The sequence below is a fragment of the Halodurantibacterium daqingense genome, assembly GCF_042666235.1.
GTDB classification, from domain to species: Bacteria; Pseudomonadota; Alphaproteobacteria; order Rhodobacterales; family Rhodobacteraceae; genus Halodurantibacterium; species Halodurantibacterium daqingensis.
The window spans coordinates 55,499-111,151 of record NZ_JBHTFQ010000003.1 but is presented as its reverse complement, the minus strand read 5'-3'; the positions used below and the strand labels follow the sequence as shown (position 1 = coordinate 111,151).

54 protein-coding genes and 1 pseudogene (2 of these 55 only partly in view) are annotated in these 55,653 nt (G+C 65.2%); 33 read left to right on the top strand and 22 right to left on the bottom strand.

Going from position 1 to position 55,653, the window contains the following annotated elements; all coding sequences use genetic code 11:
* Both ACFQXB_RS06715 and ACFQXB_RS06710 read left to right on the top strand, forming a co-directional pair.
* Positions 1-782: the 3' portion of a pyridoxal phosphate-dependent aminotransferase gene (locus tag ACFQXB_RS06715; protein WP_377401075.1), read on the top strand. The gene continues 421 nt to the left of window position 1, outside the view; only the last 782 of its 1,203 coding nucleotides appear in the window; the start codon falls outside the window, past its left edge; its stop codon occupies positions 780-782.
* A 14-nt stretch (positions 783-796) separates the two neighbouring features.
* Positions 797-1,237, top strand: coding sequence for a hypothetical protein (locus ACFQXB_RS06710; protein WP_377401072.1), 441 nt, complete (start codon positions 797-799; stop codon positions 1,235-1,237).
* Here ACFQXB_RS06710 and ACFQXB_RS06705 read toward each other — a convergent pair.
* From ACFQXB_RS06705 to ACFQXB_RS06685, 5 genes are all read right to left on the bottom strand, one after another.
* Positions 1,188-2,552 carry an MATE family efflux transporter gene (locus ACFQXB_RS06705; protein WP_377401069.1) on the bottom strand — a complete coding sequence of 455 codons (1,365 nt, stop codon included), beginning with the start codon at positions 2,550-2,552 and terminating at the stop codon, positions 1,188-1,190. The genes ACFQXB_RS06710 and ACFQXB_RS06705 overlap by 50 nt on opposite strands.
* 41 nt (positions 2,553-2,593) lie before the next feature.
* Positions 2,594-3,496 (bottom strand): nickel/cobalt transporter, encoded by a 903-nt coding sequence (locus tag ACFQXB_RS06700; protein ID WP_377401066.1) that lies wholly within the window; start codon positions 3,494-3,496, stop codon positions 2,594-2,596.
* Positions 3,484-4,143: a DUF1007 family protein gene (locus ACFQXB_RS06695; protein WP_377401063.1), complete on the bottom strand. Its 660-nt coding sequence runs from the start codon at positions 4,141-4,143 to the stop codon at positions 3,484-3,486. The genes ACFQXB_RS06700 and ACFQXB_RS06695 overlap by 13 nt, the downstream gene beginning before the upstream one ends.
* Entirely contained in the window at positions 4,140-4,745 is a 606-nt protein-coding gene (locus ACFQXB_RS06690; RefSeq protein WP_377401060.1) for an SAM-dependent methyltransferase, read from the bottom strand. The genes ACFQXB_RS06695 and ACFQXB_RS06690 overlap by 4 nt, the downstream gene beginning before the upstream one ends.
* Before the next feature lie 116 nt (positions 4,746-4,861).
* A complete protein-coding gene (locus ACFQXB_RS06685) occupies positions 4,862-5,311 on the bottom strand; it encodes a DMT family transporter (RefSeq protein WP_377401057.1) in 450 nt (149 codons plus the stop codon).
* Positions 5,312-5,445: 134 nt separating this feature from the next.
* Between ACFQXB_RS06685 and ACFQXB_RS06680 the strand changes: the two genes are divergently transcribed.
* From ACFQXB_RS06680 to ACFQXB_RS06645, 8 genes are all read left to right on the top strand, one after another.
* Positions 5,446-5,856, top strand: a complete 411-nt coding sequence (locus ACFQXB_RS06680; protein WP_377401054.1) for a c-type cytochrome — start codon at positions 5,446-5,448, stop codon at positions 5,854-5,856.
* 124 nt (positions 5,857-5,980) lie between these two features.
* Positions 5,981-8,242 (top strand): adenosylcobalamin-dependent ribonucleoside-diphosphate reductase, encoded by a 2,262-nt coding sequence (locus tag ACFQXB_RS06675; RefSeq protein ID WP_377401051.1) that lies wholly within the window; start codon positions 5,981-5,983, stop codon positions 8,240-8,242.
* A 239-nt stretch (positions 8,243-8,481) separates the two neighbouring features.
* On the top strand, positions 8,482-9,591 hold the full coding sequence (locus tag ACFQXB_RS06670) for a THUMP domain-containing class I SAM-dependent RNA methyltransferase (RefSeq protein ID WP_377401048.1): 1,110 nt from the start codon (positions 8,482-8,484) through the stop codon (positions 9,589-9,591).
* Between the two features lie 123 nt (positions 9,592-9,714).
* Positions 9,715-10,152 (top strand): type II 3-dehydroquinate dehydratase, encoded by a 438-nt coding sequence (gene aroQ / locus ACFQXB_RS06665; RefSeq protein ID WP_377401045.1) that lies wholly within the window; start codon positions 9,715-9,717, stop codon positions 10,150-10,152.
* A gap of 200 nt (positions 10,153-10,352) precedes the next feature.
* Positions 10,353-11,492, top strand: coding sequence for an ABC transporter ATP-binding protein (locus tag ACFQXB_RS06660; protein ID WP_377401042.1), 1,140 nt, complete (start codon positions 10,353-10,355; stop codon positions 11,490-11,492).
* Positions 11,492-12,418 (top strand): ABC transporter permease subunit, encoded by a 927-nt coding sequence (locus tag ACFQXB_RS06655; protein ID WP_377401864.1) that lies wholly within the window; start codon positions 11,492-11,494, stop codon positions 12,416-12,418. Before ACFQXB_RS06660 ends, ACFQXB_RS06655 begins: the two co-directional genes overlap by 1 nt.
* Positions 12,415-13,221: an ABC transporter permease subunit gene (locus tag ACFQXB_RS06650; protein ID WP_377401039.1), complete on the top strand. Its 807-nt coding sequence runs from the start codon at positions 12,415-12,417 to the stop codon at positions 13,219-13,221. The genes ACFQXB_RS06655 and ACFQXB_RS06650 overlap by 4 nt, the downstream gene beginning before the upstream one ends.
* A gap of 72 nt (positions 13,222-13,293) precedes the next feature.
* Positions 13,294-14,382: a polyamine ABC transporter substrate-binding protein gene (locus ACFQXB_RS06645; protein ID WP_377401037.1), complete on the top strand. Its 1,089-nt coding sequence runs from the start codon at positions 13,294-13,296 to the stop codon at positions 14,380-14,382.
* A 310-nt stretch (positions 14,383-14,692) separates the two neighbouring features.
* Here the strand turns inward: ACFQXB_RS06645 and ACFQXB_RS06640 are convergent, their stop codons facing one another.
* Complete coding sequence (locus ACFQXB_RS06640) at positions 14,693-15,679, bottom strand: 2-hydroxyacid dehydrogenase (protein WP_377401034.1); 987 nt, start codon at positions 15,677-15,679, stop codon at positions 14,693-14,695.
* A 116-nt stretch (positions 15,680-15,795) separates the two neighbouring features.
* On the opposite strand from ACFQXB_RS06640, the gene ACFQXB_RS06635 reads away from it, so the two are divergent.
* On the top strand, positions 15,796-16,296 hold the full coding sequence (locus tag ACFQXB_RS06635) for an SH3 domain-containing protein (RefSeq protein WP_377401031.1): 501 nt from the start codon (positions 15,796-15,798) through the stop codon (positions 16,294-16,296).
* Positions 16,297-16,591: 295 nt separating this feature from the next.
* Positions 16,592-17,473: a cation diffusion facilitator family transporter gene (locus ACFQXB_RS06630; protein ID WP_377401028.1), complete on the top strand. Its 882-nt coding sequence runs from the start codon at positions 16,592-16,594 to the stop codon at positions 17,471-17,473.
* 1 nt (position 17,474) lies between these two features.
* On the opposite strand, the gene ACFQXB_RS06625 is transcribed toward ACFQXB_RS06630, so the two are convergent.
* From ACFQXB_RS06625 to ACFQXB_RS06590, 8 genes are all read right to left on the bottom strand, one after another.
* A complete protein-coding gene (locus tag ACFQXB_RS06625; RefSeq protein WP_377401025.1) occupies positions 17,475-19,490 on the bottom strand; it encodes a M3 family metallopeptidase in 2,016 nt (671 codons plus the stop codon).
* 52 nt (positions 19,491-19,542) lie between these two features.
* Positions 19,543-20,328 (bottom strand): amino acid ABC transporter permease, encoded by a 786-nt coding sequence (locus ACFQXB_RS06620; RefSeq protein ID WP_377401022.1) that lies wholly within the window; start codon positions 20,326-20,328, stop codon positions 19,543-19,545.
* Positions 20,329-20,359: 31 nt separating this feature from the next.
* Positions 20,360-21,142 carry a transporter substrate-binding domain-containing protein gene (locus tag ACFQXB_RS06615; protein WP_377401018.1) on the bottom strand — a complete coding sequence of 261 codons (783 nt, stop codon included), beginning with the start codon at positions 21,140-21,142 and terminating at the stop codon, positions 20,360-20,362.
* A 62-nt stretch (positions 21,143-21,204) separates the two neighbouring features.
* Complete coding sequence (locus tag ACFQXB_RS06610) at positions 21,205-22,254, bottom strand: HesA/MoeB/ThiF family protein (RefSeq protein WP_377401015.1); 1,050 nt, start codon at positions 22,252-22,254, stop codon at positions 21,205-21,207.
* Positions 22,254-22,721, bottom strand: a complete 468-nt coding sequence (dut, locus tag ACFQXB_RS06605; protein ID WP_377401012.1) for a dUTP diphosphatase — start codon at positions 22,719-22,721, stop codon at positions 22,254-22,256. Before dut ends, ACFQXB_RS06610 begins: the two co-directional genes overlap by 1 nt.
* Positions 22,718-23,911 carry a bifunctional phosphopantothenoylcysteine decarboxylase/phosphopantothenate--cysteine ligase CoaBC gene (gene coaBC, locus ACFQXB_RS06600; protein ID WP_377401009.1) on the bottom strand — a complete coding sequence of 398 codons (1,194 nt, stop codon included), beginning with the start codon at positions 23,909-23,911 and terminating at the stop codon, positions 22,718-22,720. The genes dut and coaBC overlap by 4 nt, the downstream gene beginning before the upstream one ends.
* 70 nt (positions 23,912-23,981) lie before the next feature.
* A complete protein-coding gene (locus ACFQXB_RS06595) occupies positions 23,982-24,806 on the bottom strand; it encodes a ChaN family lipoprotein (protein ID WP_377401006.1) in 825 nt (274 codons plus the stop codon).
* On the bottom strand, positions 24,803-25,681 hold the full coding sequence (locus ACFQXB_RS06590; RefSeq protein WP_377401003.1) for an RNA polymerase factor sigma-32: 879 nt from the start codon (positions 25,679-25,681) through the stop codon (positions 24,803-24,805). The genes ACFQXB_RS06595 and ACFQXB_RS06590 overlap by 4 nt, the downstream gene beginning before the upstream one ends.
* 169 nt (positions 25,682-25,850) lie before the next feature.
* On the opposite strand from ACFQXB_RS06590, the pseudogene ACFQXB_RS06585 reads away from it, so the two are divergent.
* The 4 genes and pseudogenes from ACFQXB_RS06585 to ACFQXB_RS06570 all read left to right on the top strand — a co-directional run bounded on the left by ACFQXB_RS06585 (position 25,851) and on the right by ACFQXB_RS06570 (position 29,411).
* Positions 25,851-26,392 (top strand): annotated as a pseudogene (locus tag ACFQXB_RS06585) (bifunctional adenosylcobinamide kinase/adenosylcobinamide-phosphate guanylyltransferase).
* Positions 26,301-26,885, top strand: a complete 585-nt coding sequence (locus ACFQXB_RS06580) for a histidine phosphatase family protein (protein ID WP_377401000.1) — start codon at positions 26,301-26,303, stop codon at positions 26,883-26,885. The pseudogene ACFQXB_RS06585 and the gene ACFQXB_RS06580 overlap by 92 nt, the downstream one beginning before the upstream one ends.
* Before the next feature lie 74 nt (positions 26,886-26,959).
* On the top strand, positions 26,960-27,850 hold the full coding sequence (locus ACFQXB_RS06575; protein WP_377400997.1) for a glutathione S-transferase: 891 nt from the start codon (positions 26,960-26,962) through the stop codon (positions 27,848-27,850).
* A 55-nt stretch (positions 27,851-27,905) separates the two neighbouring features.
* Positions 27,906-29,411, top strand: a complete 1,506-nt coding sequence (locus ACFQXB_RS06570) for a YifB family Mg chelatase-like AAA ATPase (protein ID WP_377400994.1) — start codon at positions 27,906-27,908, stop codon at positions 29,409-29,411.
* Positions 29,412-30,757: 1,346 nt separating this feature from the next.
* Here the strand turns inward: ACFQXB_RS06570 and gshB are convergent.
* The 3 genes from gshB to rsmI are packed head-to-tail and all read right to left on the bottom strand — an operon-like array spanning position 30,758 to position 33,006.
* Positions 30,758-31,699, bottom strand: a complete 942-nt coding sequence (gshB, locus tag ACFQXB_RS06565; protein WP_377400991.1) for a glutathione synthase — start codon at positions 31,697-31,699, stop codon at positions 30,758-30,760.
* Between the two features lie 60 nt (positions 31,700-31,759).
* On the bottom strand, positions 31,760-32,113 hold the full coding sequence (locus tag ACFQXB_RS06560) for a YraN family protein (RefSeq protein WP_377400988.1): 354 nt from the start codon (positions 32,111-32,113) through the stop codon (positions 31,760-31,762).
* Complete coding sequence (gene rsmI, locus ACFQXB_RS06555; protein ID WP_377400985.1) at positions 32,110-33,006, bottom strand: 16S rRNA (cytidine(1402)-2'-O)-methyltransferase; 897 nt, start codon at positions 33,004-33,006, stop codon at positions 32,110-32,112. Before rsmI ends, ACFQXB_RS06560 begins: the two co-directional genes overlap by 4 nt.
* An 88-nt stretch (positions 33,007-33,094) precedes the next feature.
* Between rsmI and ACFQXB_RS06550 the strand changes: the two genes are divergently transcribed.
* Genes ACFQXB_RS06550 through murJ form a run of 3 tightly spaced genes read left to right on the top strand, consistent with a single transcriptional unit; the run spans position 33,095 to position 38,572 of the window.
* Positions 33,095-34,270, top strand: coding sequence for a penicillin-binding protein activator (locus tag ACFQXB_RS06550; protein WP_377400982.1), 1,176 nt, complete (start codon positions 33,095-33,097; stop codon positions 34,268-34,270).
* A complete protein-coding gene (locus ACFQXB_RS06545) occupies positions 34,230-37,034 on the top strand; it encodes a [protein-PII] uridylyltransferase (protein ID WP_377400979.1) in 2,805 nt (934 codons plus the stop codon). Before ACFQXB_RS06550 ends, ACFQXB_RS06545 begins: the two co-directional genes overlap by 41 nt.
* The gene (gene murJ / locus ACFQXB_RS06540) at positions 37,034-38,572 is read left to right on the top strand and encodes a murein biosynthesis integral membrane protein MurJ (protein ID WP_377400976.1); all 1,539 of its coding nucleotides are present in this window, start codon (positions 37,034-37,036) and stop codon (positions 38,570-38,572) included. The genes ACFQXB_RS06545 and murJ overlap by 1 nt, the downstream gene beginning before the upstream one ends.
* Here murJ and ACFQXB_RS06535 read toward each other — a convergent pair.
* The gene (locus ACFQXB_RS06535; RefSeq protein WP_377400973.1) at positions 38,569-39,255 is read right to left on the bottom strand and encodes a rhomboid family intramembrane serine protease; all 687 of its coding nucleotides are present in this window, start codon (positions 39,253-39,255) and stop codon (positions 38,569-38,571) included. The genes murJ and ACFQXB_RS06535 overlap by 4 nt on opposite strands.
* An 84-nt stretch (positions 39,256-39,339) precedes the next feature.
* On the opposite strand from ACFQXB_RS06535, the gene trpS reads away from it, so the two are divergent.
* Both trpS and ACFQXB_RS06525 read left to right on the top strand, forming a co-directional pair.
* The gene (gene trpS / locus ACFQXB_RS06530; RefSeq protein ID WP_377400970.1) at positions 39,340-40,395 is read left to right on the top strand and encodes a tryptophan--tRNA ligase; all 1,056 of its coding nucleotides are present in this window, start codon (positions 39,340-39,342) and stop codon (positions 40,393-40,395) included.
* 3 nt (positions 40,396-40,398) lie between these two features.
* Positions 40,399-41,523 (top strand): hypothetical protein, encoded by a 1,125-nt coding sequence (locus ACFQXB_RS06525; protein WP_377400967.1) that lies wholly within the window; start codon positions 40,399-40,401, stop codon positions 41,521-41,523.
* Here ACFQXB_RS06525 and ACFQXB_RS06520 read toward each other — a convergent pair.
* Positions 41,510-42,082 carry a L,D-transpeptidase gene (locus ACFQXB_RS06520; RefSeq protein ID WP_377400964.1) on the bottom strand — a complete coding sequence of 191 codons (573 nt, stop codon included), beginning with the start codon at positions 42,080-42,082 and terminating at the stop codon, positions 41,510-41,512. The genes ACFQXB_RS06525 and ACFQXB_RS06520 overlap by 14 nt on opposite strands.
* A gap of 280 nt (positions 42,083-42,362) precedes the next feature.
* Here ACFQXB_RS06520 and ACFQXB_RS06515 point away from each other — a divergent pair, with 280 nt between their 5' ends.
* From ACFQXB_RS06515 to ACFQXB_RS06460, 12 genes are all read left to right on the top strand, one after another.
* On the top strand, positions 42,363-43,229 hold the full coding sequence (locus ACFQXB_RS06515; RefSeq protein WP_377400961.1) for a branched-chain amino acid aminotransferase: 867 nt from the start codon (positions 42,363-42,365) through the stop codon (positions 43,227-43,229).
* Positions 43,230-43,287: 58 nt separating this feature from the next.
* Complete coding sequence (locus ACFQXB_RS06510; RefSeq protein ID WP_377400958.1) at positions 43,288-43,743, top strand: universal stress protein; 456 nt, start codon at positions 43,288-43,290, stop codon at positions 43,741-43,743.
* A 76-nt stretch (positions 43,744-43,819) separates the two neighbouring features.
* Positions 43,820-44,380 carry a NifU family protein gene (locus ACFQXB_RS06505; RefSeq protein WP_377400955.1) on the top strand — a complete coding sequence of 187 codons (561 nt, stop codon included), beginning with the start codon at positions 43,820-43,822 and terminating at the stop codon, positions 44,378-44,380.
* On the top strand, positions 44,370-45,029 hold the full coding sequence (gene tsaB, locus ACFQXB_RS06500) for a tRNA (adenosine(37)-N6)-threonylcarbamoyltransferase complex dimerization subunit type 1 TsaB (protein WP_377400952.1): 660 nt from the start codon (positions 44,370-44,372) through the stop codon (positions 45,027-45,029). Before ACFQXB_RS06505 ends, tsaB begins: the two co-directional genes overlap by 11 nt.
* Positions 45,026-45,460, top strand: a complete 435-nt coding sequence (gene rimI, locus ACFQXB_RS06495; protein ID WP_377400949.1) for a ribosomal protein S18-alanine N-acetyltransferase — start codon at positions 45,026-45,028, stop codon at positions 45,458-45,460. Before tsaB ends, rimI begins: the two co-directional genes overlap by 4 nt.
* 165 nt (positions 45,461-45,625) lie before the next feature.
* The gene (locus ACFQXB_RS06490; RefSeq protein ID WP_377400946.1) at positions 45,626-46,615 is read left to right on the top strand and encodes a BMP family lipoprotein; all 990 of its coding nucleotides are present in this window, start codon (positions 45,626-45,628) and stop codon (positions 46,613-46,615) included.
* 11 nt (positions 46,616-46,626) lie between these two features.
* Positions 46,627-48,198: an ABC transporter ATP-binding protein gene (locus tag ACFQXB_RS06485; protein WP_377400943.1), complete on the top strand. Its 1,572-nt coding sequence runs from the start codon at positions 46,627-46,629 to the stop codon at positions 48,196-48,198.
* On the top strand, positions 48,198-49,292 hold the full coding sequence (locus ACFQXB_RS06480; RefSeq protein ID WP_377400940.1) for an ABC transporter permease: 1,095 nt from the start codon (positions 48,198-48,200) through the stop codon (positions 49,290-49,292). The genes ACFQXB_RS06485 and ACFQXB_RS06480 overlap by 1 nt, the downstream gene beginning before the upstream one ends.
* Positions 49,292-50,257, top strand: a complete 966-nt coding sequence (locus ACFQXB_RS06475) for an ABC transporter permease (RefSeq protein ID WP_377400937.1) — start codon at positions 49,292-49,294, stop codon at positions 50,255-50,257. Before ACFQXB_RS06480 ends, ACFQXB_RS06475 begins: the two co-directional genes overlap by 1 nt.
* The gene (locus ACFQXB_RS06470) at positions 50,241-51,047 is read left to right on the top strand and encodes a purine-nucleoside phosphorylase (RefSeq protein ID WP_377400934.1); all 807 of its coding nucleotides are present in this window, start codon (positions 50,241-50,243) and stop codon (positions 51,045-51,047) included. The genes ACFQXB_RS06475 and ACFQXB_RS06470 overlap by 17 nt, the downstream gene beginning before the upstream one ends.
* Before the next feature lie 71 nt (positions 51,048-51,118).
* On the top strand, positions 51,119-52,039 hold the full coding sequence (locus ACFQXB_RS06465; RefSeq protein WP_377400931.1) for a sulfite exporter TauE/SafE family protein: 921 nt from the start codon (positions 51,119-51,121) through the stop codon (positions 52,037-52,039).
* The gene (locus tag ACFQXB_RS06460) at positions 52,039-52,800 is read left to right on the top strand and encodes a TIGR02186 family protein (RefSeq protein ID WP_377400928.1); all 762 of its coding nucleotides are present in this window, start codon (positions 52,039-52,041) and stop codon (positions 52,798-52,800) included. The genes ACFQXB_RS06465 and ACFQXB_RS06460 overlap by 1 nt, the downstream gene beginning before the upstream one ends.
* Here ACFQXB_RS06460 and ACFQXB_RS06455 read toward each other — a convergent pair.
* The 3 genes from ACFQXB_RS06455 to ACFQXB_RS06445 all read right to left on the bottom strand — a co-directional run.
* Positions 52,797-53,033 (bottom strand): Lrp/AsnC ligand binding domain-containing protein, encoded by a 237-nt coding sequence (locus ACFQXB_RS06455; protein ID WP_377400925.1) that lies wholly within the window; start codon positions 53,031-53,033, stop codon positions 52,797-52,799. The two genes, ACFQXB_RS06460 and ACFQXB_RS06455, sit on opposite strands and share 4 nt — an antisense overlap.
* 89 nt (positions 53,034-53,122) lie before the next feature.
* Positions 53,123-54,646: an ATP-dependent DNA helicase gene (locus ACFQXB_RS06450; protein ID WP_377400922.1), complete on the bottom strand. Its 1,524-nt coding sequence runs from the start codon at positions 54,644-54,646 to the stop codon at positions 53,123-53,125.
* Between the two features lie 111 nt (positions 54,647-54,757).
* A protein-coding gene (locus ACFQXB_RS06445; RefSeq protein ID WP_377400919.1) for a 1-acyl-sn-glycerol-3-phosphate acyltransferase crosses the window boundary here: on the bottom strand, positions 54,758-55,653 show its 3' portion. It continues 475 nt past the right edge of the window; the window shows 896 of its 1,371 coding nt (coding positions 476-1,371); the start codon falls outside the window, past its right edge — the gene reads right to left on this strand; the stop codon is at positions 54,758-54,760.

Here is a 55,653-nt window from a genome sequence, read left to right as displayed (position 1 = left end):
TCGTCGAATGCCCGATCGAGACCAGCTTCAAGCTGACGGCCGAACAGCTTGAGGCGGCGATCACCCCGCAGACCAAATGGTTCATCTTCAACTCGCCCTCGAACCCCACCGGCGCGGGCTATACCTGGGACGAGCTGAAGGCCCTGACCGATGTTCTGCTGCGCCACCCGCATGTCTGGATCATGACCGATGACATGTATGAACATCTCGTCTACGGCGATTTCGAATTCTGCACCCCCGCCCAGGTCGAGCCACGGCTTTATGATCGCACGATCACCTGCAACGGCGTGTCCAAGGCCTATGCGATGACCGGCTGGCGGATCGGATATGCAGCCGGCCCCGAACACCTTATCAAGGCGATCGGCAAGGTGCAGTCGCAAAGCACCTCGAACCCCTGCTCGATCAGCCAGTGGGCCGCGTTCGAGGCACTGACCGGCCCGCAGGATTATCTTGCCGAAAGCCGCAAGGCCTTCCAGCGCCGCCGCGATCTGGTCGTGTCGATGCTGAACGAGGCAGAGGGCATTCAGTGCCCGACACCCGAGGGCGCCTTCTACGTCTATCCCAACATCGCGGGCTGCATCGGCAAGACCAGCGCCGGCGGCACGCTCATCACAGATGACGAGGTGTTCGCCACCGCGCTGCTCGAGGAAACCGGCGTGGCGGTCGTCTTCGGCGCCGCCTTCGGGCTTTCGCCGAACTTCAGGGTAAGCTACGCTACCTCGGATGATATTTTGAAAGATGCTTGCGCACGCATTCAAACCTTCTGCGCAGGTCTCAGCTGACATTTGAGGACGGCATGATTGGCAACATCCCCGGCTATTACTTCCGCTTGCGCGAAAATGGCGCCCTGGTGTTCCGGGTCGAAAGCGAAAACCGTCAGCGCCGCCTGGGGATGGAGCCGATTGCCGTCGCAAATCTGCGTAACGGTGAAATCAAGCCTCAGGGCGAGCGCAAGCTGACGCCCGAGGACAATGCCGCCATCCGCCTCTGGATTGAGCAACGGCAGGCCGGCCAGGCCCAACGCGAATGCGACGATGCGCTGCGCCTTGCCGACCAGATGAACCAGATCGCCCATTGGGCGCAGACGCGGGCCAAGGATGCTCAGCTCGAGGCCGTGTCCGAGCACCTGCTTCTGGCAATGCATGACCTGCGCAGCGTCCTTGTCCGCAAGAAGGGCGACCGGCTGCTCAGGCAGGGCGGGCTGGCATCCGAAGATGCCGCACAAAACGCAGGCTGAGCAACACGGCTGCCAGCGCGAGGCCCACCACCAGCCCGGCCCAGATCCAGACTCCGCCACCGCCAAGGTGGATACCCATCACGTAGCTGGCCGGAATTCCGACCAGCCAGTAGCTGACCGACGCGAGAATCATCGGGATCCGGGTATCCTGCACCCCGCGCAGAAGCCCCAGAACCATGACCTGGGCCGCATCGGCAAACTGGAACAGCGCCGCTACAACAAGCAGGCTGCGGCCGATGGCAATGATCGTGTCGCGATCCGGTTCATCCTGAGACAGGAACGCGCCGACCAGCAGCTCGGGCAGCGTCAGGAAGGCAATGATCGTGAGCGTGCCAAAGGCGAAGGACAGCGCCACAGCCGCGAGCGCGCCCTGGCGCAACGCGACAGCGTCGCCCTGGCCATGGGCCCGCCCGGCCCGGACGGTCGCCGCATTCGACAGGCCCAGATGCACCATGAAGGCCAGCGCCGTGATCTCGAGCGCAATTCCGTGCGCCGCCAGTTCCTGCGTTCCGACCCAGCCCATCATCAGCGCCGAGGCCGCGAACAGCCCGCTTTCGGCAAGTCCGGTCAGCCCGATCGGCCAACCCAGCCGGAATACCTGTGCAAAAGCCGCCCAGTCCGGGCGCCACAGGCGCTGAAACAGCGCGTAGCGCCGCAGTTCAGGCAACCATGCCGCATAGATGCACAAGGCAAGCAGCGTGCCCGCCTGCACAAGCACCGAGGCGATCGCCGCCCCGCGCAGCCCCAGTTCGGGCGCGCCCCAGTTGCCGAAGATCAGCGCCCAGTTGACCACGATGTTCAGGCCCACGGCGGCGACCGTCACCCACAGCACTACCTGCGTCCGCTCAAGCGCCGCAAGGTAGCTCTTGAGCACCATCACCAGCAGCGCCGGCACCATGCCAAGCCCGGCAATGCGCAGATAATCCTGCGCGAGACCCGCGATTTGCGCATCCTGACCAAGCCCTCGCAACAGGGGCCCTGACCACCACATGACAGGAAAGCTGACGATGCCGAACAGCAGCGACAGCCAAAGCCCCATGCGCGCCGTTCGCCGCACCTCGGCATCCTCGCCCGAGCCGAGCGCCCCCGCCACCATCGGCATGACCGCCAGTGCGAATCCGGATCCGAGGATGAAGACGCTGAAGAAGGTCGAAGCGCCCAGCACCACCGCCGCAAGCGCCGGGACGGAATACCAGCCCAGCATGATCGTGTCGGTCACATGCAGGCCGAACTGGGCAAGGTGGCTGCCGATCAGCGGCAGCCCAAGGACCAGAACGGCCCGCGCATGGGCGCCATAAGGGGAAGGCTTCATCATCCTCTCGCCTTATCCGAGCATGTCGGCTACGGCAAGCGGGCTCAGATCACGCGCAGGATCAGGCTGGTCGCCGCCACGGCGATAAGCGCGCCGGCCAGGAGTTCAAGCGCCGGGAAAAGCGCGCGTGCCCGGCCGGCCCGATCCAGCCAGAGCGTGGCGCCATCGCGCGCAAGAACGGCCGCCGCTGCCACGGCAACCGTCACGCTGGCCGTGCCAAGCCCCATGACATAGGTGCCCGCGATCCCGGCCGCATCCAGCCCCATGCGCCAGGTGAGGATCAGAAGAAACAGTGCCCCGGTGCAGGGGCGCAACGCGATGCCCCCGATCAGCGCCAGCCCGTCCCGCCAGCTGCGGATGGCCGAAACCTCTTCCATCGTGGGGCCGTGGCGATGGCCGCAGCTCGGGCAGGGTCCATCGTCATGATGGTGGTGATGCGGCCGGGCGATCCGCCGCGTCCGCCAGAGGCCCCGTGCGCCCCGAACGGCCAGCCAAAGGCCGATCAACGCCACCGCGGCATAGCTGAGCGGCGCCATCACGGTTTCGGCCACGCCCACCAGGTGTTCGCGCGACCACCCAAGCAAAAGCACCCCGCCATAAACCAGCACCACAGCGGTCGTCGCCTGCGCAAGGCTGGAGGCCAGCGCAATGCCCATCATCGGCAACAACCGCTGCCGGCTGCCGACACCATAGCCCCCGATCAGCATCTTGCCATGTCCCGGCCCGGCGGCATGGAAGAACCCGTAGGCAAAGCACAGGCTGAAGAGGGCCGCCAGGGCCCCTGGTTCACCCCCGCGCAGACGGCGCAGCCCGTCAGCCATGGCGTTCTGGAACTGTCGTTGACCCTGGGCGGCCCAGGCCGCAACCGCATCGCCCGCGCCGCTCAGCCAAAGGCCAAGGCCCGCAACCGCGAAGGCCAGAACAAGTGTCGGGATCACTCGGCGCATGTCAGACGGATCTCGTCGGAGAAAGCCGCGCCAACGGCGGGAAAGTCCTCGTATTCATCGAAATCCGGCTCGGCGAGCATTTCTGCCAGCGCCGCTTCCAGCATTTCGCTCGCGGCTGTCCGGTCGGGTTCGAAGATCCGCGCGGTGCAATCGGCGCGGCCTTCGATCTGGGGATCAATGACGATGCGATAGGCGGTATAATAGGTCGGGTCATAGACCTGGATCACAAGCGGATCCTGCGCCACCCCGGGCCGGTCCTCGAAGGCGCGGACATGGGTGGTGATGATGCGCCCGTCCTGCACATCCGCCGTCCAGTCCCGCGGCCCGGACAGGCGCAGCGGTTTGCCCTCCTGAAGGGCATAGAGATCCCCCTCGAAGCCCTCGACCCACTGCATGTCGAAACCGCTGAGTTGGGCCTTCTCGGCCTCGGTCAACTCTCCGGTGAAGTCGGGATCAAGGCCCAGTTCCTCAAGCAGCAGCATCGAATAGAATGCATCATAGACCCAGACAACCCGAACTGCCGCCAGCCGCCCCTCATCATCGAAATGCATCTGGAGGCCGGAATCGATGAAGACATGCGGATGCGCGCGCGCCTCGGCCGCGCCAAGCCCCAGAACGAGGCAAGCGATCATCGCCAAGCGGATCATGGCCGCCCCTCCGGTTTGCGGGCGATCAGGTCGATCAGGGACGACGGGCCGACGTGGCCGGAACCCTCGGACAGAACCGCCTCGTATTCGGCAAGATGCACCAGGTCGAGGCCCCGGAACGCGTCGGCAAGCATGTCGGCAGTGTAAAGGTGATCCACTTGGCGCGGACCGCCCGTGCCATGGACAAGCTGGCGCGGAGTATACCCGTGCAGAAGCAGAAGCCCGCCCGGACGCAACGTCTGCACCATTCCGGCGAACATCGCCTGGCGCAGCACCGGATCGGCGAACTGGACGAAGATTGCTACTACCGCATCATATTCTGCTTCGTGCCAGGGCCAACGGCCGACATCGGCATGATGAAAGGCGACCGCAACCCCCCGGCGCGCCGCCAGATCCCGTGCCTTCGCGATTGCCACAGCCGAGCCATCCATCGCGACCACGTCGCAGCCGCGACCGGCAAGCCAGGTCGAATTGCGCCCCTCGCCATCCGCAACGCACAGCACCCGGCTGCCCGGCGCCAGGCGATACGCCTCGCGCACAAGAAAATCCGCCGGTTCCTGGCCAAAGTGGAAACCAGGCTGCGCATATCGCTCATCCCACATGGCGTTCCTCATTGCCCGCGTTTGCCCCAGACATAGGCGAGCCGCCCCGTCCCGCTCAAGCGCTATCGCCCGGCGGGCGATCAGGATCCGGTGAACTGGCCGCGTCGCCTGTCGCCTCAGCTGCGCAGAATCAGAAGCAGGCCGGCAGCCATCAGTCCGATGCCCCCCAGACGCATCGCACCAACCGGGCGGGGGATCGCCCCAAAGAGGCCGAAATGATCGATGACCGCGGCCGACAGCATCTGGCCCAGCAGAACGACGAAAACCGCGTTGCCAACCCCGAAGCGCGGCGCGATCCAGGTGATCGACAGCACATAGAAGGCAACCAGCACGCCCGCCAGCAGAAGGCGTTTGGGCTGCGCCTGCACATGCCCAAGGGGCCCCGGCCCACCGGTGGCCAGCATCACGACAAACGCCGTCGCAAGCGCGACCAGAAACAGCACGACCGCCGCCGCCGGAGGCGAGCCGATCCGACCGCCAAGCTGGGCATTGAGCGCCGCCAGAAGCGGGATGCCAATCCCGGCCCCCAACATGATCAGCGCGTGGCGCAGGGTTTCCGGGGTCATCGCTTGCTCCGCATCAGCCGGGTCGGGGCGACCCTAGGACAGGCGCCCTGCCCTGTCATCCCCTGTTGCACCCCTGAACAAGGAGGGTCATCATTGGCAAAAGGGGTTCAACCCGGAACGAAGGAGGCAGAGGGATGCAGATTCAACATGTGGCGCTGATCGCGCTCGGAACGGTCCTGGCGATCGCGGGCTGCAGCGAAGGCCGGCGCAATGTGGACGGCCACACGCTCTACACGGATTACTGCGCGGCCTGCCATGGCGACAGCGGCCGCGGAGATGGGCACCTTGCCGCCTCACTGACGCCTCCGCCGGCTGATCTGACGACCCTTTCGGCCCGCAACGGCGGCCAGTTCCCGATGCTGGCAATGATGGCCAAGGTCTATGGCTATGCCGAAGGCCGAGGGGGCGGCGGCGGGCCGATGCCCGAGTTCGGACCGCTTCTGCAGGGGGAACTGATCCTGATCGAGACAGAGGACGGGCTTGTTACCCCTACCCCAGAAAAGCTTGTGGCCCTGGCCGATCACGTGCGATCCTTGCAGCGTTGAGCGGTTCCCGCCCGCCCGTCGCTTCCCCTGTTGACGTGGGTGACCAGTCTGGTATCCCGCAGACCAACCCACATGTAGTAGCGCAGAGCGTGCGCCTCACCATCTATCGACAGGACATGGCCCGATGACTCGTTTTTCCGCCCCCATCGCCGAACAGATCTGGGACATGAAATACCGTCTGAAAGGCCCCGACGGGGCGGCCATCGACGGTACGATCGAAGATACGTGGCGCCGCATCGCGCGTGCGCTTGCCGCGGTCGAAACGGACCCGGCCCTGTGGGAAGAGCGATTCTATCAGGCGCTGGAGGATTTCAAGTATCTTCCCGCCGGGCGGATCACCGCTGGCGCCGGAACCGGCCGCGCCGTGACGCTTTTCAACTGCTTCGTGATGGGCACGATTCCCGACAGCATGGCCGGCATCTTCGACATGCTGAAAGAGGCCGCGCTGACCATGCAGCAGGGCGGCGGCATCGGCTATGACTTTTCGACCATCCGCCCCCGCGGGGCCGAGGTGAAGGGCGTGGCCGCCGATGCCTCGGGTCCGCTGTCGTTCATGGATGTGTGGGATGCCATGTGCCGCACGATCATGTCGGCAGGTTCGCGCCGTGGTGCAATGATGGCCACGATGCGCTGCGACCATCCCGATATCGAGAGTTTCATCGAAGCCAAGCAGGACGCTGCCCGGCTGCGGATGTTCAACCTGTCGGTTCTGGTGACCGATCCGTTCATGGAGGCCGTGAAGGCCGACGGGCCGTGGGACCTGACCTTCGGCGGCAGGGTCTACAAGACGCTCAATGCCCGCGATCTGTGGAACAAGATCATGCGCGCGACCTATGATTACGCCGAGCCGGGCGTGATCTTCATCGACCGCATCAACAAGATGAACAACCTTCGCTATTGCGAAACGATTGCGGCCACCAACCCCTGCGGCGAACAGCCCCTGCCGCCCTATGGCGCCTGCCTTCTGGGCTCGGTCAACCTGGCGCGGCTGGTCACGAACCCGTTCGAGGCCGATGCCGAACTGAACCCACAGGCGCTTGATGAACTGGTGCGCCTTGCCGTCAGGATGATGGACAATGTCGTGGATGCCAGCCGCTTCCCGCTCGAGGCGCAGGCGCAGGAAGCCCAGGCCAAGCGCCGCATCGGCCTTGGCGTCACCGGCCTCGCGGATGCGCTGCTGATGCTCGGCCTGCGCTACGGATCGGAAGAGGCTGCGACCCAGACCGAAGCCTGGATGAAGGCCATCGCCCGCGCCTCCTATCTGGCCAGCGTCGATCTGGCCAAGGAAAAGGGCGCCTTCCCGCTGTTCGACGCCGAAAAATACCTTGCATCCGGCAACATGATGCAGATGGACGAGGACGTGCGCGACGCGATCCGCACCCATGGCATCCGCAACGCGCTCCTGACCTCGATCGCGCCGACCGGCACGATCAGCCTTTACGCAGGCAACGTGTCGTCGGGCATCGAGCCGGTCTTTGCCTATGCCTACAAGCGCAAGGTCCTGCAGAAGGACGGCAGCCGGACCGAGGAAGAGGTGGTCGATTACGCGGTGAAGCTCTGGCGCGACAAGTTCGGCGACAAGGACCTGCCGGACTATTTCGTAAATGCCCAGACCTTGCCGCCGCTGGACCACGTCCGGATGCAGGCGGCCGCGCAGAAATGGATCGACAGTTCGATCTCCAAGACCATCAATTGCCCCGAGGATATCAGCTTCGACGATTTCAAGGAGGTCTATATGGCCGCCTGGGATCAGGGCTGCAAAGGCTGCACCACCTACCGGCCGAACGATGTGACCGGATCGGTACTTTCGGTTTCCGAGACGAGCGAGAAGGCGCCCGAGGCGGAGACGGGCGCCGAAGTGGTCTATCTGGCCGAGCCGCTTGACCGGCCGCAGGCGCTGGAAGGCAATACCTACAAGGTCAAATGGCCCGACAGCGAGCACGCGCTTTACATCACCATCAACGACATCGTCATCGCCGGCCATCGGCGCCCGTTCGAGGTGTTCATCAACTCCAAGAACATGGAGCATTTCGCCTGGACGGTCGCTCTCACGCGGATGATTTCGGCGGTGTTCCGGCGTGGCGGCGACGTGTCCTTCGTGGTCGAGGAACTGAAGGCGGTCTTCGACCCCCGCGGCGGCGCCTGGATGCAGGGCAAATACATCCCGTCGATCCTTGCGGCGATCGGCGGCGTGATCGAACGGCACCTCGTGTCGATCGGCTTCATTGAAGGCGAAGGCATGGGCCTGAAAGAGGATCCCTCGGCCAAGGTCGCCGTCATGGGTGCCCCGCGCGGCCCCGCCTGCCCCTCCTGCGGCGCCTTCGAAATGCGCATGGTCGAGGGCTGCATGACCTGTGGAAGCTGTGGCCATTCCAAATGCAGTTGACGGCCCGGATCGGCCATGGTGTCCCGACAGCCTAAAATTGACCTTTTGCCGCCCATAATATGTCCTTTGGCAAAGCGGAATTTTTCCACCAGGCGCTGGCCGGCATCCATAGCCTTCATCCCGGACCAACCTGACGCCCCGAAGCGGCGTCGTCTTTGAAGCGCCTCGCCTCCGCGTCGCCGGCATTATGGCCGGATAAACCCCTTCTCCGTAGGCGCGAATGGCTCTATCGAGAGGGCATGAGTGAAGAATTCGAGATCTACCTTGTCGCCACCCCGGGGCTGGAGACGGTTCTGGCGCGGGAGGCGGCCGAAAAGGGCTTTGCCGCGCCGCAGCCCTCGCTCGGGGGGGTGACGATCCGCGGCGGCTGGCCTGATGTCTGGCGGGCCAATCTGGAACTGCGTGGCGCCGCGCGCATCCTTGCACGGCTCGGCTCCTTTCGAGCCATGCATCTTGCGCAGCTGGACAAACGCGCCCGCAAGTTTCCCTGGGCCACGTTCTTCAAACCGGGTCAGGCGGTTCAGGTCGAGGCGAGCTGCCACGCCTCGCGCATCTATCACGACCGCGCGGCAGCCCAGCGGATCGCGACCGCGCTGCACGAAGAGCTTGGCGCTGAGGTCCGGGATGACGCACAGCTACGCGTCCTTGCCCGGATCGACGACGACCTCTGCACCATCAGCGTGGATACTTCGGGCGAGTTGCTGCACCGGCGCGGCCACAAGGAGGCCGTCAATCGCGCGCCGATGCGGGAAACGCTGGCTGCGCTGTTTCTTCGGGAGTGCGGCTTTACCGGCGATGAGCCTGTGCTTGATCCGATGTGCGGATCGGGAACCTTCGTGATCGAGGCCGCCGAGATCGCAACGGGACTACAGGCCGGCCGCTCACGCAGTTTCGCATTCGAGGAGCTGCTTACCTTCGATCCTGCCGCTTATACCCGGCTGCGCCAGGCGCAGCCGATCGCAGATCCGACTGTGCGGTTCCTTGGCAGCGACCGGGATCCCGGCGCGATCCGGATGAGCCAAGGAAACGCCGAGCGTGCGGGCGTAAGCGCGATCACCGCGTTCCGGAACCTATCGGTCGCCGATCTCGAACGGCCCGAAGGCCCGGCAGGGCTTGTCATCGTCAACCCGCCCTACGGGGGCAGGATCGGCAACAAGAAACTGCTGCTCGCGCTGCATGGGCAGCTGGGCGATGTTCTGCGCGAGCGATTCAAGGGCTGGCGCGTCGGTCTGGTGACCTCGGAACCCGGACTGGCCAAGGCCACACGCCTGCCCTTCGGCCCGCCCGGCCCCTATGTCGCCCATGGCGGGCTGAAGATCCGCCTTTACAAGACGCAGCCGCTGCGCTGACCCCCGAACTGCATTGCCGAAGGCCTGCTGCTTGCCGTATGGCAAGGACCGTGGGGGGTGCGGACGGAATCTCCGGCAGTGCCTTGATGATCTGCGGGTCCCGCCCGCGTGAAGGAGTTTCCGATGTCCAGGCTCGTGTTCATTCTGAACGGTCCCAACCTGAACCTGCTGGGCAAGCGCCAGCCCGAGATCTATGGCAGCGACACGCTTGCCGATGTCGAGGCCGCCTGCCGCAGGATCGCCGAGGCCGCGGAGCTGGAAATCCGCTTTCATCAGTCGAACCGGGAATACGAACTGATCGACTGGATCCACGAAGCGCGGGACTGTGCGGCCGGGATCATCATCAATCCTGCCGCCTTCACCCATACCTCGGTTGCGCTGCTGGATGCACTCAACTGCTTTGAGGGACCGGTGATCGAGGTGCACATCTCGAACATCCACAAGCGCGAGGCCTTCCGGCACCACTCCTATGTTTCGCTGCGTGCGGATGGGGTGATCGCCGGCCTCGGCGTCGCGGGATATCCACTTGCATTGCAGCACATGCAGCGGCTTCTCGAATAGGCCCGGGGACGTCGCTGCTGCGCCGCGAAACGTGGCAGCGCGCCCGACATTGACGCAACGGATGTCTCCGATGCCCGAGGCGTGCGCCCGCAGACTGGTCCTTTCCGGGCGCCGCCTTGACAGGTAAAGAACCAGCCGAATAGTGTTTTCTTGCGACCTGACGGAAGGTGGCTGTGCCTTCCCGCCTAGCCGGAGCCCTGATGTCCCAGCCCCATTCGCCTGCTGCACCGAAACCCTGGCTGTCGCCCGAGGCAAAGCCCTTCGTGCGTATCCACAAGGTCACCAAGAAGTTTGGCGATTTCATCGCTGTTGACGACGTTACCCTTGATATCTATCGGGGCGAGCTGTTCTGCCTGCTGGGCGGTTCAGGCTGTGGCAAATCCACCCTGCTGCGCATGCTGGCCGGATTCGAGACCCCGACCGAAGGCCGGATAGAGATCGACGGACAGGACATGGCCGGCATCCCGCCCTACGACCGGCCGACGAACATGATGTTCCAGTCCTATGCGCTGTTCCCGCATATGACGGTCGAGGCAAATGTGGCCTACGGCCTGATGCGCGAGGGCATGGGCCGGGCCGAGGCGCGCGACCGCGTCGCCGACATGTTGCGCATGGTGCAGCTCAGCAAGTTCGCGCGGCGCAAACCGCATCAGCTTTCCGGCGGCCAGCGCCAGCGCGTGGCCCTCGCCCGGGCCCTGGTCAAGCGGCCCAAACTTCTTCTTCTGGACGAACCTCTTGGCGCGCTGGACAAGAAACTGCGCGAGGAAACGCAGTACGAACTGATCCGCATTCAGGAAACGCTTGGCGTGACCTTCATCATCGTGACCCATGACCAGGAAGAGGCGATGACCCTCTCTACCCGGATCGGGGTGATGAACGCGGGCGAGATCGTTCAGGTGGGTGAGCCGCCCGAGATCTATGAATTCCCGAAATCCCGCTTCGTTGCCGATTTCGTTGGCTCGGTGAACATCTTCGAGGGCCGCGTTTCCGAGGACGAACCCGACTATATCCGCCTGGACAGCCCCGAACTCGGTGGCACGATTCATGTGGGCCACGGGGTGTCCTGCAGGATGAACCAGCAGATGTGGTACGCCATCCGGCCGGAAAAGATCGTCGTCAGCCGCGTCCGGCCCGAGGCCGAGCACAACATCGTTCAAGGGCTGGTGGAAGAGGTGCTTTATATGGGCAATCTTTCGGTTTTTCGCATTCGTCTCGACAGCGGCAAGATCATCCGGGCCACCCGCGCCAACCTGTCCCGCCAGGAACACGATGCCATTTCCTGGGATGAACGCGTCTGGGTAAGCTGGGGGGATACCTCGGGCGTGGTGCTGACCCAATGATGCGGGCCACCCCCTTCCGCTGGACCTCGGCGGCGCTGGCGCGGATCGGCCTTTCGGGGCGGGCGCTTGTTGTTGCCGTACCGCTTCTGTGGCTGTTCGTCTTCTTCCTGATCCCCTTTCTGGTCGTCGCCAAGATCAGCCTCTCCGAGGCGACGATCGCCCGACCGCCCTATGCCCCCCTGCTTGAATGGGACGGGCTTCGGGTGACGCTGAACCTGAACTTCGAAAACTACGCCTATCTGTGGACCGACCGGCTTTACACGAACGCATATCTTTTCTCCATGAAGGTGGCATTCATCTCGGCCACCTGCGCCCTTCTGATCGGCTATCCCATGGCCTATTACATCGCGCGCAGCCCCGAGCCGCGGCGGACGATGCTTCTGATGCTGGTGATCCTTCCGTTCTGGACCTCGTTCCTGTTGCGGGTCTACGCCTGGCAGGGTTTCTTGCGCAGCAACGGTGTGATCAACAACCTGCTTCTGTCGCTGGGCATCATCGACAGTCCGATCCAGATGCTGCAGACCAACTTTGCCGTCTATCTTGGCATCATCTACACCTATCTCCCCTTCATGATTCTGCCGCTCTATGCAAATCTGGTCAAACTCGACGACACCCTGCTCGAGGCATCGGCAGATCTGGGCGGCCGCCCGATGGCCACCTTCTTCCATGTGACGCTGCCTCTTTCGATGTCGGGGATCATCGCGGGCTTCATGCTGGTCTTTGTTCCGGCGATCGGAGAGTTCGTGATCCCAGAATTGCTGGGCGGACCGGACACGCTGATGATCGGCCGGGTGTTGTGGAACGAGTTCTTCTCGAACCGCGACTGGCCGGTTGCCTCGGCGGTGGCCATTGCCATGCTTGTGGTGCTTGTCATTCCCATCATGCTGCTGCGCGGTGCGCAGGCCCGGGCGGAGGAACAGGGATGAAGCGCTCCATCTTTCTGCCAATGGTTGCCATACTTGGCTTCGTGTTCCTTTACGCGCCGATCCTGTCGCTGATCGTGTTCAGCTTCAACGAAAGCCGGCTGGTGACGGTCTGGGGAGGCTTTTCCACGCGCTGGTATGCGCAACTGTTCCGTGATCCGCAGATCCTGGGCGCAGCCTGGATCAGCCTCAAGGTCGCGGTCATCAGCGCCAGCGTCGCCGTGGTTCTGGGCACGCTTGCGGCCTATGCGCTGATGCGTTTCGGCCGATTCCGCAGCCGCGCGCTTCTGACCGGCATGGCGACCGCGCCTCTTGTCATGCCCGAGGTCATCACCGGCCTCTCGCTTCTGCTGCTGTTCGTGCTGATGGAACAGCTGTTTGGCTGGCCCGCTGGCCGTGGCACGACGACGATCATCATTGCCCATATCACCTTCTGCATGGCCTTCGTGGCGGTGGTGGTCCAGTCGCGGCTTGCGGGGATGGACCAGAGCGTCGAGGAAGCGGCGATGGATCTGGGCGCCCACCCCGTCCGGGTCTTTTTCGACATCACCCTGCCCATCATCGCGCCAGCCCTTGTCGCGGGTTGGCTTCTGGCCTTCACCTTGTCGCTGGACGATCTGGTGATCGCAAGCTTCGTCACCGGCCCCGGGGCCTCCACCCTGCCGATGGTGATCTTCTCGAAGGTACGGATGGGGGTAAGCCCCGACGTGAACGCGCTTGCCACGATCATCATCGCCGTCGTCGCCCTGGGCGTGGCAATCGCCATGTGGCAGATGCGCCGCGCGGCACGGCGCGACCAGCCCTAGACGGGACCGGGCCACCCGTTGCCTTGGTCCCGGCCCCGCATTACCCTTGCCCAATCCAACCGGGAGTGAAGAATGAAAAGAACCGCCCTTCTCAGCCTCTCTGCAAGCCTCATCGCGCTGCCTGCCCTGGCACAGCAGCAGGTGGTACATGTCTACAACTGGTCCGACTATATCGCCGAGGATACGATCGCCAAGTTCGAGGCCGAGACCGGCATCCGCGTGGTCTATGACGTCTACGACAGCAACGAGGTGCTCGAGGCCCGGCTTCTGGCGGGCTCGTCGGGCTATGACGTGGTGGTGCCGACATCGCAGTATCTGCAACGCCAGATCGCCGCGGGCGTGTTCATGCCCCTGAACAAGGATCTGCTGCCCAACCTGTCGAACATGGATGAAGGGCTGATGGCCGCAGCCGCAGCCTATGATCCGGGCAATGAACATGCGGTGATCTACATGTGGGGCACGACGGGGATCGGCTACAACACCGATGCCGTGGCCGAGCGTCTGGGCGAAGACGCGCCGACTGACAGCTGGGCACTGGTCTTCGATCCCGAAATCGCCGCACAGCTTGCCGATTGCGGGATCACCTTCCTCGATTCGCCGCCGGACATGATGCAGACCGCGCTCAACTATCTCGGGCTTGATCCGCTTTCCAACGATGAAGGCGATCTGGAACAGGCGGCGGCCTTGCTTGAATCGGTGCGGCCTTATGTGCGCTATTTCCATTCGTCGCAATACATCACCGATCTGGCCAATGGCGAGGTCTGCGTTTCGGTCGGCTGGTCGGGGGATGTGTTCATCGCCGCTGATCGTGCCGAGGCCGCCGGCAACGGCATCGACATCGGCTATTCGGTGCCCGTCGAAGGGGCGATGCAATGGTTCGACATGATGGCCATTCCGGTTGACGCGCCGAACCCCGAGGCAGCGCATGCCTTCATCAACTTCATCATGAAGCCCGAGATCACGGCTGACATCACCAACTATGTCTACTACGCCAATGCCAATGCGGCATCGCTTGATCTGGTAGACGAGGAAATCACCAGCGATCCCGCGATTTTCCCGCCGCAAGAGGTGCTCGACAAGCTGTTTCCAACCGTGGTGCGTGACGCCCGGACCGAGCGGATCGTGACGCGGCTCTGGACCCGGGTCCGCACGGGGCAGTAAGCTCCCGGCCAGGGCCGAACGTTGACCCTGGCCTTTGCCGATAAAGGCGGTAGGCCCCAACGCGATTGGCGCGGTAATATCTGTGCCTGTCGGCAGCGCTGATCAGAAGCGGCGCTGCCCAGGGGGTGCGATCGTCGGTCAACGGCCTTCGCCCGCGTGTCCAGGCATTGCGCCTTCCAGGTGCCCTTGCCGGCGGAACACCTGTCCTTTGCGCATGGCACAACCCCCGCGCGCGTCAGCGCGCCCGGCCCAACGGGATGAGGCGCGCGAGCGCCGAAGACGGGCGGGAGCGCCCCGGCCACGGTTCGGCTCAGGGGCCGCCCGGCAGCACCTGGTCAGGCGGGCGAAGCCCGTCGGCGAAGGCGCGGATGTTGATAATGACCTTCTCGCCCATCTCGATGCGCCCCTCTGTCGTGGCTGATCCCATATGCGGCAGAAGGACCACATTCGGCAGCGCGCGCAGGCGTGGATTGACCTGCGCACCCTGTTCGAACACATCAAGCCCGGCGCCCGCAATCTCGCCCGCGCGCAACATCCGGGTCAGCGCGTTTTCGTCGATCACCTCCCCGCGCGAAGTGTTCACGATCACCGCGCCCGGCTTCATCAACTTGAGCCGCCGCGCGTTCATCAGGTGGAAGGTCGAGGGCGTGTGCGGGCAGTTGATCGAAATGATGTCCATCCGCGCCACCATCTGATCCAGGCTTTCCCACCATGTTGCCTCCAGCGGCTGCTCGATCTCGGGCCGCAGTCGCCGGCGGTTGTGATAATGGATCTGCATGCCGAAGGCCCGCGCCCGGCGCGCTACCGCCTGCCCGATCCGTCCCATGCCCAGAATACCCAGCCGCCGCCCGGCGATGCGGCCGCCCAGAAGGGCTGTGGGCGACCACCCCGGCCATTGTCCGGTCTGCATCATGGCCATGCCTTCCGGCATCCGGCGCACCACCGCGAGGATCAGCGCGATCGTCATGTCGGCCGTGTCTTCGGTCAGCACCCCTGGCGTATTGGCCACCAGGATCCCCCGCTGCCGGGCCGCAGCCACGTCGATGTGATCAATCCCCGCGCCGTAATTCGCGATCAGCTTGAGCTTCCCTCCCACGCCCGCCAACAGCTCGGCATCGATCCTGTCGCGGATCGTCGGCACCAGCACATCGGCGCGCTGCATCGCCGCCAGCAGCTCGTCCCGCGTCATCTGCGTGTCGGGATCGCGCAAGGCCACGTCGAACAGCTCTTTCATCCGCGTTTCGACAGGCTCGGGCAATTGTCGCGTCACCACAACGCTGAGACGTTCGTGGGGCATCAGGATCCTCGCTACTTTTCAAACCGGCGCCATGCTGGCAAAGTGCCGGATAGCCGGGCGGGGCACAAGCACCGGCAACGAAACAGGCCGTATACGGCCGGGCAGATGGGCAAGGCATGAAACGGATTCCGGGGGCGGCTCTGACCGCGATTTTCTGCATCACGCTTGCTGGCGCGCCATGGGCGCAGGAACGGGGGCCGGTAACCAATCTGCCCCTGCCGCGTTATGTCTCGCTCAAGGGTTCGGAAGGGAATGCACGGCGGGGCCCCGGCCTCAGCCACCGCATCGACTGGGTCTTTACCCGCCGCGACATGCCCTTGCGCGTGACGGCCGAGCATGAACATTGGCGCCGGGTCGAAGACCGCGATGGCGCCGGCGGCTGGGTGCATTACGCGCTGCTTTCGGGCGTGCGCACCGTCATCGTTGACGAAAACATGCTTGCGCTGCATGCCCGGCCCGATCCGAACTCGAACGTCACGGCCTATGTCGAGGCCGGGGTGATCGCGCGGGTGAACCAGTGCCGCGCCGACTGGTGCCGCCTCAGCGCCGACGGCGCGCGTGGCTGGGCCTTGCGCAGCGCGCTCTGGGGCGTTGACCCGGGCGAGGATTTCGACTGACCGGGGGCAAGGGAACAAGCGCGGCCGGTATGTCATGACAGACAAGTGCGACCATCCGAGTGCGATTACGCCACGCTCGGCTGGCCAAATCAATGAGCCGAGTCCAACGACAAGATATCAACCGCGCCGAGTTTGAGTATGACAGTTCAGATCGGGCGGGCCCAGAAGATCGGGTTCAGATCATCAGGTTCGGACGGGCGGGTTCAGCGGGGCCACCCGACCGGACGGCCATCACGGCCCTTGCGCGAATCCCTTGGGGCCGTTACGGCAGCGGCCCGTCCGCAAAGGAACCACCATGCGCGAGCGTAACAACAGACAGCTGAACATGTCGGCCGGGATGGCATCGGTGGCGGTCGCATCGGTTCTTGTCGCGCTCAAGCTCTGGGCACTGGCCGAGACAGGGGCCTTGTCGGTTGCCGCCTCGCTCGCCGACAGCGCGCTGGATCTCATGATCTCGGGTGCAGGGCTTGCGGCGATCATCTATGCCGCCCGCCCGCCTGACGAGGATCATCACTTCGGCCATTCCTCGGCCGAGGATCTGGCCGCCCTTGGGCAGGCCTTGTTCATCCTGACTTCTGCAGGTGTCATTGCCTTTGCAGCCGTGGCACGGCTTCTGTCCAGCAACCCGGTCCGGCTTGAGGCCGAGGGGCGCGGCATTGTCGTGATGGGCCTTGCGATCATGCTGACGCTCGGGCTGGTGATCTGGCAGGGGCATGTGGCGCGCCGGACCGGAAACCGCGTCGTCAAGGCCGACCGGTTGCATTACCTCGCCGATCTTGTTCCGAACATCGGGGCGATCGTTGCGCTGCTGGCCTCTTCGCGTCTTGGCGTCACGCAGGTGGATTCGGTTGTGGCACTGCTGGCCGCGGCGCTCCTGGTCCGCGGGGCGGTCGGGATCGGCCGGGGCGCGTGGGACGCGCTGATGGACCGCAGCGCCGCACCCGAAGTCGTCTCGGGAATCGAGCAGATCGTTACGGAATGGCCGGGCGTGCATGGTCACCATGACCTCAAGACGCGCACGGCCGGATCGCGTCTGTTCGTACATCTTCACATCGAGCTTGACGGATCCCAGTCGCTGGACGAGGCCCACGCCATCAGCGCGGGCCTCAAACGGGCGATCCTTGAGGCCTATCCCGGGGCGGATGTCATCATCCACAAGGATCCGGTGCGGGACTAACTCAGGCCGCGTCCAGCCCCCGGCCGCGCAGAAGCGCCTCGACCCCCGGCATCCGCCCACGAAACGCCGTGTAAAGCGCCTCTGCCTCGTCCGACCCCCCGGCGGAAAGGATGTGGCGTTCCAGTTTCGCCGCAAGCGCCGGATCGAACACATCGCCCGCTTCCCGAAAGGCGGCGAAGGCGTCGGCATCCATGACTTCCGACCACATGTAGCTGTAATAGCCGCTGGAATAGCCATCGCCGGAAAAGACATGGGCGAAATGGGGAGTGTCGTGGCGCATGGTGATCGCCCTCGGCATCCCCAGTTCGGCCAGCACCTCGGCCTGCCGCGCCATCGGATCGGCCGGCGCCGCGCCCTCGTGGAATGCCAGATCAACCAGCGCCGAGGCGACATATTCCACTGTCGCAAAACCCTGATCGAAGTTCTGTGCAGCCAGAAGCCGCTCCAGCATCTCGCGCGGCATTGCGTCGCCGGTTTCCACGTGGCGGGCGTGACGCTCCAGAACCTCTGGCACCTCGAGCCAGTGTTCGTAAAGCTGGCTGGGAAGCTCCACGAAATCCCGGGCCACCGAGGTGCCGGAAATGAAGGAATAGGTCACGTCGGACAGGATCTGATGCAGCGCATGGCCGAACTCGTGAAACAGGGTCCGCGCATCGTCATAGGACAGCAGCGTCGGCCGGCCCTTGGCAAAGTTGCAGACGTTGACGACGATCGGGCGGGTATCGCCGCCCAGCCGTTTCTGGCTGCGCATCGCCGAACACCATGCGCCCGAACGCTTGGAACCCCGCGCGAAGTAATCGCCGATGAAAACCGCCATGTGCCTGCCGTCGCGCGTGACCTCCCATGCCCGCGCGTCAGGATGATAAAGCGGCAGGTCCAGCGGCCGGAATGAAAGCCCGAACAGGCGGTTGGCCACATCAAAGGCTGCGGCGATCATTGCGTCCAGTTCCAGATAGGGCTTCAGCGCCGCCTCATCCAGATCGTGTTCGGCCTTCCGGCGCTTTTCGGCATAGTAACGCCAGTCCCACGGCTCCAGCGCGGCGTTGATGCCATCATCCTGCATGAGAGCCGTCAGCGCCCGGGCGTCAGCCTCGGCCTTGCTGCGGGCGGGGGTCCAGACCTGCATCAGAAGGTCGCGCACGGCCCCGGGCGTGCGGGCCATTTCGGTTTCCAGCTTGAAGGCGGCAAAGTCGCGGTAGCCCAGCAACTGCGCCCGTTCCTGGCGCAAGGCAAGAATTTCCGCCGCTATGGCCCGGTTGTCATGTTCATTCCCGTTCGCCCCACGGGCCGTCCAGGCCCGGAATGCCGTTTCGCGCAGATCGCGGCGCGGCGAAAACTGCAGGAAGGGCACAAGAAGCGATCGGCTCAGCGTCAGCACATGCCCCTCCTGCCCGCGCTCCTGCGCGGCCGCGGCGGCCGATGCCACGACGAAATCCGGCAGGCCTTCCAGATCGGCCTGCGCAAGCGGCAGGAACCAGTCACGTTCGTCCGCCAGCAGGTTCTGGCTGAACTGCGTGCCGAGGACGGCAAGCCGCGCCTTCACCTCGGTCAGCCGCGCCCGCGCCGCGCCCTCAAGCTGCGCACCCGCCCGCAGGAACATGCGCCGATAGAGCATCAGCACCCGTGCCTGTTCCGCCGACAGGCCCAGCCCCTCTCGCCCCTGCCACAACGCCTCGATACGCGCGAACAGCGCACGGTTGTTGGTGATCTCTGACGAATAGGCGGCCAGACGCGGCGCGAGATCGCGTTGGAGGGCCTCACGATCAGCCGTGCTGTCGGCGCCGGCGAGATTGAAGAACACCCCCGCCACCCGGTCAAGCAGCGCATCGGCCTGCTCCAGCGCCTCGATCGTATTGGCGAAATCGGGAGCATCGGGGTTTTCGGCAATCGCGCCGATTGCCGCGCGCCCCTCCTCCATTGCCATGTCAAAGGCGGGCCCGAAATCGGCATCGCGGATCTGATCAAACGGGGGCAGGCCGAACGGGCCGGTCCAGGGCTGCAGCAACGGGTTGGTCATGGCGGATCTCCTTTTGCCAAAGGCTAGGGCGCGCGGCGCGCGGATGCCAGCCCTAGCCGCGCCGGCGCAGGCGCTGTTCGAGCCGCCGCAGCAGCAGGGACAGGCCGATCGTCATGGTCAGATAGATCAGCGCCACAACGTTGTAGGTTTCGAAATAACGGAAATTGCCCGCCGCCGTCACCTTGCCGAGCTGCGTGACATCCATCACCCCCAGCACCGACACAAGCGAGCTGTCCTTGACCATGGCGACAAAGTCATTGCCCAGGGGCGGCAGGATCGTGCGGATCGCCTGGGGAAAGACCACGCGGCGAAAGCTTTGCCAGCGCCCGAGCCCAAGCGCCTGCGCTGCCTCGATCTGCCCAACCCCGACCGACAGGATCCCGGCGCGGAACACCTCCGACAGGAAGGCTGAATAGGCGATCGCCAGCGCGATGATGGCGCGCCACAAAAGCGACAGGTCGCGGGTTCGGAACGGCTCGAACCCCAGGGGCGCGGTGATCCAGTTCCACCCCGCGACCAGCGCCGGAGCAAGCACGAAAGCGACATAGAGCAGCAGAACGATGATCGGAATGCCGCGCAGGATCTCGACGTAAAGCCGGGAAAGCTGGCGCAGGATCATGAACCGCGACAGCGCCGCCATCGCCAGCATCAACCCCCAGAGCGCGGCAAGGCCAAAGGCCACCAGCGTCACGAAGACGGTCACGCCGATGCCGCGCGACACGGTCGCCAGAACCTGCGCATAGACGCCGTCCGACACGACGCGCCAGAACAGCCAGCCGCCCAGCAATACCAGGACCACCAGCCACCAGGGAAAATCCTCCTGCCGGGGTGAAGTCATGCCGGGCATCGCCCTCGGCAAGCGCAGCCTGTCACTGGCCCATCTTGTAATCTAGGAACCAGCGCGTATCGAGCGCATCAAGCGTGCCATCCGCCCGCAGCTCCTCGATCGCGGCGTTGATCGGCGCCACAAGATCCGACCCTTTCGGGAAGATGAACCCGAAATCCTCGCTGCCAAGCGGCGCGCCGACGATCCGGAACTGGTCGGGGTTGGCCGCCACGTAGCCCTCGCCCGCAGTGCCATCCGTCAGCACCAGATCCACATCGCCCGCACGCAGCGCCTGCACGCCGGCGCCGAAGGTCTCGAACAGGCGGATGCGCGGGTTGGCCTCATCCCCATCCAGCAGGTCATAGACCGCGACATAGAAGGGGGTGGTGCCCGGCTGGGCCGCCACCAGAAGGCCGGGATCGGCGGCAAAGCCTTCGGCATCGGCAAAGCGCGTCTCATCGGCGCGCACCAGCATCACCATTTCCGAGCGCATGTAGGGGGCCGAGAAATCAACCATCTCGGCGCGATCGTCGCGGATCGTGATCCCGGTCATGCCCATGTCCATCTGGCCTTCCGAAACCGCCGGGATCATCGCCTCCCAGCTGATGTTCTGATAGTTCAGCGTCAGGTTCAGGCGCCGCGCGATCTCGGCCATCGCGTCATATTCCCAGCCGATTGCGGTGCCGCTGGCGGGATCCACGAACTGCAGCGGCGGATAGGCATTCTCGGTCGCCACGACAATCTCGCGTCCGCCAAGATCCGGCAGGTCGGCAACGGCGGCAACGGGTGCCAGCAACACGGCGGCAAGAAGGACGGAACGGATCATCGGCAAGAGGCTCCCCTATGGTTCTGAGGCCAGTATGCGCCCCGCGTCACGACTGTCCAGCCTCAGCCAGCGGCGCACGTCGGACAATCGGGACGTTTGCGCAGCGCAATGGTGCGCGTTTCGGCAAAAAGCGCGTCATGGATCAGCATCCGCCCGCCCAATCCCTGCCCGGCGCCGGCAAGATGTTTGATGACCTCCAGGGCCATCATCGCGCCAATGACGCCGGGAAGGGGTGCGACGACGCCTGCCTCGGCGCAGCTGGGTGCAAGGCCGGGGGCGGGGCGCGTCGGGAAGATGCATTCGTAGCAGGGCGTGCCGGCCTGCGGATGAAACAGGCTGATCTGGCCTTCCCACTGGCTCATCGCGCCAGAGATCAGCGGCTTGCCCAGGGACACAGCGATCCGGTTGGCCAGGTAGCGGGTGTCGAAGTTGTCGGTGCCATCGACGATCAGATCATAATCGGCGAACAGTGCGGGCGCGATATCCTCGGTCAGGCGCCGGTAATAAGGACGGATCGTGACAAAGGGGTTGAGCGCCTCGAGCGCGATCTGCGCGGAAAACACCTTGGGCATGCCGATCCGGGCGTCGGCATGGATGATCTGGCGTTGCAGGTTGGAGTTGTCCACCACGTCATCATCGATGATGCCGATCGTGCCCACGCCCGCTGCCGCCAGATAAAGAAGCACCGGCGATCCCAGCCCTCCCGCGCCCAGCACCAGAACCCGCGATTTGCGCAGTGCCTTCTGGCCGGGGCCGCCGATTTCGCGCAGCATGATGTGGCGTGCATAGCGGTCAAGCTCGGCCGGGCGCATCGTCGCAGGCGTGCTGCCTGCCGTCCCTGCCGGCGCCTCGACGGGCGCGCCGCGCCGGCGCAGCCGGCCCAGCAGCATGCCATAGCCGTAAAGCAGCGCCACGATCCCCGCCAGCACCAGCCAGACGACAGCCGAGCCGCCGGTTGCCTCGCGGATGGGATGGCCTTGGGGCAACACGAGTTGCAGAAGGACGACCGCCAGCAGCAATAGCCCGATCATGGCAAGCCGATGGCGCCGGGGCGCCTTCATGGCCCAGCCCACGCCCCAGATCGTCGCGGCAAGGACAAGGACCAGCGCCATCAGCCGCGCCCGGTGGACCCAAAGCCGCCGGTGCCGCGGGCCGTGCTCGCCAGCGTCTCGGCAAGCTCAAACCGCACCTGCACGACCGGCGCCACCACGGCCTGCGCGATCCGGTCCCCATGGGCAAGTCGGAACGGCTCATCGCCCAGGTTGATCAGGATCACGCCCAAGGGGCCGCGATAGTCTGCGTCGATCGTGCCGGGGGCGTTGGCCAGCGTGATCCCATGCTTCAGGGCAAGCCCCGACCGCGGCCGGATCTGCATTTCATAGCCCTCGGGGATCTCGACGCGCAGCCCTGTCGGGATCAGCCGCCGCTCCTGCGGCGCAAGCGTCAGGCCGCAGTTGCGCAGATCCTCGGGCAGGTTTGCCCGCAGATCCGCACCGGCAGCCCCCGCGGTTTCATAGGACGGAAGCGGCAACGCGCGATCCGCACCTTCATCCCATTGCAGGCGCAGGACCGGGCTCATGCCAAGGCCTCGGCAATGCGGGATGCCAATCGTGTTGCGACAGCGTGTTTGGTCATGCGTGGCCAGGCCTCCTGTCCGGTGGCGGTAATGATCGTCACGGCGTTTTCACTGCCCCCCATGATGCCCGTCGCCGGAGAGACATCGTTGGCAACGATCCAGTCACACCCCTTGCGGGCGCGCTTGGCCGTGGCGTGGGCAATGACATCATCGGTTTCTGCGGCAAAGCCCACCACCAGCCGAGGCCGTCCGTCGCCCAATCCGGACAGTTGGGCAAGAATATCCGGGTTTTCCGCAAAGACCAGCTGCGGCGCGCCGCCGGCGGTTTTCTTGAGCTTGCTGCCACTGTGATTTTCAACGCGCCAGTCGGCGACAGCTGCCGCACAGACCGCCGCATCGGCCGGCAAGGCCTCCAGAACCGCGGCCTGCATTTCCCGCGCGGTTTCCACCCGGACGACCTGCGCCCCCGCCGGGGGCGGTATCGTCGAGGGGCCGGTCACGAAGGTCACCCGAGCGCCCAGCGCCAGCAGTGCCGCCGCAAGTGCCGTCCCCTGCGCCCCGGACGACCGGTTGGCAATGTAGCGTACCGGATCGATCGGCTCGTGCGTGGGCCCAGAGGTCACGATGACATGGCGCCCGCCCAGCGGCCCCGAACCCAGGGCCGCGGCAATGGCCGCAACGATCTCGGCCGGCTCTGCCATTCGGCCCGGGCCGGTTTCGCCACAGGCCATGTCGCCAACCGCCGGGCCGACGACCAGCACGCCATCGGCCTCAAGTAGCGCCAGGTTGCGCTGGGTCGCCGGATGCTGCCACATCCGCACATTCATCGCCGGGGCGATCAGCACGCGCTTGTCGGTGGCCATTAGCAGCGTAGTGGCCAGATCATCGGCGTGGCCCCCCGCCATCCGCGCCATCAGATCCGCAGTCGCGGGCGCCACCACGACCAGATCCGCCGCGCGCGACAGCTGGATATGACCCATCTCGGCCTCTTCGGTCAGATCGAACAGGTCACGATGCACCTTGTGGCCGGCAAGCGCCGATAACGACAGGGGCGTGACGAACTGTTCCCCCGCCCGGGTCAGAACCGGCGTCACCGATGCCCCCTGCCCCTTCAACCTGCGGATCAGGTCAAGGCACTTGTAGGCCGCGATTCCGCCGCCGATGATCAGAAGTATGCGTTTGCCCGCCAGCATATGCGGCCTCCATGATCCAGCGTGCGCCGCCGGTCGCGCAGCACCGGTTTAGGGCCGGCAGCAATGGAACTCAACCGCTTCCGCCAAAAGGGCCGAAGGACGCGCAAGGATCCTCGCGCTCAGGCGCATCCGTCACGATCCAGAGATCGAAGGGCGGATCGGCCTCGGGTGCGCCCTCGAACTGCCCAAGCGCAAGAACCGAAAGCCCGGGGGCCACGCGGGCAAGCTTGGCCGGGATCCCCCAATCGCGGCGCGCATGGCCGGTTCCGGTAATGACGGCAACCGGCCCGCCCGTCTGCTCCATCGCCTGAAGGGCGGCGCGGGCAAGCGCCGCATCGCGCAGGCGCTGGGCTTCGACCATGCCCGGCAGCATATCCCGCGGCAGGGCGGCGCAATGGGCGGCGAACTGCTCCTGCTCGCGCAGGTCCTGTTCCCGGTCGGGCAGCGGTCGGGCAAGCCCATAGGTCGCGGCATCCTCGCCAAAGACAGCCGCAGCACCGTCCTGCATCGCGCGCCGCACCTCATCGCGCGGCAAGGCCCCGCCATAGATCCGCGCCTCGGGCGCGGCCATGAACATCGGATGATAAAGCGTGAATGATGGCCACCCTGATCCTTCCCAGCCGAGTGCCTGCGACAGCGCGTCGGCATCGGTGCGCGGGGCGGATGCACCGGCTGCCGCCTGTTCAGGGGTCAGCATCTCGAACACCAGGGCGCGGGGCGCAAGCGCGCGCACGGCACGCGCCTGGTTCGCATGGTGGACGGGGTTGTCATGCACCTCGCCGAGGATCACCACATCGGCCGGAGGAAGCATCTCCAGTGCCTCTGGCGTTATCTCCGTCGCTGCCCCGCCAAGGGGGATCATCGCGATGACGAAGGACGCAAGCCAGCGTTTCATGCAAGAAAGTTATGGACTTCCCGCGACTGAGCCTCAAGGCTCTTGCGCATCTTGCCGAAGGCCGCCGCTTCAAGCTGACGGACACGTTCCTTCGACAGGCCCAGTTCGGCACCCAGCGACTCCAGCGTCCGCGGTTCCTCGCGCAGCTTGCGTTCGCGCACGATGAAGCGCTCGCGTTCGTTCAGCGACGCCATGGCGACCAGCAACCATTCGCGCAGCCGCGCCGCGTCATGCACCTCTTCCACGAGCTGGGCGGCCTGAATGCCGTCGTCCTCAAGCGCATCGATCCATTCGCGCCCTTCGTCCTCGGTCGATTGGGTGGCGTTGAGCGAATAATCGGATCCCGAAAGCCGCCCCTCCATCATCTCGACATCATGCAGTGGCACCCCGACCTCATGGGCGATCATCTCGCGCAACTGGTGCCCGTCAAGCTGTTCGCCCCGCGCCATCGCTTCGCGTTCAAGCCGCGCCTGAACCCGGCGCATGTTGAAGAACAGCGACTTCTGGCTGGAGGTCGAACCGGTGCGCACCATCGACCAGTTGCGCATGACGTAATCCTGAATGCTCGCCTTGATCCACCAGACGGCATAGGTGGAAAAGCGCACCCCCCGGTCGGGATCGAACTTGTCGGCGGCCTTCATCAGGCCAAGGCCCGCTTCCTGGATCAGATCGTTCATCGGCGCGCCATAGCGGCGAAACTTCGAGGCCATCGAGATCGCAAGCCGCATATAGGCGTTGATCAGCCGGTGCAGCGCCTGTTCGTCACGCCGGTCCCGCCAGGCATAGGCCAGCCGCAGCTCGGTCTCGGCGTCAAGAAGTTCCGCCTTCATCGCGCGGCGGGAAAAACCATGGTCGTTGTAGCCGTCCAGTGCCATTTGAACCCCCGGTCTGGGCCGAAGCCGAAACTCTCTTAACTGTCTGATCACGGGTTGATACGCATGGACCAAACGACCGGATCATTTGAAAGTTCCCCTTAATACTTCCCCTCTCAGCCTTATCATTGGTGGCGCCCGTTCCGGAAAATCCTCGCTGGGGAAAAAACTCGTGTCGCAAAGTGGGCGGCGGCGGATCTATCCGGCCACAGCCCCCGGGGCTTTGACGATGAAATGCGCGACCGCGTTGCGGCCCATCTTGCCGCGCGCGGCCCGGGCTACAACCATCGAGGCACCGCATGATCCCGCCCGCCACCTGCACGATATTCCGGCCGATGCGGCGGTCCTGCTGGATTGCGCCACGCTCTGGCTGTCGAACGTGATGCCGGATAGCGCCGCCTCGGAGCGCGAAACCACGGCGCTTCTGGCCGGCCTTCGCAGCCGCCGGGCGCCGGTGATCGTCATCTCGAACGAGGTCGCCAAGGCGTCGTCCCGGAAAACGCACTGGCGTGCGCATTTCGGGATGCACAGGGGCGGCTCAATCAGGCGCTGTTCGCTGAAGCAGGGCTGGACGCGCTGATAGTGGCGGGCCTGCCGCTGATGCTCAAGGGCAGCTTCCGCCATGACAGAAACGCGTTGGCACTGGATCCGGCACGGCCCGACGCATGCGAGCGCGATGATCGGCTGGACGGATCCGCCAGCCGATCTGTCTGATCGCGGTGCGCTTGAGCGGCTTGCGGCGGCACTGCCGGCGCGCGCGGTGATCCTGTCATCCCACCTGCGCCGCGCGTTCGTCACAGCTGACCGGCTTCAGGGCGACCGGCAGCGCCTGCCCCATTTCCCCACCCTGCACGAGATTCATTTTGGCGCCTGGGAGGACCAGGCCCACGCAGAGGTGGGCGCAAGCTATCCGCAGCTTTTGCGCGCCTTCCGGGAAGCACCGGGCACCATCGCTGCGCCGGGAGGCGAAAGCTGGCGCGACCCTCAGAACCGGGTCAATGCCGCAGTTGACGCGGTATCGTTGGAACATGCCGGGCGCGATATCATCGCGGTGGCGCATGTCGGCGTCATCCTGACCCAGATCGAACGCGCCCTGGGCCTGACCACCCCCGAGGCCTTTGCCCAAAGGATCGAGCCACTGTCGCTGACGCGGATCATCCGCAGCCCGAAAGGCTGGCGCGCCGGCCCGATCAATCATCGTCCGTGATCCGCAGCCCCCTGGAAAAGCCATTGGACGGATCGGCCTGGCCTCTCTAACCTCGTCGGTGACAGGAGGCCGGGATGACCTACACGCTTGCCATCGGAGATCGTGCCTATTCCAGCTGGTCCCTTCGCGGCTGGCTGTCCTTCGAACGGTTCGGTATTGCCTGCGATATCGAAAGCGCCCGGCTCTACGATCCGGCGTTCGACGCACTTCTGGCCCGGTTCTTCCCGGCAAGGACGGTCCCCGCACTGCGCCTGCCCGACGGGATCGTGATCGCCGACAGCCTCGCCATCGCCGAGGAGCTTGCTGCGCGTCACCCCACTGCAGGGCATTGGCCTGCCGAACCGGGCGCGCGCGCCATCGCCCGCATGCTGGCGGCCGAGATGCACGCGGGTTTCTCCGCGCTTCGCAACCATTGTCCGATGAATCTGCGCCTGTCCTACCAGGATTGCGCGCCACCCGCAGCGGTGCTTGCAGATCTGGAACGACTACAGTCACTTTGGGCGTGGGCCAGAACCGAGACAGCCAGCCACGGCCCGTGGCTTTGCGGCGACTACAGCATCGCGGATGTTTTCTTCGCACCGGTGGCAGCGCGAATTGCCGGCTACAACCTGCCCGTGGGCACAGGGGCGGCAGCCTATGTGGCCGCGCATCTTGCCGACCCCGCCTTCCGCCGCTGGCGGGCGATGGCCCTTGTGGACGGGCCTGATCAGGCCTTCTACCGGCGCGACTGGCCACAAAGGCCATGGCCAGGGCCAGCGCCACTTCCGGCGGATCCCTCTGTCACCGGCCCGGCCGAGAACGCCACCTGTCCCCATTCCGGCGGCGCTGTCACGCATTTCCTCTCCCTCGAGGGTCGCATATTCGGCTTTTCCTCTGCCTTCAACCGCGACATGACGGTTGCGGATCCCGCCGCATGGCCGGCCTTCATGGCACTTGTGACAGCGGGGGCGCCCCGGACTGATTAACCATTTGTAAAGCATCTTTCCGCTACCTCTTGCCCTGGGCTGAAGGAGAGGGTGAATGGTTGCACGGGCCTATACGGTGGCCTTCGAGGGTATAGAGGCCCGGCTGGTCGAGGTGCAGTGCGCGGTCGCGCCCGGGCTGCCGGCCTTCTCGATCGTCGGCCTGCCGGACAAGGCCGTGTCGGAGGCACGCGAACGGATCCGCGCGGCGCTTTCGGCCATGGCTATCGCACTGCCGGCGCGGCGCATTACCGTGAATCTTTCGCCTGCCGACCTTCCAAAGGAGGGACCGCATTTCGATCTGCCCATCGCGCTGGCATTGCTCGCCGCCCTGGATATCCTGCCGCGCGACGCGGTGGAAAGCGCGGTCGCGCTGGGCGAATTGTCACTGGATGGCAAGCTGGTGCCGGTGGTGGGCGCGCTGCCCGCGGCAATGACGGCCGCGGCCGAGGATCGTGCGCTGGTCTGCCCGCGGGCCTGCGGGCCGGAAGCCGCCTGGGTCGGTTCAACCCGCGTCCTGGGCGCCGCGACCCTGGCCGAGGTGGTGCGCCATTTCACCGGGCAGATGGCCCTGCCCCAGGCGCAGCCGGGCGAGGTCACCGAGCGACGGCCGCTCCGGGACCTGCGGGATGTGAAGGGTCAGGAAAGGGCCAAGCGCGCGCTTGAGATCGCGGCGGCGGGGCGCCACCATCTCCTGTTCATCGGGCCGCCCGGCGCCGGGAAATCCATGCTGGCCGCGCGCATGCCGGGGCTCATGCCACCACTCAGCCCGCCAGAAGCGCTGGAGACATCGATGATCCACTCGCTTTACGGCTTGCTCGGCGATGGCGGCATATCCCGCGAACGGCCGTTTCGCGAACCACATCACACCGCCTCGGTCGCCGCCATCGTCGGGGGTGGGCGCAATGCGAAGCCCGGGGAAATCTCGCTTGCGCATAACGGCGTGCTGTTTCTGGATGAACTTCCCGAATTTCCGCGCACCGTTCTGGAAACACTGCGTCAGCCGATCGAGACCGGCGAGGTCGTCGTTGCCCGCGCGAATGCGCATGTGCGCTATCCCTGCCGCTTCCTGCTCGTCGCTGCCGCCAACCCCTGCCGCTGCGGCCACCTGAGCGAACCCGCCCGCGCCTGTGCACGGGCGCCTGCCTGCGGTGCGGATTATCTGGGCCGTATCTCGGGGCCGCTGATGGATCGTTTCGATCTGCGGGTCGAGGTTCCGCCGGTGGCCTTTACAGACCTTGACCTGCCGGATGCCGGAGAGACAACCGAAGAGGTCGCAGCCCGCGTTGCGGTCGCGCGCGCCATCCAGGATGCGCGCTTTGCCGATCAGGCGGATGCGCGCGTGAATGCCGATGCCGAAGGCGCCCTGCTCGAAGACATCGCCGCCCCCGACAGCGAGGGGCGAGCGTTGCTTCTGCGCGTGGCCGAGCGGTTCGGCCTTTCCGCCCGCGGCTATCACCGGATCCTGCGCGTTGCCCGGACGATCGCAGACCTCGACGGATCAGAAACCGTTCGACAGCCACATGTTGCCGAAGCTGTCAGCTTTCGCCTGAGCACGAGCTGACGCTGAGCGGCGCTGCATGTAGTCGCGCTTTCGCTGGCGGCGGAGCCTCGGCCCGCGCGGCCTGTCCACGGCCAGATCCGCGTGCTCTCGCAGTGGCTGTCGCACCTTCGGCACCACCAGGCCCGGACACGATGAGCCGGCCTTGAATGCCTTGGCATGTGCATCTGCCTCGCGAGCTTCTGGACAGGAGCGCCGGCATTGCTGCGGGACAGCGGAACCGGCTCGCCCTGGGCAAGCATGACGCGCCCCGGATCCATTCAGGTAAAGGGAAGCCGGTTGCCTTCGGCCAGCCCCTCGAGTCCTGTCATCCTGATGTCCCCAAGATCACAGCACGCGTGGTGAAGGAGGTGCCTGGACCCGAGGCTGCATGGACGAAGCCCCCCAAGACGCCGAGCCCCGAGCGATCCTCTGCCCGGCGAGCAGAGCCGGAGCAAAAGGCCGAGAATCCTACCCCCAATGCCTGCGACGCAGGCCAACCTCGGTCGGAAGCTAGAGCATCCCTCGCCTCGGCGGTCGACAGGCTGAGCGGGCACGACACCAACCGCCTGAACCTGCCGAGCATCCGCGTCGCTCGGACGAGGTGACCTGACCATGCTTTCGGGACCCGGCGCAGAATATGCCGTGCAGAAGATCACGACGACCTGCCGAGGGCATTCATCGCCGCGCGACCGCTGGGGCGACCGGTTCAAGGGCACGTGAGCCACTGCCCGACGCCCAGGGCAACCAGTCTCACTGGCTGCCACAGAGCTGCGTCATCATCGCCAGCAGGCCGTCGCCCACGACAGATCACGTCACGAGCGGGACCGCAGCGACAGCCGCGGATCGGACCTGGCATGACCAGCGTCATTGGCTGCCCTGTCCCGAGAGCGGCGGCGCACTCCGACACTGCCTGAGCACCGCCTTTTCCTCCGTTCCCGCGCCTTCTGGCACGAGGCGCGGCGATGAGATGACGGCGCGGGACTTGACTGCAATTTGTGTTGGCGCCGTCAGAAAGGTCTGTCCACCGTTCGAGCCGGCAAGCCGCGCGATCCAGCCAGACTTCGAGGGCATGACTGGCGGGCGCCCGCGTGGGAGGGTCGCGCGACAGGGCGGCCGGACGAGGGCAAGGTCCCCGGGTCAGCCCCGCTTTGGCGACCTCGGCAGGCGGGAGATGCTGCCGGCATTGCCGCCCGGCGGTAGCAAGGGGTGCCCGCGAAGACTGACCAAGCGCCCGGAGGGCAGGCTCGCGTGATCCACGCGCCACAAGGCCAGCGCTGGTTCGACCCCCGTCCTGTCCCCCGCATGGCTCGGAAATCACCAGGACGTGGTGCAATGCCGGCCTCTGGCGAAGGCGCGGCGCGCCGGTGTCACGCCCGGCGGGCCTCGATTACTTCCCAGATACGGGCGGCGACATTGATGCCGTCGAATCGCTCCAACTCCTGGATCCCTGTCGGCGAGGTCACGTTGATCTCGGTGAGGTAATCGCCAATCACATCGATACCGACGAAGATCTGGCCCTTCTCGCGCAGGACCGGGCCGATGATGGAGCAGATCTCGCGGTCGCGATCCGTCAGTGCCACCTTTTCGGGGCGCCCGCCCACATGCATGTTCGACCGGGTTTCCCCCGCCGCCGGTACGCGGTTGATGGCACCCACCGGCTCTCCGTCCACAAGGATCACGCGCTTGTCGCCCTTCGAGACGTCGGGCAGGAACTTCTGCACGATCAGCGGCTCGCGGCTCAGCGTCGTGAACAGCTCGTGCAGCGCGGCAAGGTTGCGATCATTCGGGTCCAGCCGGAACACGCCAGCGCCACCGTTGCCGTAAAGCGGCTTGAGGATGACATCGCCATGCACCGCCTTGAAGTCGCGGATCGTCCGCAATTCGCGCGCGATCATCGTCGGTGGCGTCAGATCCTGAAAGCGCAGGACCAGAAGCTTTTCCGGCGAGTTCCGGACCCAGAACGGATCATTGACCACAAGCGTCCGGGGATGGATCATCTCCAGCAGATGCGTTGTGGTGATATAGCCCATGTCGAAGGGGGGATCCTGGCGCAGCCAGACCACATCCCAGTCGGCCAGGTCGATTTCCTGTTCCTCGCCCAGCGTGAAATGCGCGCCTTCCACGCGCTGCACCGTCAGCGGCCAGCCGCGTGCGACGACGCGCCCCTCGCGGTAGGCAAGCCGGTCGGGCGTGTAGTAGAACAGCTCATGCCCGCGCGCCTGCGCTTCTTCCGCGATACGGAACGTGCTGTCGGCGTTGATATTGACGGATCCGATAGGATCCATCTGGAATGCGACTTTCAGACCCATCCGAAGCTCCCTCTTTGCCTGCCCTTGATGGACCGCGGCGCGGCGGGTTGCAATCACCCCTCAGGCCGAGAGCGCGTTTTCAAGGACCCGGATCTGGCCGCTGGCATCGACCAGCGCCACATCGAAGCGCATCACGGTATCCAGCCCCAGCCCCGCAAGGCCGAGATATTCCTGTGCCGCCCCCATCAGCCGCAGGATCTGGCGCTCCCCCAGCCGCTCGGCCGCGCGGGCGAAGCTGCGGCTTTTCTTGACCTCGACGAAGATCAGCGTATCGCCCAGCTGCACGACAAGATCGATCTCGCCCGCGGCACCCCGCCAGCGCCGCGCCAGAAGCCGCGCGCCCGCCTCGGCGTAATGCCGTTCCACCGCGGATTCCGCGCCAAGCCCGGCCAGGTGGCCCAGCGCACCGCTCATTCCGGCGTCTCCAGTGCGAGGGCCGCCTGATAGACCTGCCGGCGTGGCAGGTTCAGCATCTCGGCCACATGGGAAACGGCGTCCTTCTTCGACATCTCCTGCAAGGCGTCGCGCAGCGCATCCTCGACGGCGCCGGGTGCGGCGACCTGCGCCCCGGGGCGATCGACCAGCACGACGATTTCGCCCTTCAGCGGCCGTTCGCGCACCCGTTCAGCCAGGTCGGCCAGCGACCCCCGTAGCACCTCCTCAAAGCGTTTGGTGAGTTCGCGGCACACGGCCGCCTCTCGGTCGGGGCCCATGATTTCGGCCAGTTCTTCAAGAAAACGGCCGATGCGCTTGGGGGATTCGTAAAAGACAAGCGTCGCCGGCACAACGGCGGCTTCGGCCAGATATTTGCGGCGCGCTCCGGCCTGAGCGGGCGGGAAGCCTGCAAAATAGAAGCGGTCCGTCGGAAGCCCGCCGATCGTCAGCGCCGCCAGAACGGCCGAAGCCCCCGGTGCCGCATGAACCGCAAAGCCTTCGGCAATGGCCGCGCGTCCCAGCTGATAGCCGGGATCCGCAACAAGGGGGGTGCCGGCCTCGGAGGCATAGGCGACGCTCTGCCCTTCGGACAGCGCCCGCAGCAGGCGTGGACGCGCCTGTTCGCCGTTGTGATCGTGATAGGCGACAACCTGCCGCCCCTGCAGGTCGATCCCGTGAATCTCCATCAGATGTCGCAGGGTGCGGGTGTCTTCGGCTGCAAGAACATCTGCCGTGGCCAGAATGTCCAGTGCCCTCAGGGTGATATCGCGCGCAGCGCCGATCGGCGTCGATACGAAATACAGCCCGGGGGGCAAGGCCGCAGGCTGGCGACCTGACTCCGGGCGATGGATCCGCCTCGATTCGCTTTCCATGGAACCAACCTCTGCAAAGTTTACTTCATGCTGGCGGAAGCTTAGGCTTTGGACGATGATCCGAACAGGGATAGCGAGGTAATTCCAGATGTTTTCCGTTTTCAGCCTGGCGCGCGGCACGGCCGCGAAGCTGGCACTTGTCGTTTCCGCCCTCTGGCTTGCGGCCTGTGATCCGGTGGGACCAACCGCCTCGAATGAGGGGCCAAGGGTAGATCGGAATGCGCCGGTGCCGGTGGCACTGCTTGTTCCCGCAGGTTCAGGACAAGCGAACGATCAACTGCTGGCGCGCAGCCTTGAAAATGCCGCGCGGCTTGCGATCGCCGATCTCGACGGTGTGCGGATCGACCTGCGCGTGTATAACACCGCCGGCCAGCCCGAACGGGCGGCGGCGATGGCACAGCAGGCCGTGAACGAGGGGGCGCAGATCATCCTTGGCCCGGTGTTCGGCGGCGAGGCGAATGCCGTCGGCAATGCGGTTGCCGCGCAGAACATCAACGTCCTCAGCTTTTCCAACAACGCCGACATTGCCGGTGGCAACGTCTTCGTGCTTGGCCCGACCTTCCAGAACACGGCCGAACGGCTGGTCCGTTTCGCGGCGCGGCAGGGCAAGGGCCGGATCCTCGTGGTGCATGAACGGAACACCGCAGGCGAAGCCGGGCGCCGCGCGATTGAACAGGCCATCGCCGGCAGCAGCGCCAACCTTGTGGGTTCGGAAGGGTTCGAGTTTTCGCAGAACGGCGTGATCCAGGCGATGCCCCGGATTTCCGCGGCCGCACGCCAGGCCGATGCGGTCTTCCTGACTGCCGACACGGCAGGGGCGCTGCCGCTTCTCACGCAACTGATGCCCGAGAACGGGATCGACCGGAACGTAACGCAATATATCGGCCTGACCCGCTGGGACATTCCGCAGGCCACGCTGGCCCTGCCCGGCGTTCAGGGCGGCTGGTTCGCATTGCCGGATCCCGGCCTGAACCAGCAGTTCCAGGCGCGGTTCACCGCGGCCTACGGCGAAGCGCCGCATTCCATCGCCGGGCTTGCCTATGACGGAATCGCAGCGATCGGTGCTGCAGTGCGGTCGGGCAATCCCAATGCGCTCTCGCGGGCGGGTCTCACCCAGTCCTCGGGCTTCGCGGGCGTGAATGGTGTCTTCCGTCTGCGCCCGGATGGGACTAATGAACGGGGGCTGGCCGTGGCCCAGATCCGCAACAACGAGGTGGTCATCGTTGACCCTGCCCCAAGAAGCTTCACCGGCGCGGGCTTCTGAGCCTGGCGCGGTTCCGTCGCCGGACGATCTTCTTTGCCCGGCGTCGGAGGTTTTCGACCAGAACAGCATCCGTGCCGATCTGGCGCGGGCGCTTGAAGACATAGGCGACGCGCGCACGGCACGCTCGGTCGTGGTCGAGCACCTCGACCGGGCGCGCAAGGCTGGCGAGGCACGGCTGGAGGCCGCCTTCCGGCAGGCCCCGCACAAGGCACGCCACCTTGTGCTGTCACAGGCGACGCTGATCGACGGCATTGTCACGACCGCCTTTCAGGTGGCGACCGAGCATCTGCACCCCCTGCCGAACCCGACCGAAGCCGAACGCATCGCCGTGCTGGCTGTCGGCGGCTATGGCCGTGCCGAGATGGCGCCCCACTCCGACGTGGATCTGCTGTTCCTGACGCCCTACAAGGTCACGCCCTGGGCGGAAAGCGTGGTCGAATCCATGCTGTACATCCTTTGGGACCTGCGGCTGAAGGTGGGCCATGCGACGCGCACCGTGAAGGACTGCCTGCGCCTTGGCCGTGAGGATTACACGATCCGCACCGCGTTGCTGGAACACCGCTATCTCTGTGGGCACGCGCCCCTTGCGGCCGAGTTGAAGGACAGGCTCTGGTCGGAACTTTTCAGCGGTACCGGCAGCGACTTCATCGAGGCCAAGCTGGCTGAACGGGCCGAGAGGCACAAGAAGCAGGGCGGCCAGCGCTATGTGCTGGAACCCAACATCAAGGAAGGCAAGGGCGGGCTGCGCGACCTGCAGACGCTTTACTGGATTGCGAAATACCTGCACCGGGTCGATCGGGCTGCGCAACTTGTCGATCTGGGCGTCTTCAGCCGCGAAGAATACACCAGCTTCAACCAGGCCGAGACCTTCCTCTGGGCGGTGCGCTGCCATCTGCACTACATCGCGCGTCGGGCGATGGATCAGCTGACCTTCGACCTGCAGGTCGAGGTTGCCGAGCGGATGGGATACTCCGACCACTCTGGCCGTCGGGCGGTCGAGCATTTCATGCAGGACTATTTCCGCCATGCCACCCGGGTGGGCGAACTGACCCGTATCTTCCTGACGGCGCTGGAAGCCCGGCACGTCAAGCGCGAGCCGATGCTCGTGGGTCTGTTCCGCCGCAAGCGCAAGGTGCGGCCCGGCTATGTCATCCTGCAGAACCGTCTTTCCGTCGCGGATGAGACGAGCTTTCTGGCGGACAAGCTGAACCTTTTGCGCATCTTCGAAGAGGCAATGCGGACGGGGCTTCTGCTGCACCCGAATGCGATGCGTCTGATCGCGGCCAACCTGAACCTGATCGACGATGCGCTGCGCGAAGACCGCGAGGCGGTGCAGATCTTTCTTGATCTGCTGTTGCGGCACGGCAATCCCGAACGCGGGCTGCGGCGGATGAACGAACTGGGTGTGCTTGGCGCCTTCATTCCGGAATTCGAGCCGATCGTGGCGATGATGCAGTTCAACGTCTATCACCACTACACGGTGGACGAACACACCATCCAGTGCATCTCGACCCTCGCGCAGATCGAGCGCAACGAACTGGTCGAGGAACTGCCGATCGCCAGCCGGATCCTGGCTGATGGCATCAACCGGCGGGTGATCTATGTCGCGCTGCTGCTGCATGATATCGGCAAGGGCCGCCCCGAGGATCATTCGGTTCTGGGTGCCCAGATCGCGCGCCGCGTCGCGCCGCGCCTTGGTCTGAACGCCGAGGAATGCGAAACCGTGGAATGGTTGGTGCGCTATCACCTGCTGATGTCCGACATGGCCCAGAAGCGCGACATCTCGGACCCGCGCACGGTTCGGGATTTCGCCAAGGCCGTCAAGACCCGCAAGCGGCTGGATCTGCTGACGGTGCTGACGGTCTGCGATATCCGCGGCGTTGGCCCCGGCACATGGAACAACTGGAAAGCCATGCTGCTGCGGCAGCTTTACCGTGACACGGCCGAGGCACTGGAAACCGGTCTTGAGGACCTGAACCGCGACAAGCGCGAGGACGAGGCCAAGCGCGCGCTGCGCGACGCCCTGTCGGACTGGGACCGCAAGGATGTGCGCGCCGAAACCGCGCGCCACTACGGCCCCTACTGGCAGGGGCTGACCACGGAAACCCAGGTCGTCTTTGCCAATCTGCTGCGCGGCATCACCGATGACGAGATCCGCATCGACCTGCGCCCCGAAGAGGACCGCGATGCCACACGGGCCTGTTTCGTGCTGGCCGATCATCCCGGGATCTTTTCCCGCCTTGCCGGTGCGCTGGCGCTGGTGGGGGCGAATGTGGTCGATGCCCGGACCTATACCTCGAAGGACGGCTATGCGACGGCCGTCTTCTGGATCCAGGATGCCGATGGCCATCCCTACGAATCCGCCCGCCTGCCCCGCCTGCGACAGATGATCGAAAAGACCTTCCGCGGCGAAGTCGTCGCGCGCGAGGCGCTGAAGGACCGCGACAAGATCAAGAAGCGCGAACGTCAGTTCCGCTTTCCCACCTCGGTCACCTTCGACAACGAAGGGTCCGAGATCTACACCATCATCGAGGTCGATACCCGGGACCGGCCCGGCCTGCTCTATGATCTGACGCGGACGCTGGCGGCCAACAACATTTATATCGCCAGCGCGGTGATCGCCACCTTCGGCGCGCAGGTGGTGGATACCTTCTACGTCAAGGACATGTTCGGCCTGAAACTGCACAGCCGCGCCAAGCAGGAGGCGCTTGAACGCAAGCTGCGCCAGGCGATCGCCGAGGGCGCCGAGCGGGCGCAGGCCTGATGCGACCCATTCGCCTGGTCAAAGGCTTCCTGACGGTTGGCGGCTGGACGCTGGGCAGCCGCATCGTGGGCTTTGTCCGCGACATGATGATGGCGGCCTATCTCGGCTCGGGGCCGGTTGCCGAAGCGTTCTTTGTCGCCTTTTCGCTTCCCAACATGTTCCGCCGCTTCTTCGCCGAGGGCGCGTTCAACATGGCCTTCGTGCCGATGTTCGCCAAGAAATACGAAAGCGGCGAGGATCCCGAGGGCTTTGCCCGCGATGCCTTCTGGGGGCTGGGCACCGTTCTGATCCTTTTCACCCTTCTGGGGATGGTGGCGATGCCGCTTCTGGTGCTGGCGATGGCCGCCGGCTTCTGGGGGGATGAACGGTTTGATCTTGCCGTGGATTTTGGCCTGATCTCGTTTCCCTACATCCTGTTCATTTCGCTTGTGGCGCTTCTGTCGGGGGTGCTGAACGCGACAGGGCGGTTCGTTGCCACGGCGGCGGTGCCAATCCTGATGAACGCGCTGTTCATCGCCGCGATCTGGCTGGCCGCCCGTCTGGACTGGCCGATGGGGATGACGCTGGCCTGGACAGTGCCGGTAACCGGGGTCGCGCAGCTTCTGGTGACATGGGTCGCGGTGCGCCGTGCCGGGTTCAGCTTTCGCTTCCGCCGGCCGCGATTGACGCCGGAACTGCGCCGGCTGGCCATCATCGCCGCGCCGGCCGTGCTTGCCGGCGGGGTGGTTCAGGTGAACCTGATCGTCGGACGGCAGGTTGCATCGTTCACCGAAGGGGCGATTGCCTGGCTGAACTATGCGGACCGGCTTTATCAACTGCCGCTTGGGGTGGTGGGCATCGCCGTCGGCGTCGTTTTGCTGCCCGAGTTGTCGCGCAAGCTGCGCGCCGCAGATATCGCCGGCGGCCGCGCCGCCTTCAACCGGGGCGCCGAGTTCGCGCTGGCGCTGACCCTGCCCGCCGCAGTCGCCCTTGTGGTGATCGCCGTGCCGCTGACATCGGTCCTGTTCGGCCGTGGCCAGTGGAGCGAGACCGACACGATCAACACCGCGCTTGCGCTGGCGATCTATGGCCTTGGCCTGCCGGCCTTCGTGCTTCACAAGGTTCTGCAACCGCTTTTCTACGCGCGCGAGGATACGCGGCGGCCCTTCCACTATGCGCTGATGTCGATGGTGGTAAACGCGGCGCTTGCGGTAGGGCTGATGCCGTTGATCGGCTTTGCCGCGGCGGCGCTTGGCACCACGCTGGCCGGCTGGGCGATGGTGGCGCAGCTTTGGCTGGGGAGCCGGACCATGGGCGCGGCCGCGCAGCTTGACGACCGCTTCCGCGACCGGATCTGGCGGATCATCACGGCGGCGCTGTTCATGGGCCTTTGCCTCTGGCTTGCGGGTCTTTACCTTGGCCCGATGCTGGGGGAACCCGGTGCGCGCTATCTTGCGCTTGCGCTGCTGATCGGGTTGGGGATCGCCAGCTACTTCGGCGCGGGCACAGTGATCGGCGCTTTCCGCCTGGCGGACTTCAGGGCGGCCCTGCGCCGTTAGCGGCGGCGGATCTGTTCCAGCACCCGCGGCCAGGCACCGGGGCTGACCACGAATGACAGGCCGAACCCGGTGGCAAAGCCCGCAAGTTCGGCCACCCAGCCGTTCCCCGCGTCGAAGAACAGCCCCAGTACCAGACGAAACAGCAAAAGCATCCCGATCAGCGTGAAGGCGCGAAACTTGTTGGCTCCGCGCGCCGCAAGATTGACCCAAAGAAGGAAGGTGAAGGCGCCCAGGAGGCCAAAGACAGGCGGATAGGCCCCGACCAGCGGCGCCGGATCGTTCAGCAAAAGCCCGTAGGCAACCGCGCCCACCACTGTTGCCGCCAGCCAGACCAGCGCCACGACCCGCCCGGGCCAGACCTCGCCCACCATCTTGCCCAGCGCCAGTGTCAGCACGATCGTGAACAGGGCATGGACAAAGCCGGTGTGAATGAAGCTGTAGCTGACAAGACGCAGCAGATGCTCGGGCGGGAAGCGAAGGTTGGCCAGCATCCAGTTGAAGATCGTATCAAAGAAGCCGAAGCTGCGCATCGCGCTCAGGCGCCAGCCCACCGCATCCGGCCCGCCCAGCAGGCCTGCGGCCCCGGCCTGCAAGACCAGCTCGATCACCGCCAGCGGCAGAACCAGCAGCCAGACCACCGGCGGCATCGGGTTGAACGGAGGGGCGGCGTAATCACGGGTCATTCGGTTCATCCGGTCTGGGCGCATTGACGGGCCATCCCCCCAGCGATAAGCCGCTGGGACCGGTTTTACCAGATGGAGTTCAAGATGACGGAAGCGGTCCAAACGCCTCTCGTCCAGGCCACGCACAAGACGCGCGTGTTTTCGGGCATCCAGCCCTCGGGTGGATTGACCCTGGGCAACTATCTCGGCGCGCTCAAGCGGTTCTCGGAAGCGCAGGATCAGGGCATCGAGACGGTCTATTGCATCGTCGATCTGCACGCCATCACCGTCTGGCAGGACCCCGCGACGCTGCGCCATGCGACGCGCGAACTTGCGGCCGGTTTCATCGCCGCCGGGGTCGATCCGGCGCGGTCGATCCTGTTCAACCAAAGCCAGGTTTCGGCCCATGCGGAACTGGCCTGGATCTTCAACTGCGTCGCGCGCATGGGCTGGCTGAACCGGATGACCCAGTTCAAGGACAAGGCTGGCAAGAACCGCGAAAATGCGAGCGTGGGGCTTTTTGCCTATCCGAACCTCATGGCGGCAGACATCATGGCCTATCACGCCACGCATGTGCCGGTGGGCGAGGATCAGAAGCAGCACCTTGAACTGGCGCGCGATATTGCGATCAAGTTCAACAACGACTTCGGCGTGAACTTCTTCCCCGTCGTCGAGCCGATGATCGAAGGCCCCGCGACCCGGGTGATGAGCCTGCGTGACGGCACGAAGAAGATGTCGAAATCCGACCCATCGGATCAAAGCCGCATCAATCTGACCGACGATGCCGACGCGATCGCCCAGAAGATCCGCAAGGCCAAGACCGACGCCGAACCGCTGCCCACAACGCTGGAGGGGCTTGAGGGCCGGCCCGAAGCCCGCAACCTTGTCAATATCTTCGCCGCGCTTTCGGACAGCACGCCAGCCGGTGTGCTGGAAGAGTTCGCCGGCCAGGGCTTTGGCACCTTCAAACCGGTGCTTGCGGATCTGGCCGTGGCGCGCCTTGGTCCGATCAACGCCGAAATGACGCGGCTGCTGCAGGACCCGGCCGAGATTGATCGCATCCTGGGCCAGGGCGCGGAACGGGCCGATGCCATCGCCCGCCCGATCATCGAACAGGCCTACGATATCGTGGGGCTGATCCGCTCGCGTCCCCGGGCATAACCGGTGCGCCGCCTTGCCAGAGCCGTGCTGCTTCTGGCAATGGCGGCGTCGCTTGTGCTGTCGGGCCTGAACCTGACCCGGCTGGCGGATACCGGCCTTGGCCGCGGCATGATCGCACGCAGTGGCGATGAAATTGCCGCGGCGCTTGACCGGGCCATGGCGCTTTCTGCCACGCCCGAGGCGATTGCGGCGCGGCTGCAGGTGCTTTTACAGGATGATCCGCGCAACTGGGTGGCGATCGGGGCGCTTCTGGCGTTGGCGGAAGACAGATCGCTGACCCTGCCGCCGGAGGTTACCGCCGCTGTTTCCGTCGCCGATGCCGAGGACAACGGCCTTGCCACCAAGGCCGCAACTTGCGCCGCCTGTGCCCTGGATGCGCGTCACTGTCCGCTTTCACCCGTACTGGCCTGCCACGCGCCAAGCATCCTTACGCCCCTGGGGGACGTTTTCGTCGTGGTACGTGAAGGCGGGAACTATCTTGGCGGGTCCGAGGTGGACGAACTGGATCTCGGGCTGTCAGTGATCGGGCTGGGCGCGGTGGCCCTGGTGCCCCTTTCGGGGGGAACCAGCTACACGATCGCCATGGGCGCACGGGCCGGCAAGCTTGCAAAGCGGATAGGCCTGCTGTCGCAGCCGTTGCAGGCCCTGTTGCGCGACAGCATCCGGCGCGGCGTGGACTGGGGCGCTGTGGCGCGCAGCCGCAACCGGGATGACATTGCGCGTGCCCTGCGCCCCGAAATCCTGCGCCCGGTCGGGGCGCTTCTGACAGATGCGCAGCGGCTGCGGCGCAGCCTGGGCGCGCGCGAGGCGTTGAGCGTGCTGCGCCATGCCGATAGCCCGCAAGAGGCGCGGCTTCTGGCCAATGCGGCCGAGGCGACGGGCGGGCGGATGCTCGGCCCGCTGGAGCTTGTGGGGAAATCGCGGTTTCTGCGTGTGACGATGCGGCTGGCGGATGAGGTCTGGTATGCAATGGCCGGGTTCGTCGCCTTCATCGCGGGGCTGGCAAACCTGATCGCCTCGGGCATCGGTGGCGCGTTGATGCGGCGGGCCCGCAAGGGACTTGCACGGCCCGTCGTACCGATGCCGCCGCACCGGATGATGCAGCGGCACGGGCTCAGATCATCTTGACCTGCGTGCCGACCTCGACCAACTCGAACAGATGCTCGACATGGTGGTTGAACAACCCGACGCAACCATTTGACGCCTGCCGCCCGATCTTGTCGGTATTGTCGATGCCGTGGATGCGGTAGTATTGCCAGCCGAGGTTCATCGCGCGGGTGCCCATCGGGTTCTCCGGTCCGGCCTCCACGCGCTCGGGCAGGCTCGGATCGCGGGCGCGCATGTTCGGGGTCGGGATCCAGACCGGGTTGCGGCGCTTCAGCACGACTTCGGTGTGACCGCGGCGCGCGAACTCGTCGCTCATCGGAACCGAGCAGGGATAGAGCAGATGGGTCTGCCCGTCCTCTGACCAGTAGTGCAGCGCCCGTGACTGAAGGTCGGCCAGAATGGCACCGCGGCGCAGATGATCGAAGTGATCTCGCCAATCCACCGTCTGAAAGCTGGAGAGGTTGCGGAACGCGGTCCCCTCGGGCCGCTGCCCCGCCCGTGCGACCATCGGCATCGCCACCGTCGCCATCAATGCCGCCCCTCCGGCCAGCAAGCTTCGCCTGTCCAGTTTCTGCTGCATCCTGAATCCTTTCTTGATCGGCCCGGCGCAACCAGCGCCTGCATGCGTCTGATCTGACCTGCAGTGCACCAACGCCGGTATCAACGCATTGCGGCCCCGGGTAACGTGGATGTCACTGAAGGTGAACGCGACTGTGGCTTCGGGTCCACAAGCGGTCGGCAAGGCGCAGGATAGTGGTCTTTTCTGCTTGACCCGGCTGCCACACGGACCAGTGCCGCGCGCGGGCTGGACCGCCGGCCGAAAAGCGGATTAACGTCGCCGAAAGACAAGGAGAGACGCAATGGCGACCGGCAGCAACATCCGCACCTACCATGAGGGGCAATGGCATGACGGGGATGTGCCGATCATGCGCGCGGCAGACCACGGGTCCTGGCTGGGCACCACGGTCTTTGACGGTGCGCGGCTGTTCGAAGGGGTGGCCCCGGATCTGGAGGCCCATTGCGCGCGGATCAACCGCTCGGCCGAGGCGCTGATGATCACACCGAACGTGGATACAGACAGCATGGTCGCGATTGTCCGCGAAGGGCTGGCGCGCTATCCCGCCACCGCCGCTGTCTATATCCGCCCGATGTACTGGGCGCTGGAAGGCGGCGATCTGGGCATCCTGCCGAAAGAGGGTGCCACGGGCTTTGCCATCTGCCTGGAAGAGATCCCGATGGCCCCGTCCGACCGCTCCACCACGCTGACAACCACGCGTTTCCGGCGCCCTACACTGGATTCGGCGGTCGTGAATGCGAAGGCCGGCTGCCTTTATCCGAACAACGCCCGCATGCTGGCCGAGGCCCGCGCCAAGGGGTATGGCAATGCGCTGGTGATGGATGCGCTGGGCAACGTCGCCGAAACCGCCAGCGCCAATGTCTTCATGGTCCGCGATGGTGAAGTTCTGACCCCTGTTCCGAACGGCACCTTCCTGGCCGGGATCACCCGCGCGCGGCATATCGCCAATCTGCGCGCCGATGGCGTAACTGTTCACGAAGCGGTGCTGAGCCTGCAGGATTTTCTGGACGCGGACGAGGTGTTCCTCTCGGGCAACATGAGCAAGGTCACCCCGGTGACGCAGCTGGAAGACCGGCAGTACCAGATCGGCCCGGTCACACGGCGCGTACGCGATCTTTACTGGGACTGGGCGCTTTCTGCCCGGGGTTGAGGCGCCGCTTGCAAGCCTCGGGTGCCCGCGCCATGATCGTCAGTCAGGGGGAAGAGTGATGCGCAAGTTTCTGGTGGTGCTGGACGACAGCCGCGAATGCCTGAACGCGATGCGGTTTGCGACGCTGCGCGCCACACGCACGGGGGGTGGCGTGCAGATCCTGTCGGTAATCCCGCCCGAGGATTTCCAGACCTGGATCGGCGTGGCGGATCTGATGCGCGAAGAGGCCCGCGAACGGATCGAGGCGCATTACGAGGTGTTTGCCAAATGGATGCGCGACCGGCACGGCATCAACCCGGAACTGGTGATCCGCGAAGGCGAACCCGTGACCGAGATCCTCGCCCAGATCCGCGAGGATCCCGAAATCGGGGTGCTGGTCTTGGGCGCCGGCACTGACAAGAACGGACCCGGGCCGCTGGTCACCCAGCTTTCGCGCAACTCGGGAACGCTGCCGATCCCGATCACCATCGTTCCCGGTGAAATCCCCAAGGACAGGCTCGAGGCGATCACCTGAGTTTAGAACAGTTCTAAACCTTGACAGGCGCAGGCCTCGGGCGCATATCAAGGGCCTAACCCCGGAGGGCCGCGACATGTTCATTCAGACTGAATCAACCCCGAATCCTGCCACGCTGAAGTTCCTGCCCGGCCAGACCGTTCTTGAAATGGGCACGGCAGACTTCCCGTCCCCGGATGCCGCCGCAGCCTCGCCACTTGCCCGGCGCATCTTTGCCGTTGATGGCGTGGCAGGGGTGTTCTTCGGCACCGATTTCATCACCGTGACCAAATCGGATGCTGTTGCCTGGGAACATATCAAACCCGCCGTTCTGGGCGCGATCATGGAGCATTACCAGTCGGGTGCCGCAATCCTTGAAGGTGCGCAGGCCGCTTCGGGCCATGCCGAGCATTCCGGCCCGGATGCTGACATCGTGAAGCAGATCAAGGATCTGCTGGATACGCGTGTCCGTCCCGCCGTGGCACAGGATGGGGGCGACATCACCTTCCACGGCTTTGAACGCGGGGTGGTCTATCTGCACATGCAGGGTGCCTGCGCCGGCTGCCCGTCCTCGACGCTCACGCTCAAGATGGGAATCGAGAACCTCCTGCGGCATTACATCCCCGAGGTGCTCGAGGTACGGCCCGTTGCCGCCTGAGCCTTTCGTCCTTGGCTTCGACACGTCGGCCGCGCATTGCGCGGCCGCTTTGCTCTGCGGTTCCCGCCTGCTGACTGCCCGGCAAGAGCAGATGGAGAAAGGGCAGGCCGAACGCCTGATCCCGCTTCTGGAAGAGCTTTTGGCGGAGGGCGGCATCGGGTGGGGCGATCTGTCCGCCATCGGCGTCGGCATCGGGCCGGGGAATTTTACCGGGATCCGCATCGCCGTTTCCGCCGCGCGTGGGCTGGCTTTGGCGCTGAACATCCCGTCGGTGGGTGTCAGTGCCTTCGAGGCCTTGGCGCTGGGCCTGCCCAGGCCGCTGCTGGCCACGGTCGATGCACGTCGCGACATGATCTATGGGCAAGTTCTGGAGGGCGATGCGCCCGCGGCGGAACCTTTCCTGATCGCCGCCGCACAGCCTCCGTCGGCGCTCTGCGGCAGTGGTATTGGCTGCGTGGGTGCCTGCGCCGGCCCCTGGGCCGATCCGCTCGCCGGCCCTGCCCTTTCGCCGGTTTATCCGCCGGCCGAGGCAGTGGCGCGTATCGCCTCCGAACGGTTCCGCACCCCGCTTCCCCGGCCCGCACCGCTCTACCTGCGCAGCGCGGATGCCGCGCCGCCGTCCGACCTGCCGCCGGTTCTTCTGCCATGACACCGGATGCGCTGGCGGGCCTGCACGCGCGGTGCTTCACCCTGCCCCGGCCCTGGTCCCGCACGGAATTTGCCGATCTCCTGACAAGCCCGCATGTCTTTCTGCTGAGCAAAAACGAGGGTTTTGCCCTTGGCCGCGCCATCGCTGGCGAAGCCGAGCTTCTGACCATCGCGGTCGCGCCCGAAAAGCGGCGCACCGGGCTGGGCCGCAGCCTCCTGCAGCAGTTCGAGGCAGCAGCCCTTGCGCGCGGCGCCGAAGCGCTGTTTCTCGAGGTCGCCTGCGACAACCTGGCGGCGCTGCAGCTTTACGCTACGGCAGGATTCGCGCAGACCGGACGCCGGCGCGGCTACTATCGCACGCCGGAGGGCGTTTGCACTGACGCCATCGTGATGGGCAAGTCGCTGAAACCAGCCTCATTTGAAGCGACGTAACGTTCCGTCGCCAAAAGCGCCTCGACCCGGCTGGCAGGCTCGGAAAAACCTGTTGACCCTACAGCGGCTCTGCGGCCTAAATCGCATTGATCCAAAAGATCGGTACGCATAATACCGGCGCTGCCAGCAAGCGCTGTCAGGCCGACAGAACCGGGGAGATACTTCATGACCGTGATGCACAGAATTCTCGGCGCCGCGGCGACGCTGGCGCTGACAGCCGGGGTTGCCGTGGCCGATCCCGGGCTGGTGATCGACCTTGGCGGCAAGTTCGACAAGTCGTTCAACGAAGCGGCCTACAACGGCGCGCAACGCTGGGCGCAGGAAACGGGCGGCAGCTATCGCGAGATCGAGATGCAGACCGAGGCGCAGCGCGAGCAATTCGTCCGCCGCATGGCCGAGGCCGGCGCGAATCCGATTGTCGTCATGGGGTTTCAGAACGCCAGCACGCTTGAACAGGTTGCCCCGGATTATCCCGATACCCGCTTCGTGCTGATCGATGCCGTGGCCGACCTTCCGAACGTCCGATCGGTGGTCTTCACCGAACACGAAGGGTCCTACCTTGTCGGCATGCTGGCCGCGATGGCGTCCGAGACCGGGACAGTCAGCTTTGTGGGCGGCATGGACATCCCGCTGATCCGGCGTTTCGCCTGCGGATATGCCCAGGGCGCCCGCGCCGCCAACCCCGAGGTCACCATCATCCAGAACATGACCGGCACGACCCCGGCCGCGTGGAACGATCCGGTCCGCGGCGGTGAAATCGCGAAGGCCCAGATCAGCCAGGGCTCGGACGTTGTCTTTGCGGCAGCGGGCGGCACCGGGCTTGGCGTGCTGCAGGCGGCGGTGGATGAAGGCGTCTATGCCATCGGCGTGGATTCGAACCAGAACTACCTGCATCCCGGCCAGATCCTGACCTCCATGGTCAAGCGGGTGGACAACGCCGTCTACCAGGCCTTCTCCGACGGACCCGAGCTTGAGACCGGGGTCGTCATGATGAACCTGGCCGCCGAAGGCGTCGGCTATGCCGTGGACGAGTTCAATGCCGAGCTGCTGACCGAGGACATGCTGGCCGCCGTCAACGAGGCCGCGACGCGGATCATGGCGGGCGAACTGGTTGTCCACGACTACATGTCCGACGATTCCTGCCCGGTGAACTAGGGCTGATCTGAATGATCATCGACACCGATCCGGGGCGGCAGAACGCTGCCGCCCCCGCCCCTGCCATTGAGTTGCGCGGTATCTCGAAGGCGTTCGGCCCGGTTCAGGCGAACAAGGACATCTCGATCAAGGTCGAGAAAGGCACCATCCACGGGATCATCGGCGAGAACGGCGCGGGCAAGTCGACGCTGATGTCGATTCTCTACGGGTTCTACCGGGCAGATTCGGGGCAGATCCTCATCGACGGCAAGCTGACGCAGATTCCCGACAGCCAGGCAGCGATCCGCGCCGGGATCGGCATGGTGTTTCAGCACTTCAAGCTGGTCGAAAACTTCACCGTGCTTGAGAACGTCATCCTGGGCGTGGAAAGCGGCCCGCTGTTGCGGCCCAGCCTTGCCAAGGCGCGCCGGTCGCTGACTCAGCTTGCCCGGGATTATGAACTGAACGTCGACCCCGAGGCGCTGATCGAGAACCTCTCGGTCGGTCACCAGCAGCGCGTCGAGATTTTGAAGGCGCTTTACCGCGAGGCCGACATCCTGATCCTGGACGAGCCGACCGGCGTGCTGACCCCGGCCGAGGCCGACCACCTGTTCCGGATCCTGCGGAACCTTCGGCGTCAGGGCAAGACCATCATCCTGATCACCCACAAGCTGCGCGAGATCATGGAGGTCACCGACAGCGTCAGCGTGATGCGCCGCGGCGAGATGATCGCCACGCTCAGGACCGCCGAAACCAGCCCGCAGCACCTGGCCGAACTGATGGTCGGCCGCAAGGTGCTGCTGCGGGTGGACAAGGCCCCAGCCCGCCCCGGGCGTGCGGTGCTGGAGGTCGAAAACCTGCGCGTTGTCGATGACAAGGGCGTTGAACGGCTGCGGGGCATCGACCTGACGCTGCGCGCCGGCGAAATCCTGGGCATTGCCGGTGTGGCCGGAAATGGCCAGTCCGAGCTTCTGGAGGTTCTGGCCGGGATTGCCAGCGGCACCGGCACCGCCCGCCTGAACGGCGAGGCGCTGGACCTTTCCGGCCGCCGCTCGGACGGGCAGACGCGCCGCGCCGCGGGTGTGGCCCATGTGCCCGAAGACCGGCATAGGCGCGGGCTGATCCTGGACTTCACCGCCTGGGAAAACGTGGCCTTCGGCTATCACGGCTCTCCCGGCTATCAGAAGAACGCACTGGTGATGGACCATTCAGCCATCATGGCCGACACCGCCGCAAAAATGGAACGCTTCGACGTGCGCCCGCCCGATTGCCGGCTGGCGGCCAAGAATTTCTCCGGGGGGAACCAGCAGAAGCTCGTCCTCGCGCGAGAGATCGAGCGCAACCCCGACCTCTTGCTGATCGGCCAGCCCACCCGGGGCGTGGACATCGGCGCGATCGAATTCATCCATCAGCGGATCGTGGCGCTGCGGGATGCGGGAAAGGCGATCCTTCTGGTCAGCGTCGAACTGGATGAAATCCTGTCGCTTTCGGACCGGATCGCGGTGATGTTCGACGGGCGGATCATGGGCGAGCGGCCCGCCGACCAGACCGACGAACGCGAGCTGGGAATGATGATGGCCGGAATGAACGGAGGGGTCGCCTGATGGAGCGGATGCCAAAATGGGCGGATGCGACGCTTGTGCCACTGATCAGCCTGGCGATCGCCTTTCTGATCTCGGGGCTGGTGATCCTTGCCATCGGTGAAAACCCTGTGGAGGCCATGAAGATCATGGTCAGCGGTGCGATCGGCTCCTCCTACGGCTGGGGTTATACGCTTTATTACGCGACGAACTTCATGTTCACCGGCCTTGCTGTCGCGGTGGCCTTCCATGCCGGGCTTTTCAACATCGGTGGCGAGGGGCAGGCAACGCTGGGCGGACTGGGTGTGGCGACGGTGCTTCTGTCGGTCGCCTGGCCACACTGGGCCATTGCCCTGCCGGTTGCGGCCCTGGGGGCGGCGCTGTTCGGCGCGGCATGGGCAGCGATCCCGGCCTGGCTGCAGGCGCGGCGCGGCAGCCATATCGTCATCACCACCATCATGTTCAACTTCATCGGCGCGGCGCTTCTGAACTATCTTCTGGTGAACGTGCTCCGACCCGCCGGGTCGATGGACCCGTCCTCGGCGCGGTTCGGGGCCGACGTGGCCCTGCCCCGCCTGCACGAGATCCTGGCGCTGGTCGGCATCCCGTTTTCGCGCGCCACACCGGCCAACATCAGCCTGTTCATCGCGCTCTTGGCCTGCGTGGCCGTCTGGGCCCTGATCTGGCGCACCCGGCTTGGCTATCAGATCCGGGCCTTCGGCAAATCCGAACCGGCGGCGATCTATGCAGGGATCTCGCCGGTGCGGATCACCATGTACGCCATGCTGATTTCCGGTGGCTTGGCCGGCATGATGGCAATCAACAACGTGATGGGTGAGGCGAACCGTCTGGTGATGAACGCGGTGGAGGGCGCGGGCTTCATCGGCATCGCCGTGGCGCTGATGGGACGGTCGCATCCGCTGGGCGTCTGCCTTGCGGCCATCCTGTTCGGCTTTCTGTATCAGGGCGGGGCCGAGCTTGCGCTCTGGACCTCGATCCCGCGTGAACTGATCATCGTGATCCAGGCCCTTGTCATCCTGTTCACCGGGGCGCTGGACAACATGGTCCGCATGCCGATCGAAAAACTGTTCGTCCGCTTCGGCAAAAGGGGCGCCTGATGGATTTCGCAACGATCCTGCAGATCCTCGATTCGACGATTCGCCTGGCGACGCCGCTGCTGTTCGCCTGTCTGGCGGGGCTGTTTTCCGAACGTGCGGGGATTGTCGATATCGGGCTCGAGGGCAAGATGCTGGCCGCAGCCTTCCTGTCGGCGGCCATCGCGGCGCTGACAGGATCGGTCTGGCTGGGCCTTGTCGCAGGTATCGGCGCGGCGATGCTGCTGTCCGCGCTGCATGGCCTTGCCTCGATCACCTTTCGCGGCAATCAGCTTATTTCGGGCGTCGCGATCAACTTTCTTGCCGCAGGTCTGACGGTGCTGATTGCCCAGCACTGGTTCGCCCAGGGCGGGCGCACGCCGTCATTGTCCGGTGCGGCACGGTTCCAGCCGATCCGCCTGCCCTTTGCCGATGCGCTGCGCGATGTCCCCGTTCTGGGGCCGCTTTATTCGGTGCTGCTGTCGGGGCATTCGATCCTTGTCTACGTGGCCCTTCTGTCAGTGCCGGTGACATGGTGGGTGCTGTACCGGACGCGCTTCGGGCTGCGACTGCGGGCGGTGGGCGAAAATCCGGCCGCCGTTGATACAGCGGGTATCTCCGTCGTCGGGCTGCGCTATGGCGCGGTAATGATCTGCGGCCTGCTGACGGGCCTAGCCGGTGCCTATCTGGCAACGGGGCTTTCAGCCGGTTTCGTCAAGGACATGACTGCAGGGCGCGGCTTCATCGCGCTTGCGGCGCTGATCTTTGCCAAGTGGCGCCCCGTCCAGGCGCTGTGGGCCACGCTCCTGTTCGGTCTGCTTGAAGCGATTGCGAACCGGTATCAGAACCTTGATCTGGGCGGCATCGTCATCCCGGTGCAGTTCATGCAGGCGCTGCCCTATATCCTGACCGTCATCATCCTTGCCGGCTTCGTCGGCAAGGCCATTCCCCCCCGCGCCGGAGGCCAGGCCTATGTCAAGGAACGCTGAAACCCTCTGTGAGCTGATCCGCGCCCGCGCGGGATCTGAACCGGTGCGGCTGGGGCTGATCCTCGGCTCCGGGCTGGGGCATCTGGCCGAGGCGGTAGACGGCGTGGCGTTCGACTATGCCGACCTTCCCGGTTTCCCGCATGCGGGCGTGTCGGGCCACACCCCCCGGCTGGTGATCGGGGATCTGATGGGTGTTCGGATCGCGGTCCTTGGCGGGCGGGCGCATTATTACGAAAGCGGGCGCGCGGATGCCATGCGCCTGCCGCTTGAGGTCCTGCGGGGCCTCGGCGCCGAGGGGCTGATCCTGACCAACGCCGCCGGTTCCCTGCGCGCCGACGTCACGCCCGGCGACCTGATGCTTCTTGCGGATCACATCAATTTTTCGGGGCTGAACCCGCTGATCGGCGAGCCGACGGATGCACGTTTCGTGCCGATGACGGCAGCCCATGACCCGTCCTATCGCGCGGCGTTGCGCACCGCCGCGCAGGCAGAGGGCATTTCCCTGCCGGAAGGTGTCTATGCCTGGTATTCAGGTCCCTCCTTCGAAACGCCGGCGGAAATCCGGGCGATCCGCACCCTTGGCGCTGACGCGGTCGGCATGTCCACCGTCCCCGAGGTGATTCTGGCGCGTTTTCTTGGGCTCAGGGTTGCCGCGATCTCGACCATCACCAACATGGCAGCGGGGCTGAGCGACGAAAACATCAGCCACGAACATACCAAGGCCATGGCACCGCTGGGCGCGGCGAAACTTGAACGCATCCTTCGGCGTTTCCTGTCTGACCTCGGCTGACGCTTTTGCGCATGACGGGCGCCAAAGCTTCGCGCTAGGCTGGGCATAGCAACAGGGACTGTCAGAGGCCGATGCAGATCTATCTCCCCATCGCCGAGGTTTCCGTCAATGCCCTTCTGCTGTTCGGGGTCGGCGGGCTTGTGGGCCTTCTTTCGGGCATGTTCGGCGTCGGCGGAGGCTTTCTGATCACGCCGCTGCTGTTCTTCATCGGCATCCCGCCCGCCGTTGCGGTCGCCACCGGGGCGAACCAGGTTGTTGCCTCGTCCGTCTCGGGCGTGCTGGCACATCTGCGGCGGAAGACGGTCGATTTCCGGATGGGCACCGTCCTGCTTGTCGGCGGGCTGATCGGCTCGGCCATTGGCATCTGGGTGTTCAACCTGATGAGCAGGGCCGGCCAGATCGACCTGTTCGTGCAACTGTCCTATGTGCTGTTCCTGGGGTTGATCGGAGCGATGATGTTCCAGGAAAGCCTGCGCGCGCTGCTCAGGGCGCGCAGGCAGGGCGCGCGGCCGACACGGCGCAACCAGCACCTCTGGGTCCATCGCCTGCCGCTCAAGGTCAAGTTCCGCGCCTCGGGACTTTACATCAGCGTGATACCGCCGGTGCTGGTGGGGCTGCTTGTGGGTTTTCTGGCGGCCATCATGGGTGTGGGCGGCGGCTTCATCATGGTTCCGGCAATGATCTATCTGCTGGGCATGCCGACCAAGGTTGTCGTGGGCACCTCGCTGTTCCAGATCATCTTCGTGACTGCCTTCACGACGCTGATGCATGCCACGACCAACTATTCGGTTGATCTTCTGCTTGCGGCGCTGCTGATTGTGGGGGGTGTCCTGGGGGCGCAGGTAGGCACCCGGCTGGGGCTGAAGCTGCGCGCCGAACAGTTGCGCATCCTGCTGGCGCTTCTGGTGCTGGCGGTGGCCGGCAAGATCGGGCTTGATCTGCTGCTTCGGCCGGATGAGCTTTACACCATCACCGTTCCGGGGCGGCACTGATGCGGTGGCTTCCAGTTCTTCTGCTTCTTCTCCTGGCCGCGCCTGCACAGGCACAGGAACGGGAGGAGGAAGTCATTGCCGCGCTGAGCCAAAGCAATGTCGCGATCAACGCCACCTTCATCGGATCCGAAATCCTCGTCTTCGGGGCCGTTCGCCGCGAAGCGCCGGCGCCCGACGGCATCCTGGGCGTGATCGTGACGATCGAAGGCCCCTCGGGACCGCTGACGGTGCACCGAAAGGAACGGATGCTTGGAATCTGGGTGAACAACGATGCCGTCTTCGTGGATCGCGCCCCCAGTTTCTATGCGGTGGCAAGCTCGGCACCGCTGCCGGATGTTCTGACAAACACCGAGGATCTGCGCCACGGCATCTCGATCCCCCGTGCAATCCGGGCCATCGGGGCGCAGGTGTCTGACGCGCCGTTGTTCACCGAAGCCCTGATCCGTATCCGCAGCGAACGTGGCCTGTACCAGCACCTCGAAAACGCGGTCGTCCTCGACCGCGACACGCTGTTCCGCGCCCGCATCTCGCTGCCCTCGAATCTGACCGAGGGAACCTACCTCACCCGCATCTTCCTGACGCGTGACGGACGCGTTATCGATAGCCACGAAACCGCGATTCATGTGCAGAAGGTTGGGCTCGAACGCTGGATCTTCGTGCTCGCGCACGAACAGCCGTTCCTTTACGGGCTGCTCTCGCTGATCGTGGCGGTGGCGGCGGGCTGGGGGGCCTCGGCGCTGTTCCGTTACGCGCGCGGCTAGAAGGCGCGGAAGGTCATCGTGGTCAGCGTGCGGTTGATCCCGGGAATGTCGAACAGCACCCGGTTCAGATACTGGCCGACATCCTCGCCCTCGGGGATATAGACCTTGGCGATGAGGTCCCATTCGCCCGAGGTGGAATAGAGCTCCGAGACGATCTCGCGGTCATAGATCTCGTCGGCGACCTCATAGGTCTTGCCGGGAACACAGCGGAACTGGACGAAAACACAGCGCATGGGATCTCCTTGGTTTCGTTCAGACTGGAGTTTCGTTCAGATTGGGGTTTCGTCCAGATTAGGCGCAACGTGCCGGGAAGCAAAGGCCATCAGGCGTCCGTTTCAAGCTCAAGCGGCGCGGCCGATTGCCGAAGGTCCTCGACCGAAAGCGGTTCGGTCGGGCGCGCCAGCCGGTTGCGGGTCACCCAGAACAGGCGTTCTTCCGCGCGAGTGATGGCGACATAGGCCAACCGCTTCCAGAGCGGCACGCCCGATTCCATCCGCCCCGCGCGCGAGGCCGCCCAAAGATCCGGGGCAAACACCTGCACGTTTTCCCACTGCGACCCCTGCGCCTTGTGGATGGTGACCGCCGCCCCGTGCAGAAAGGCCGCCCCCATCCGGGCAGCGAAGGGAATGAAGGGTTCTTCCTCGTCGGGAAGCTCGATCTTGATGATCGAGGCCGCCGAGACCTGCGGCTCTTCGGCGCCGATCACATGCAGGCGGGAAAATCCTGGCTTGCGGCCCGGGCCGAGGTAGATCACCTGCGCGCCCTTGATAAGCCCCCGCGCCTCAAGGTCGATGCGCTTCTTGCGATGCTTCAAGGGCAGTTCGATGCCGTCGCAGATCAGCGGCTCGCCGGGCAGAAGCGCGTCGGCCGGCGCACCATAGGCGGCGCGGAAGGCGGTGATCAGCCGGATCCGGGTGGCGTTGCGCCACACAAGCACCGGGCTGCGGGCCATCATCCCCGCCTCGACCCGCTCGGCCACGATAACGCGATCGTCCCGGCGGGCGGCATCCTCGATCATGCGCTCGAAGGCCTCGAAGCTCAGCGTTTCGTCGGACAGCGCATGGGCAAGGTCCAGGATAGGATTGTCCTGCGCCTGGCGGTGAATGCGGTTCAGGCGCAACTGCTGCGCCTTCGGAAGCCGGTCAAACGCCATGTCGCCCGAGAGGCCGACAGGCGCAAGCTGCGCGGGATCTCCGAACAGGATCAGGGTCGGAAAGATCTCTTTCAGATCCTCGAACTGACGTTCATCCAGCATCGAGCTTTCATCGACAAAGCCGATATCGAGCGGCTCTTCCCGTCGCTTCCATCCACGGATGAAATCCGAACCGCGCAAACCTGCCGAGGCCAGCGCTCCCGGGATCGACTTGACGGTGTCATAGAACGCTTTCGCGCGGTCAAGCGCCTGGTCGCTGAGCCCCTCGATTACCGGCCGGTCACCCGACCCGGCGAGCCATTCCGCAATCCTTTCATACTCGGGGTCATAGACCGGCGTATAGAGGATGCGGTGAATGGTGGTCGCGGGAACGCCCCGGTTGCGCAGGACGCTTGCCGCCTTGTTGGTGGGTGCAAGGATTGCCAGCGTCCGCCGTTCCTTGCGTCGTCGCCCCTCGTAATCCCCCGAGACGATCTCGACCCCCGCCTCGGTCAGGGCCTTGGTCAGCGCGGCCAGAAGCATCGTCTTGCCCGATCCGGCCTTGCCCAGAATCGCGAGAACCGAGGCATCCGCATCCGCGGCCGGGCTCAGGGCGCCCTGAAGCAGATCGATTCCGGCACGGTCAAGCACCGCGGCAACACGGTCGTGGGCGGCAGCCTGGTCTTCGGAAAAGGTCACGGCAGGAAGCGTCATGGGAGGACAGTATAACGGCCCTTCGGGGGGCACCAGCAGCTTTGAGGAGGCCGAACCTGGAAGAGCAGCCCGCGAATCAGGCACGAAACGACCAATTGCGCCAGACCCGCATCACGTTGCTGCGGAGGATGGGGTGTCCTCAAGCAGATGCGCGACCGAGGCCGCATAATACCCCAGCAGGCTTTCCTCGGACGGCACCACCGTCACCAGCCCGGCCTCGGCGCGGACAAGACCGCGCTTCTGCAGGGTCGCAAGTGCGCGGGCGAAGGTCTCGGTCGGTGGATCAGCCGCGAGCGCACCAGCCCCCGGCAGTTTCCCCAGGCACGTCAGGTAATCCTCCTGCAGCCTTGCCTCGCTTGCCTGACCGTCGTGGCGCAGAATGAGGGCGGCCAGCAGCGGCACCGGCAGGACGGGCATCACTTCCCGAATGCGCTTCATCAGGGTATGCGCCAGCGCATCGGTCTGAAGGCCGGGCCGCGTGGCGACGAATTCCCCCAGCGACAAGGGTGCACCAAAACTGACGGCCGCATAGCCAAAGCGATGGAACTGCCCGCGCAAGCGCAACACCACCAGCCGAAGCGCGTAGCCGAGGATCAGGCGCGGACGCACCTGGAAACGGGACCGCCCCGTCGTGGCGGCCTCGATGAGCGCCCGATCCTCGATCACGCGGTCATAGTTCAGCGCGACGGGCACGAAGACGACGTCCTTTCCGTCATGTGGATCGAACCCCGTCAGGATATAATGCAAAAGTCCCTTCTTCGCCTCGCCCACGGCGCCTGTGCGGCTCAGGCCACCTTCCGGGAAGATCGCCTGGGTGACCCCCTCGGCCGTGGCCATCTGGACATAGCGCGCAAGGACACGGCGGTAGAGCGGGTTCATGTAGCGCCGCCGGATGAAATAGGCGCCCATCGCCCGCACAAGCCGTTGCAGCGGCCATACACGGGCCCATTCCCCCACGGCATAGGACAGGGTGGAGCGTTCCGCCACCAAATAGGTGACCAGCACGT

Coding starts and splice junctions, on each gene's coding strand:
- ACFQXB_RS06710 (WP_377401072.1), top strand. CDS start 797: ATGATTGGCAACATCCCCGGCTATTACTTCCGCTTGCGCGAAAATGGC.
- ACFQXB_RS06705 (WP_377401069.1), bottom strand. CDS start 2,552: ATGATGAAGCCTTCCCCTTATGGCGCCCATGCGCGGGCCGTTCTGGTC.
- ACFQXB_RS06700 (WP_377401066.1), bottom strand. CDS start 3,496: ATGCGCCGAGTGATCCCGACACTTGTTCTGGCCTTCGCGGTTGCGGGC.
- ACFQXB_RS06695 (WP_377401063.1), bottom strand. CDS start 4,143: ATGATCCGCTTGGCGATGATCGCTTGCCTCGTTCTGGGGCTTGGCGCG.
- ACFQXB_RS06690 (WP_377401060.1), bottom strand. CDS start 4,745: ATGTGGGATGAGCGATATGCGCAGCCTGGTTTCCACTTTGGCCAGGAA.
- ACFQXB_RS06685 (WP_377401057.1), bottom strand. CDS start 5,311: ATGACCCCGGAAACCCTGCGCCACGCGCTGATCATGTTGGGGGCCGGG.
- ACFQXB_RS06680 (WP_377401054.1), top strand. CDS start 5,446: ATGCAGATTCAACATGTGGCGCTGATCGCGCTCGGAACGGTCCTGGCG.
- ACFQXB_RS06675 (WP_377401051.1), top strand. CDS start 5,981: ATGACTCGTTTTTCCGCCCCCATCGCCGAACAGATCTGGGACATGAAA.
- ACFQXB_RS06670 (WP_377401048.1), top strand. CDS start 8,482: ATGAGTGAAGAATTCGAGATCTACCTTGTCGCCACCCCGGGGCTGGAG.
- aroQ (WP_377401045.1), top strand. CDS start 9,715: ATGTCCAGGCTCGTGTTCATTCTGAACGGTCCCAACCTGAACCTGCTG.
- ACFQXB_RS06660 (WP_377401042.1), top strand. CDS start 10,353: ATGTCCCAGCCCCATTCGCCTGCTGCACCGAAACCCTGGCTGTCGCCC.
- ACFQXB_RS06655 (WP_377401864.1), top strand. CDS start 11,492: ATGCGGGCCACCCCCTTCCGCTGGACCTCGGCGGCGCTGGCGCGGATC.
- ACFQXB_RS06650 (WP_377401039.1), top strand. CDS start 12,415: ATGAAGCGCTCCATCTTTCTGCCAATGGTTGCCATACTTGGCTTCGTG.
- ACFQXB_RS06645 (WP_377401037.1), top strand. CDS start 13,294: ATGAAAAGAACCGCCCTTCTCAGCCTCTCTGCAAGCCTCATCGCGCTG.
- ACFQXB_RS06640 (WP_377401034.1), bottom strand. CDS start 15,679: ATGCCCCACGAACGTCTCAGCGTTGTGGTGACGCGACAATTGCCCGAG.
- ACFQXB_RS06635 (WP_377401031.1), top strand. CDS start 15,796: ATGAAACGGATTCCGGGGGCGGCTCTGACCGCGATTTTCTGCATCACG.
- ACFQXB_RS06630 (WP_377401028.1), top strand. CDS start 16,592: ATGCGCGAGCGTAACAACAGACAGCTGAACATGTCGGCCGGGATGGCA.
- ACFQXB_RS06625 (WP_377401025.1), bottom strand. CDS start 19,490: ATGACCAACCCGTTGCTGCAGCCCTGGACCGGCCCGTTCGGCCTGCCC.
- ACFQXB_RS06620 (WP_377401022.1), bottom strand. CDS start 20,328: ATGACTTCACCCCGGCAGGAGGATTTTCCCTGGTGGCTGGTGGTCCTG.
- ACFQXB_RS06615 (WP_377401018.1), bottom strand. CDS start 21,142: ATGATCCGTTCCGTCCTTCTTGCCGCCGTGTTGCTGGCACCCGTTGCC.
- ACFQXB_RS06610 (WP_377401015.1), bottom strand. CDS start 22,254: ATGGCGCTGGTCCTTGTCCTTGCCGCGACGATCTGGGGCGTGGGCTGG.
- dut (WP_377401012.1), bottom strand. CDS start 22,721: ATGAGCCCGGTCCTGCGCCTGCAATGGGATGAAGGTGCGGATCGCGCG.
- coaBC (WP_377401009.1), bottom strand. CDS start 23,911: ATGCTGGCGGGCAAACGCATACTTCTGATCATCGGCGGCGGAATCGCG.
- ACFQXB_RS06595 (WP_377401006.1), bottom strand. CDS start 24,806: ATGAAACGCTGGCTTGCGTCCTTCGTCATCGCGATGATCCCCCTTGGC.
- ACFQXB_RS06590 (WP_377401003.1), bottom strand. CDS start 25,681: ATGGCACTGGACGGCTACAACGACCATGGTTTTTCCCGCCGCGCGATG.
- ACFQXB_RS06580 (WP_377401000.1), top strand. CDS start 26,301: ATGACAGAAACGCGTTGGCACTGGATCCGGCACGGCCCGACGCATGCG.
- ACFQXB_RS06575 (WP_377400997.1), top strand. CDS start 26,960: ATGACCTACACGCTTGCCATCGGAGATCGTGCCTATTCCAGCTGGTCC.
- ACFQXB_RS06570 (WP_377400994.1), top strand. CDS start 27,906: ATGGTTGCACGGGCCTATACGGTGGCCTTCGAGGGTATAGAGGCCCGG.
- gshB (WP_377400991.1), bottom strand. CDS start 31,699: ATGGGTCTGAAAGTCGCATTCCAGATGGATCCTATCGGATCCGTCAAT.
- ACFQXB_RS06560 (WP_377400988.1), bottom strand. CDS start 32,113: ATGAGCGGTGCGCTGGGCCACCTGGCCGGGCTTGGCGCGGAATCCGCG.
- rsmI (WP_377400985.1), bottom strand. CDS start 33,006: ATGGAAAGCGAATCGAGGCGGATCCATCGCCCGGAGTCAGGTCGCCAG.
- ACFQXB_RS06550 (WP_377400982.1), top strand. CDS start 33,095: ATGTTTTCCGTTTTCAGCCTGGCGCGCGGCACGGCCGCGAAGCTGGCA.
- murJ (WP_377400976.1), top strand. CDS start 37,034: ATGCGACCCATTCGCCTGGTCAAAGGCTTCCTGACGGTTGGCGGCTGG.
- ACFQXB_RS06535 (WP_377400973.1), bottom strand. CDS start 39,255: ATGACCCGTGATTACGCCGCCCCTCCGTTCAACCCGATGCCGCCGGTG.
- trpS (WP_377400970.1), top strand. CDS start 39,340: ATGACGGAAGCGGTCCAAACGCCTCTCGTCCAGGCCACGCACAAGACG.
- ACFQXB_RS06520 (WP_377400964.1), bottom strand. CDS start 42,082: ATGCAGCAGAAACTGGACAGGCGAAGCTTGCTGGCCGGAGGGGCGGCA.
- ACFQXB_RS06515 (WP_377400961.1), top strand. CDS start 42,363: ATGGCGACCGGCAGCAACATCCGCACCTACCATGAGGGGCAATGGCAT.
- ACFQXB_RS06510 (WP_377400958.1), top strand. CDS start 43,288: ATGCGCAAGTTTCTGGTGGTGCTGGACGACAGCCGCGAATGCCTGAAC.
- ACFQXB_RS06505 (WP_377400955.1), top strand. CDS start 43,820: ATGTTCATTCAGACTGAATCAACCCCGAATCCTGCCACGCTGAAGTTC.
- rimI (WP_377400949.1), top strand. CDS start 45,026: ATGACACCGGATGCGCTGGCGGGCCTGCACGCGCGGTGCTTCACCCTG.
- ACFQXB_RS06490 (WP_377400946.1), top strand. CDS start 45,626: ATGACCGTGATGCACAGAATTCTCGGCGCCGCGGCGACGCTGGCGCTG.
- ACFQXB_RS06485 (WP_377400943.1), top strand. CDS start 46,627: ATGATCATCGACACCGATCCGGGGCGGCAGAACGCTGCCGCCCCCGCC.
- ACFQXB_RS06480 (WP_377400940.1), top strand. CDS start 48,198: ATGGAGCGGATGCCAAAATGGGCGGATGCGACGCTTGTGCCACTGATC.
- ACFQXB_RS06475 (WP_377400937.1), top strand. CDS start 49,292: ATGGATTTCGCAACGATCCTGCAGATCCTCGATTCGACGATTCGCCTG.
- ACFQXB_RS06470 (WP_377400934.1), top strand. CDS start 50,241: ATGTCAAGGAACGCTGAAACCCTCTGTGAGCTGATCCGCGCCCGCGCG.
- ACFQXB_RS06465 (WP_377400931.1), top strand. CDS start 51,119: ATGCAGATCTATCTCCCCATCGCCGAGGTTTCCGTCAATGCCCTTCTG.
- ACFQXB_RS06460 (WP_377400928.1), top strand. CDS start 52,039: ATGCGGTGGCTTCCAGTTCTTCTGCTTCTTCTCCTGGCCGCGCCTGCA.
- ACFQXB_RS06455 (WP_377400925.1), bottom strand. CDS start 53,033: ATGCGCTGTGTTTTCGTCCAGTTCCGCTGTGTTCCCGGCAAGACCTAT.
- ACFQXB_RS06450 (WP_377400922.1), bottom strand. CDS start 54,646: ATGACGCTTCCTGCCGTGACCTTTTCCGAAGACCAGGCTGCCGCCCAC.